The 56,181-nt window shown below is 68.9% G+C and carries 49 protein-coding genes and 11 pseudogenes (1 of these 60 cut by a window edge); 23 read left to right on the forward strand and 37 right to left on the reverse strand.

The features are described 5' to 3' along the window. The 10 genes and pseudogenes from ACFY2B_RS26560 to ACFY2B_RS26605 all read right to left on the reverse strand — a co-directional run. Positions 1–301 (reverse strand): annotated as a pseudogene (locus ACFY2B_RS26560) (thiolase family protein); its annotated part reaches 652 nt to the left of the window's first position; the annotation flags it as partial. Beyond that, on the reverse strand, positions 298–942 hold the full coding sequence (locus ACFY2B_RS26565) for a CoA transferase subunit B (protein WP_390765578.1): 645 nt from the start codon (positions 940–942) through the stop codon (positions 298–300). The gene ACFY2B_RS26565 and the pseudogene ACFY2B_RS26560, both read right to left, overlap by 4 nt. After that, positions 942–1,727, reverse strand: coding sequence for a CoA transferase subunit A (locus ACFY2B_RS26570; protein WP_390765579.1), 786 nt, complete (start codon positions 1,725–1,727; stop codon positions 942–944). Before ACFY2B_RS26570 ends, ACFY2B_RS26565 begins: the two co-directional genes overlap by 1 nt. Continuing rightward, positions 1,724–2,725: an NAD(P)H-dependent flavin oxidoreductase gene (locus ACFY2B_RS26575; RefSeq protein WP_390765580.1), complete on the reverse strand. Its 1,002-nt coding sequence runs from the start codon at positions 2,723–2,725 to the stop codon at positions 1,724–1,726. The genes ACFY2B_RS26570 and ACFY2B_RS26575 overlap by 4 nt, the downstream gene beginning before the upstream one ends. Next, entirely contained in the window at positions 2,722–4,377 is a 1,656-nt protein-coding gene (locus tag ACFY2B_RS26580) for an AMP-binding protein (RefSeq protein WP_390765581.1), read from the reverse strand. The genes ACFY2B_RS26575 and ACFY2B_RS26580 overlap by 4 nt, the downstream gene beginning before the upstream one ends. Further along, positions 4,377–5,186 carry an enoyl-CoA hydratase/isomerase family protein gene (locus ACFY2B_RS26585; RefSeq protein WP_390765582.1) on the reverse strand — a complete coding sequence of 270 codons (810 nt, stop codon included), beginning with the start codon at positions 5,184–5,186 and terminating at the stop codon, positions 4,377–4,379. Before ACFY2B_RS26585 ends, ACFY2B_RS26580 begins: the two co-directional genes overlap by 1 nt. Position 5,187: 1 nt before the next feature. Continuing rightward, on the reverse strand, positions 5,188–6,420 hold the full coding sequence (locus ACFY2B_RS26590; RefSeq protein ID WP_390765583.1) for a CaiB/BaiF CoA transferase family protein: 1,233 nt from the start codon (positions 6,418–6,420) through the stop codon (positions 5,188–5,190). A gap of 50 nt (positions 6,421–6,470) precedes the next feature. Continuing rightward, positions 6,471–7,241: an enoyl-CoA hydratase/isomerase family protein gene (locus tag ACFY2B_RS26595; protein ID WP_390765584.1), complete on the reverse strand. Its 771-nt coding sequence runs from the start codon at positions 7,239–7,241 to the stop codon at positions 6,471–6,473. Between the two features lie 34 nt (positions 7,242–7,275). Then, a complete protein-coding gene (locus tag ACFY2B_RS26600) occupies positions 7,276–8,205 on the reverse strand; it encodes a hydroxymethylglutaryl-CoA lyase (protein WP_390765585.1) in 930 nt (309 codons plus the stop codon). A gap of 55 nt (positions 8,206–8,260) precedes the next feature. Then, on the reverse strand, positions 8,261–8,752 hold the full coding sequence (locus ACFY2B_RS26605) for a MarR family winged helix-turn-helix transcriptional regulator (protein WP_390765586.1): 492 nt from the start codon (positions 8,750–8,752) through the stop codon (positions 8,261–8,263). A 110-nt stretch (positions 8,753–8,862) separates the two neighbouring features. Here ACFY2B_RS26605 and ACFY2B_RS26610 point away from each other — a divergent pair, with 110 nt between their 5' ends. Together ACFY2B_RS26610 and ACFY2B_RS26615 are read left to right on the forward strand one after the other, a co-directional pair. Further along, on the forward strand, positions 8,863–10,221 hold the full coding sequence (locus ACFY2B_RS26610; RefSeq protein WP_390765587.1) for an MFS transporter: 1,359 nt from the start codon (positions 8,863–8,865) through the stop codon (positions 10,219–10,221). Positions 10,222–10,609: 388 nt separating this feature from the next. After that, positions 10,610–10,900, forward strand: a complete 291-nt coding sequence (locus tag ACFY2B_RS26615) for a hypothetical protein (RefSeq protein WP_390765588.1) — start codon at positions 10,610–10,612, stop codon at positions 10,898–10,900. A 461-nt stretch (positions 10,901–11,361) separates the two neighbouring features. Here the strand turns inward: ACFY2B_RS26615 and ACFY2B_RS26620 are convergent, their stop codons facing one another. Beyond that, positions 11,362–12,783 (reverse strand): hypothetical protein, encoded by a 1,422-nt coding sequence (locus ACFY2B_RS26620; RefSeq protein ID WP_390765589.1) that lies wholly within the window; start codon positions 12,781–12,783, stop codon positions 11,362–11,364. 1,023 nt (positions 12,784–13,806) lie between these two features. Further along, positions 13,807–14,316 (reverse strand): NUDIX hydrolase, encoded by a 510-nt coding sequence (locus ACFY2B_RS26625; protein WP_390765590.1) that lies wholly within the window; start codon positions 14,314–14,316, stop codon positions 13,807–13,809. A gap of 162 nt (positions 14,317–14,478) precedes the next feature. Here ACFY2B_RS26625 and ACFY2B_RS26630 point away from each other — a divergent pair, with 162 nt between their 5' ends. After that, the gene (locus ACFY2B_RS26630) at positions 14,479–14,790 is read left to right on the forward strand and encodes a GNAT family N-acetyltransferase (protein ID WP_390765591.1); all 312 of its coding nucleotides are present in this window, start codon (positions 14,479–14,481) and stop codon (positions 14,788–14,790) included. A 120-nt stretch (positions 14,791–14,910) separates the two neighbouring features. Here ACFY2B_RS26630 and ACFY2B_RS26635 read toward each other — a convergent pair whose 3' ends face one another. Then, a complete protein-coding gene (locus tag ACFY2B_RS26635; protein ID WP_390765592.1) occupies positions 14,911–15,999 on the reverse strand; it encodes an alcohol dehydrogenase catalytic domain-containing protein in 1,089 nt (362 codons plus the stop codon). A gap of 102 nt (positions 16,000–16,101) precedes the next feature. Here ACFY2B_RS26635 and ACFY2B_RS26640 point away from each other — a divergent pair. Further along, positions 16,102–16,610 (forward strand): annotated as a pseudogene (locus ACFY2B_RS26640) (LysR family transcriptional regulator). 1 nt (position 16,611) lies between these two features. On the opposite strand, the pseudogene ACFY2B_RS26645 reads toward ACFY2B_RS26640, so the two are convergent. Further along, positions 16,612–16,962, reverse strand: a pseudogene (locus ACFY2B_RS26645) (maturase); the annotation flags it as partial. Next, positions 16,962–17,651 (reverse strand): annotated as a pseudogene (locus tag ACFY2B_RS26650) (IS5 family transposase); the annotation flags it as partial. The pseudogenes ACFY2B_RS26650 and ACFY2B_RS26645, both read right to left, overlap by 1 nt. 256 nt (positions 17,652–17,907) lie before the next feature. Between ACFY2B_RS26650 and ACFY2B_RS26655 the strand changes: the two are divergent. Continuing rightward, positions 17,908–19,179: an MFS transporter gene (locus ACFY2B_RS26655; protein WP_390765593.1), complete on the forward strand. Its 1,272-nt coding sequence runs from the start codon at positions 17,908–17,910 to the stop codon at positions 19,177–19,179. Between the two features lie 323 nt (positions 19,180–19,502). Further along, positions 19,503–20,032: pseudogene (locus ACFY2B_RS26660) on the forward strand (transposase); the annotation flags it as partial. 22 nt (positions 20,033–20,054) lie between these two features. Here ACFY2B_RS26660 and ACFY2B_RS26665 read toward each other — a convergent pair. From ACFY2B_RS26665 to ACFY2B_RS26680, 4 genes are all read right to left on the reverse strand, one after another. After that, entirely contained in the window at positions 20,055–20,879 is an 825-nt protein-coding gene (locus tag ACFY2B_RS26665) for an SDR family oxidoreductase (protein ID WP_390765594.1), read from the reverse strand. An 84-nt stretch (positions 20,880–20,963) separates the two neighbouring features. Beyond that, complete coding sequence (locus ACFY2B_RS26670) at positions 20,964–21,911, reverse strand: AraC family transcriptional regulator (RefSeq protein WP_390765595.1); 948 nt, start codon at positions 21,909–21,911, stop codon at positions 20,964–20,966. An 88-nt stretch (positions 21,912–21,999) separates the two neighbouring features. After that, complete coding sequence (locus ACFY2B_RS26675; protein ID WP_390765596.1) at positions 22,000–23,523, reverse strand: long-chain fatty acid--CoA ligase; 1,524 nt, start codon at positions 23,521–23,523, stop codon at positions 22,000–22,002. Between the two features lie 74 nt (positions 23,524–23,597). Then, entirely contained in the window at positions 23,598–24,566 is a 969-nt protein-coding gene (locus tag ACFY2B_RS26680) for a polysaccharide deacetylase family protein (RefSeq protein ID WP_390765597.1), read from the reverse strand. A 225-nt stretch (positions 24,567–24,791) separates the two neighbouring features. On the opposite strand from ACFY2B_RS26680, the gene ACFY2B_RS26685 reads away from it, so the two are divergent. Beyond that, positions 24,792–25,832 carry an NADP-dependent oxidoreductase gene (locus ACFY2B_RS26685; protein ID WP_390765598.1) on the forward strand — a complete coding sequence of 347 codons (1,041 nt, stop codon included), beginning with the start codon at positions 24,792–24,794 and terminating at the stop codon, positions 25,830–25,832. A gap of 38 nt (positions 25,833–25,870) precedes the next feature. Next, a complete protein-coding gene (locus tag ACFY2B_RS26690; RefSeq protein ID WP_390765599.1) occupies positions 25,871–26,278 on the forward strand; it encodes a transposase domain-containing protein in 408 nt (135 codons plus the stop codon). A gap of 164 nt (positions 26,279–26,442) precedes the next feature. On the opposite strand, the gene ACFY2B_RS26695 is transcribed toward ACFY2B_RS26690, so the two are convergent. From ACFY2B_RS26695 to ACFY2B_RS26710, 4 genes are all read right to left on the reverse strand, one after another. Continuing rightward, on the reverse strand, positions 26,443–26,988 hold the full coding sequence (locus tag ACFY2B_RS26695; RefSeq protein WP_390765600.1) for a transposase: 546 nt from the start codon (positions 26,986–26,988) through the stop codon (positions 26,443–26,445). Positions 26,989–27,271: 283 nt separating this feature from the next. After that, positions 27,272–28,069, reverse strand: coding sequence for an alpha/beta fold hydrolase (locus ACFY2B_RS26700; protein ID WP_390765601.1), 798 nt, complete (start codon positions 28,067–28,069; stop codon positions 27,272–27,274). A 64-nt stretch (positions 28,070–28,133) separates the two neighbouring features. Next, positions 28,134–29,432 (reverse strand): MFS transporter, encoded by a 1,299-nt coding sequence (locus ACFY2B_RS26705; RefSeq protein WP_390765602.1) that lies wholly within the window; start codon positions 29,430–29,432, stop codon positions 28,134–28,136. 38 nt (positions 29,433–29,470) lie between these two features. Then, a complete protein-coding gene (locus ACFY2B_RS26710; RefSeq protein ID WP_390765603.1) occupies positions 29,471–30,529 on the reverse strand; it encodes an NADH:flavin oxidoreductase/NADH oxidase in 1,059 nt (352 codons plus the stop codon). A gap of 222 nt (positions 30,530–30,751) precedes the next feature. Here ACFY2B_RS26710 and ACFY2B_RS26715 point away from each other — a divergent pair, with 222 nt between their 5' ends. Then, on the forward strand, positions 30,752–31,246 hold the full coding sequence (locus ACFY2B_RS26715; RefSeq protein ID WP_390765604.1) for a TetR-like C-terminal domain-containing protein: 495 nt from the start codon (positions 30,752–30,754) through the stop codon (positions 31,244–31,246). A gap of 248 nt (positions 31,247–31,494) precedes the next feature. Here the strand turns inward: ACFY2B_RS26715 and ACFY2B_RS26720 are convergent. Then, positions 31,495–31,875: pseudogene (locus ACFY2B_RS26720) on the reverse strand (transposase); the annotation flags it as partial. A 78-nt stretch (positions 31,876–31,953) separates the two neighbouring features. Between ACFY2B_RS26720 and ACFY2B_RS26725 the strand changes: the two are divergent. Further along, positions 31,954–32,669: pseudogene (locus ACFY2B_RS26725) on the forward strand (IS6 family transposase). Between the two features lie 135 nt (positions 32,670–32,804). Here the strand turns inward: ACFY2B_RS26725 and ACFY2B_RS26730 are convergent. The 3 genes from ACFY2B_RS26730 to ACFY2B_RS26740 form a co-directional block, all read right to left on the reverse strand. Beyond that, on the reverse strand, positions 32,805–33,449 hold the full coding sequence (locus ACFY2B_RS26730) for a response regulator (RefSeq protein WP_390765605.1): 645 nt from the start codon (positions 33,447–33,449) through the stop codon (positions 32,805–32,807). Between the two features lie 4 nt (positions 33,450–33,453). Beyond that, positions 33,454–34,839 (reverse strand): histidine kinase, encoded by a 1,386-nt coding sequence (locus ACFY2B_RS26735; protein WP_390765606.1) that lies wholly within the window; start codon positions 34,837–34,839, stop codon positions 33,454–33,456. Positions 34,840–34,922: 83 nt separating this feature from the next. After that, positions 34,923–36,158, reverse strand: coding sequence for a hypothetical protein (locus ACFY2B_RS26740; protein WP_390765607.1), 1,236 nt, complete (start codon positions 36,156–36,158; stop codon positions 34,923–34,925). Between the two features lie 232 nt (positions 36,159–36,390). Here ACFY2B_RS26740 and ACFY2B_RS26745 point away from each other — a divergent pair, with 232 nt between their 5' ends. From ACFY2B_RS26745 to ACFY2B_RS26755, 3 genes and pseudogenes are all read left to right on the forward strand, one after another. Next, positions 36,391–36,702: a transposase gene (locus tag ACFY2B_RS26745; RefSeq protein WP_390765608.1), complete on the forward strand. Its 312-nt coding sequence runs from the start codon at positions 36,391–36,393 to the stop codon at positions 36,700–36,702. A gap of 88 nt (positions 36,703–36,790) precedes the next feature. Then, the gene (locus ACFY2B_RS26750; protein ID WP_390765609.1) at positions 36,791–37,168 is read left to right on the forward strand and encodes an IS3 family transposase; all 378 of its coding nucleotides are present in this window, start codon (positions 36,791–36,793) and stop codon (positions 37,166–37,168) included. Beyond that, positions 37,165–37,242 (forward strand): annotated as a pseudogene (locus ACFY2B_RS26755) (hypothetical protein); the annotation flags it as partial. The gene ACFY2B_RS26750 and the pseudogene ACFY2B_RS26755, both read left to right, overlap by 4 nt. A gap of 142 nt (positions 37,243–37,384) precedes the next feature. On the opposite strand, the gene ACFY2B_RS26760 reads toward ACFY2B_RS26755, so the two are convergent. The 3 genes from ACFY2B_RS26760 to ACFY2B_RS26770 all read right to left on the reverse strand — a co-directional run bounded on the left by ACFY2B_RS26760 (position 37,385) and on the right by ACFY2B_RS26770 (position 40,746). After that, positions 37,385–37,951 (reverse strand): hypothetical protein, encoded by a 567-nt coding sequence (locus ACFY2B_RS26760; RefSeq protein WP_390765636.1) that lies wholly within the window; start codon positions 37,949–37,951, stop codon positions 37,385–37,387. Between the two features lie 346 nt (positions 37,952–38,297). Next, positions 38,298–39,875, reverse strand: a complete 1,578-nt coding sequence (locus ACFY2B_RS26765) for an ABC transporter substrate-binding protein (RefSeq protein ID WP_390765610.1) — start codon at positions 39,873–39,875, stop codon at positions 38,298–38,300. A 139-nt stretch (positions 39,876–40,014) separates the two neighbouring features. Beyond that, a complete protein-coding gene (locus ACFY2B_RS26770; RefSeq protein WP_390765611.1) occupies positions 40,015–40,746 on the reverse strand; it encodes a hypothetical protein in 732 nt (243 codons plus the stop codon). 253 nt (positions 40,747–40,999) lie between these two features. Between ACFY2B_RS26770 and ACFY2B_RS26775 the strand changes: the two genes are divergently transcribed. Both ACFY2B_RS26775 and ACFY2B_RS26780 read left to right on the forward strand, forming a co-directional pair. Beyond that, on the forward strand, positions 41,000–41,383 hold the full coding sequence (locus ACFY2B_RS26775; protein ID WP_390765612.1) for a winged helix domain-containing protein: 384 nt from the start codon (positions 41,000–41,002) through the stop codon (positions 41,381–41,383). A 336-nt stretch (positions 41,384–41,719) separates the two neighbouring features. After that, a complete protein-coding gene (locus ACFY2B_RS26780; protein WP_390765613.1) occupies positions 41,720–41,893 on the forward strand; it encodes a hypothetical protein in 174 nt (57 codons plus the stop codon). A 566-nt stretch (positions 41,894–42,459) separates the two neighbouring features. Here ACFY2B_RS26780 and ACFY2B_RS26785 read toward each other — a convergent pair. Next, the gene (locus ACFY2B_RS26785; RefSeq protein ID WP_390765614.1) at positions 42,460–43,479 is read right to left on the reverse strand and encodes a DUF4331 family protein; all 1,020 of its coding nucleotides are present in this window, start codon (positions 43,477–43,479) and stop codon (positions 42,460–42,462) included. Between the two features lie 236 nt (positions 43,480–43,715). Here ACFY2B_RS26785 and ACFY2B_RS26790 point away from each other — a divergent pair, with 236 nt between their 5' ends. Further along, positions 43,716–43,862: a hypothetical protein gene (locus tag ACFY2B_RS26790; protein WP_390765615.1), complete on the forward strand. Its 147-nt coding sequence runs from the start codon at positions 43,716–43,718 to the stop codon at positions 43,860–43,862. Between the two features lie 164 nt (positions 43,863–44,026). Here the strand turns inward: ACFY2B_RS26790 and ACFY2B_RS26795 are convergent. Beyond that, a pseudogene (locus tag ACFY2B_RS26795) lies at positions 44,027–44,983 on the reverse strand (transposase); the annotation flags it as partial. Between the two features lie 749 nt (positions 44,984–45,732). On the opposite strand from ACFY2B_RS26795, the gene ACFY2B_RS26800 reads away from it, so the two are divergent. From ACFY2B_RS26800 to ACFY2B_RS26830, 7 genes and pseudogenes are all read left to right on the forward strand, one after another. Next, positions 45,733–46,458: a dienelactone hydrolase family protein gene (locus ACFY2B_RS26800; protein WP_390765616.1), complete on the forward strand. Its 726-nt coding sequence runs from the start codon at positions 45,733–45,735 to the stop codon at positions 46,456–46,458. A 1-nt stretch (position 46,459) separates the two neighbouring features. Continuing rightward, the gene (locus ACFY2B_RS26805) at positions 46,460–46,786 is read left to right on the forward strand and encodes a transposase domain-containing protein (protein ID WP_390765633.1); all 327 of its coding nucleotides are present in this window, start codon (positions 46,460–46,462) and stop codon (positions 46,784–46,786) included. After that, positions 46,779–46,863 (forward strand): annotated as a pseudogene (locus ACFY2B_RS26810) (IS5/IS1182 family transposase); the annotation flags it as partial. The gene ACFY2B_RS26805 and the pseudogene ACFY2B_RS26810, both read left to right, overlap by 8 nt. Positions 46,864–47,251: 388 nt before the next feature. Further along, the gene (locus tag ACFY2B_RS26815) at positions 47,252–47,695 is read left to right on the forward strand and encodes a transposase (protein ID WP_390765634.1); all 444 of its coding nucleotides are present in this window, start codon (positions 47,252–47,254) and stop codon (positions 47,693–47,695) included. A 200-nt stretch (positions 47,696–47,895) separates the two neighbouring features. Then, positions 47,896–48,069 (forward strand): hypothetical protein, encoded by a 174-nt coding sequence (locus tag ACFY2B_RS26820; protein WP_390765617.1) that lies wholly within the window; start codon positions 47,896–47,898, stop codon positions 48,067–48,069. 492 nt (positions 48,070–48,561) lie between these two features. Then, positions 48,562–49,737 carry a reverse transcriptase domain-containing protein gene (locus tag ACFY2B_RS26825; protein ID WP_390765618.1) on the forward strand — a complete coding sequence of 392 codons (1,176 nt, stop codon included), beginning with the start codon at positions 48,562–48,564 and terminating at the stop codon, positions 49,735–49,737. 79 nt (positions 49,738–49,816) lie between these two features. Continuing rightward, positions 49,817–50,119 carry a transposase gene (locus ACFY2B_RS26830; RefSeq protein ID WP_390765619.1) on the forward strand — a complete coding sequence of 101 codons (303 nt, stop codon included), beginning with the start codon at positions 49,817–49,819 and terminating at the stop codon, positions 50,117–50,119. Between the two features lie 26 nt (positions 50,120–50,145). Here the strand turns inward: ACFY2B_RS26830 and ACFY2B_RS26835 are convergent, their stop codons facing one another. The 5 genes and pseudogenes from ACFY2B_RS26835 to ACFY2B_RS26855 all read right to left on the reverse strand — a co-directional run bounded on the left by ACFY2B_RS26835 (position 50,146) and on the right by ACFY2B_RS26855 (position 55,867). Then, positions 50,146–51,123: a hypothetical protein gene (locus ACFY2B_RS26835; RefSeq protein WP_390765620.1), complete on the reverse strand. Its 978-nt coding sequence runs from the start codon at positions 51,121–51,123 to the stop codon at positions 50,146–50,148. Beyond that, positions 51,120–52,421: a CHAT domain-containing protein gene (locus tag ACFY2B_RS26840; protein WP_390765621.1), complete on the reverse strand. Its 1,302-nt coding sequence runs from the start codon at positions 52,419–52,421 to the stop codon at positions 51,120–51,122. Before ACFY2B_RS26840 ends, ACFY2B_RS26835 begins: the two co-directional genes overlap by 4 nt. A 4-nt stretch (positions 52,422–52,425) precedes the next feature. Then, complete coding sequence (locus ACFY2B_RS26845) at positions 52,426–54,882, reverse strand: AAA family ATPase (RefSeq protein ID WP_390765622.1); 2,457 nt, start codon at positions 54,880–54,882, stop codon at positions 52,426–52,428. Positions 54,883–55,116: 234 nt separating this feature from the next. After that, positions 55,117–55,512 (reverse strand): annotated as a pseudogene (locus ACFY2B_RS26850) (transposase); the annotation flags it as partial. 91 nt (positions 55,513–55,603) lie between these two features. Beyond that, positions 55,604–55,867: a helix-turn-helix transcriptional regulator gene (locus tag ACFY2B_RS26855; RefSeq protein WP_390765623.1), complete on the reverse strand. Its 264-nt coding sequence runs from the start codon at positions 55,865–55,867 to the stop codon at positions 55,604–55,606. Between the last annotated feature and the right edge of the window lie 314 nt (positions 55,868–56,181).

Genomic DNA, 56,181 nt, shown 5'->3' on the forward strand with positions numbered 1-56,181 from the left:
AGCCTGAACCGTCGCCTCAAGGTCCTGAGGCGCACAGCCGGTTCACGGTCACGCCCGGCACGGTGGTAGGCAGGCCGGCCAGCAGCGCGGCCATGCGGGCGACGTTGCGGTTCTCCTCGTCGGCGCCGTTGGCGTTGCCGAAGTACACGTCCTCGATCCGGGCCGGGTCCAGCTCCGGGGTGCGGGTGAGCGGTTCGCGCAGAGCGTGGGCGGCGAGGTCGTCCGGGCGCACCGACGCCAGGCCGCCGTTGTAGCGGCCGACCGGGGTGCGTACGGCATCGACGAGGTAGACGTCCTTCACTTCAGGTCCTCCGGCACGGTCAGCTTGGCTTCTGTCCGGGCGGTGATCTCGTCCACGGTGACGCCGGGAGCGGTCTCGACGAGCAGGAGCCCGTCGTCGGTGACGTCGAGGACGCCGAGGTCGGTGATGATCCGGTGCACGCAACGCTTGCCGGTCAGCGGCAGCGCGCACTCCTCGACGATCTTCGGCGAGCCGTCCTTGGCGGTGTGGGTCATCACGACGATCACCGTGCGGGCGCCGTGGACGAGGTCCATGGCCCCGCCGATCCCGGTGATCATCTTGCCGGGGACGGCCCAGTTCGCCAGGTCGCCGTGCGCGGAGACCTGCATGGCGCCCAGGACGGCAACGTCGATGTGGCCGCCGCGGATCATCGAGAACGACAGCGCCGAGTCGAAGAAGGAGGCGCCGGGCAGGACGGTGACGGTCTCCTTGCCGGCGTTGATCAGGTCCGGGTCGACGGCGTCCTCAGTGGGGTAGGGGCCGGTGCCGAGAATGCCGTTCTCGGACTCCAGGACGACCTCGACGCCCTCGGGCAGATGATTGGGGATCAGGGTGGGCAGGCCGATGCCGAGGTTGACGTACTGGCCGTCCCTGAGTTCCCGCGCGGCGCGGACGGCCATCTCTTCGCGCGTCCAGGCCATCAGTTGCTCACCGTTCCTCGTGCGGACGGCGCGGAAATCGTGCGCTGTTCGATTTTCTTGTCTCTCGCCTGCTCGGGCGTCAGCGCGACCACCCGCTGGACGAAGACGCCCGGCAGGTGCACCGCGTCCGGGTCGATCTCGCCCGGCTCGACCAGTTCCTCGACCTCCGCGATGGTGATCTTGCCCGCCATCGCGGCCAGCGGGTTGAAGTTCCGGGAGGACTTGTTGAACACCAGGTTCCCGTGCCGGTCACCCCTGGCCGCCCGGACCAGGGCGAAGTCGGTGAGGATGCCCCGCTCAAGCAGGTACTCGGAGCCGTCGAACTCGCGGACCTCCTTCGGCGGCGAGCCCAGCGCGACGCCGCCCTGCCCGTCGTAGCGCCAGGGCAGCCCGCCGTCGGCGACCTGGGTGCCCACCCCCGCCGGGGTGTAGAAGGCGGGAATGCCGGCCCCGCCGGCGCGCAGCCGCTCGGCCAGCGTGCCCTGGGGGATCAGCTCCACCTCCAGTTCCCCGGCCAGGTACTGGCGGGCGAACTCCTTGTTCGCCCCGATGTAGGAACCGGTCACCCGCGCGATCCGCCCGGCTGCCAGCAGCACCGCCAGGCCGGACTCCATCGCACCGCAGTTGTTGGAGACCACCGACAGCTCGCCCACTCCGCGCTCGTACAGTGCCTGGATCAGCACGTTCGGCACACCGCTGAGGCCGAAACCACCCACCGCCAGCGACGCGCCGCGAGGCACATCGGCCACCGCCTCCAGGGCCGTGGCGACCACCTTGTCGGTCATGCGCCGGCCGCCTTGGCCAGGGCGGATCGCGGCTCGGTCGGAAGCGGCACGGGCAGGCGGGTCAGTGCGGTGCGGTATTCGGTGACGATGCGCTCGACGACCTCGGCGGCGGAAAGCACCGCGTCGATGAGGCCCGCTGACTGGCCCGCTTCCACCTTGCCCTCGCGCACCCGGCCGTGCAAAGCGGCGTCCTTCAGCGTGGCGGCCTGGAACTCCTTGCGGCGCACATCGAGTTCGGCGGCGGATTCCTCAAGTCGCCGCATGCGTGTGGTGAAGTCGTTCTCGACGGCACGGATGAGTCCGAGGCCGTGGCCGACTGTGCGGGTGTCCTCCACTCCGGCGGCAAGCACCGCCGACTTGTAGTCGGGGTGGACGGTGGCTTCCTCGGTGGCGAGGAAGCGGGTGCCGAACTGGGCGGCGCCCGCGCCCAGGGCCAGCATCGCGGCGAGGCCGGCGCCGTCCGCGATCCCGCCGGAGGCGATCACCGGGGTCTGAGGAACGGCCTGGACCACGGCACGTACGAGCACCTGCGTGGCCACCATGGCGGGTGGCGGGTGGCCGCCCGCTTCCGCGCCGACGGCGACGAGGCCGTCGACGCCCGCGTCCGCTGCCTTGCGGGCGTGTTCGACCCCGGCCACGACGTGCAGGCACACGGTGCCGATGTCGCGGAAGCGCTCCAGGTAGCGGCGTGGCCCGCCCTGGGATGCGATCAGTACCGGTGGCCGGCGGGACAGGAGCAGGTCGATGACCTCGTCGGCGCCTTGCCGGTGGAGGGGCAGGTTGACCGCCCAGGGCCGGTCGGTGCCCGCCGTCATCTCGTCGAGCACGCGGGTGAGATCGGGCACGCGCATGGGGCCGGCGGCGACGACTCCGAGACCGCCGGCCCGGCTGACCGCGAGCGGGAGCGCCGAACTCGACGAGGCCCAGGACATGCCGGCCTGGATGACGGGGAGGCGGACGCCGAGCAGCCGGGTGACCGGGGTGGGGATGCTGGTCATGCCGGCACCCCGTGGTCTCGCTGGGCGAGCAGCGTACGAGCGTGGGAGGCGAGCCGGTTCTTCGGCACTTTGGAGCTGGCGGTCATGCCGATGTCTTCGAAACCGTCGACGATGCGCAGATGGCGGGGCACCTTGAAGCCGGCCATGCGGGTGCGGGCCCAGGTGAGCAACTCGTCCTCGGTGGTGCCTGGTTCGGTGAGGACGACGAACGCGAAGGGCACTTCGATGAGACGTTCGTCGGGGACTCCGACCACGACGGCCTGCCGCACGTGCGGATGGCTGTGCAGGGTGTCCTCGACGTCGGCCGGTGCCACGTTCTCGCCGCCGACCCGGATGATGTCTTTGGTGCGGCCCACGAAGTGCAGCCGGCCGGTGGCGTCGAGCGTGCCGACGTCACCGGTGGTCAGCCAGCCGTCGGAGTCGATGGCCGCCGCGGTGGCCTCGGGGGCGTCGACGTAGCCCTGCATGACGTTCCATCCGCGAACCAGGATGGAACCGGGCTCGCCCGGCTCGCAGTCGCGGGTGCCATCGGCGGCGCGTACACAGACCTCGACGCCGGGCTCGACGCGCATGGCGCCGGACGCCCTCACCTGGTCGTCCTCCCACCAGCAGGACTGGGCGACATTGGGGGATGCCTCGGATAGCCCGTATCCGGCGACGCACTCCGTGGCGCCCAGCTCGTCGATCACGCGGCGGACAATGGTGGGTGAGGCCGCGACCCACGCACCTCGCAGATGGAGCGTGCGGTGCGCGCGGTCGGGGTGGTTGAGGAGCATCAGCGCGATGGTGTCGTTGCCCGAGAAGTGGGTGCACCTCTCGGTCTCCAGCAGCCGCAGCGCCTCGGCCGGTTCGAACCTCGGCATGGTCACCAGCGTGGTGGCGTGCTGAATGGACGAAAGGACCGACAGGGTGCTGCCGGCGACGTGGAAGAAGGGCCGAGCGCTGTGGAAGCGGTCTCCGGGTCGCAGGCCGAGGCGGGCGCCGGAGAAGAACGCGTCGGCGCACATGCTGCGCTGGGTGAGGAGCACGCCTTTGGGCCGGGAGGTCGTGCCGGAGGTGTACTGGACGAGCAGGATGTCGTCGGGGGTGCCGGTCGCGGGGGTCTCGCGGCTGACACCAGTTCTGGCTTCCACGTCGGTTTCGGCTTCGGCTTCGGCCAGGAAGTCCGGCCATGCCGTCCCCCAGTCGGGCACGTTTTCGCCGCACACGACGATCCGCTTCAGGTCGGGCAGTTCGGAGCAGGTACCGGTGCCGTCCGCGCCGATACCGATCTCGCGCAGCATGGCGCAGAAGTCGACGCGCAGCACCCGGTCGGCGACGAAGAGGGTGGAGACCTTCGCGTGGGCGAGAGTGTGTTCTACCTCGTCGGCCGTGTACCGGGTGTTGACGGGGACGGTCACCGCGCCGACCGAGCCGAGGGCGACGAACAGGGCGACCCAGCGGGGTCCGTTGCCGAGGCAGAGGCCGACACGGTCGCCCCGGCCGATGCCGGCGGCGGCGAGGGCGGTGCGGATCCGGGCAACCTCGGAGGCGAGCGCGGCGTAGGTGATCCGTTCCTCGGCGGTGACCACGGCCTCCACGTCGGGGGCGAGCAGGGCCGCCCGTTCCAGCGCCTCGTGGGCGGTCAGGGGGCATGCCGTCCTGAGGTCCATCACTTCTCCTCCTCTGGGGTGTGCGAGCTGTCGGAACGGCGGTGGGCGAACCGGTCGACGCCGGCGCGCCAGCCGCTGTCGGACAGGCACTGCTCGATGGCCGCCATCTCGATCCGGATGCCGCGGTCGAGGTCGGTCTCGCTGCCGAGGTCGACGGCCCGTTTGGTCAGCGCGATGGCGAGCGGTGGCGCCTTCGCGATCGTGGCCGCGATGTCCGCGCCGGTGTGGGCCAGCATGTCGTCCGGTACGAGGCGGGAGACGACGCCCAGGTCGAGGGCTTCGGCTGCGTGCATGGGCCGGCCGGTGAACAGGAGGTCCTTGGCGCGGCGCTTGCCGATGGCCCGCTGCAGGCGCTGGGTGGCGCCGACCGTGCCCCAGTGCGGCTCGGGGAAGCGGAATGTGGTGCTTTCGGCGGCGACGGCGAAGTCGGCGGCGAGGGTGATCTCACCGCCGGATCCCACGACCGCGCCGTGCACGAGGACGATGACCGGGTGGCGGCACTGTTCGATGGCCTCGTAGGCGGCGAACGAGGCGAGGCGGCGTTGGCGGACCCAGGCGGCGTCCCGGCCGGCCCGCTCCTTGAGGTCGGCTCCGGCGCAGAAGGCGGGGCCCTGTGCCGACAGCAGCACCACGCGGACGTCGTCGTCGGCGTCGATCTCCTCGAAGGTGGAGCGCAGTTGCCGGCACATCGGCAGGTCCACGGCGTTGCGGGCGTGGGGTCGGGCCAGTTCGACGTGGGCGATGCCGTCGGTCACCGTCCAGTGCACACGTGGCGCGTCGGTGGGGACGGACTCGTCGGTCGCGGTCATCTCAGATCACCCCTGTGGTCCGCAGGTCCTCGATCTCGCTCTCGCTGAGTCCGGCGATCTTCGCGAGGACGTCATGGGTGTCTGCACCCAGCAGCGGTGGGGCGTCGGCGGGCGCGGGCTCGCCGCCGGTCTCCCGCAGCGGGGTGCGCAGGGCCTGGAAGGTTCCCTCGGTGGGGTGCTCGAAGTCGGTGACGACGCCGCGTTCCCGGGCGTGCGGGTCGGCCAGGGCCTCACGGACGCCGCGGACTTCCCCGGCCGGGATGTCGGCGGCGCGGAGTTCCTTGAGAAGCGGCTCGCGGTCCCGCCCGGCGACGGCCGTGCGCAGCGCGGTCATGACGCGGTCGCGCTGGGCGACCCGTGCCGCGTTGTGCCGCAGGGCCGGATCGGCGCCGAGTTCGGGGAGGCCAAGCACGGAGCAGAGGGGGGACCAGTGCTGGTCGCTCCCGCTGATGTGCAGCCAGCCGCCGTCGGCGGTCCGGAAGGCGGCGGAGGGGACCCGCCCCGGGTGTTCGGTGCCGGTACGGACCGGGTCCTCGTCCAGGGCGAACAGCCGGGCCGCGTTGAGGGCATGCAGGCTGAGCTGGACGTCCATCATGGAGACGTCGAAGTGCCGGCCGCGGCCGGCGGCGCCGCGGCCGGCCAGACCGGCGAGCGCGGCGATGGCGACCCAGAGTCCGGACGTCATGTCCGCTACCGGGATGCCGGTCTTGCTGGGCGATCTGTCCGGTTCCCCGGTCATCGCCATGACACCGGACAGCGCTTGGAAGACGGTGTCGTAGCCCTTGCGCATGCGGTCGGGGCCGCTCTGCCCGAAGCCGGTGGCGGAGACGTACACCAGCCCAGGATTGTCGGCCGACAGGTCGTCGTATCCCAGTCCCAGCCGGTCCATGACGCCGGGCAGGAAGTTCTCCACGACCACGTCTGCGCCGGTGGCAAGCCTGCGTGCGACGTCCCGGCCGCGGGTGTCCTTGAGGTTCAAGGTGATGGAGCGCTTGCCGCGGTTGAAGGCGAAGAAGTAGGCGCTCTCGCCGTGCGGCAGGCGAGGCTCGAAGCCGCGGGTCTCGTCGCCACCGCCCGGCCGTTCGACCTTGATGACGGTGGCGCCCAGCTCGCCGAGGATCTGGGTGGCCATCGGGGCGGCGAGCACCCGTGAGAAGTCGAGGACGGTGATGCCGGTGAGCGGTCCGGGCGTGGCGGGCGCATTGCCAGGCGGGGGCGGGACGGACGCGGTCACCGGCGTGGGCGTGGCCGGCCCGTTCCCGGTCGGGGGCGTGGCGGGCCTGGTCACCGGCGGAACCCCCGCATCAGCGCGTTGACGTCCTGACCGGCCCGCATCGCCGCTTCGGTGGGCAGGTCCGCGACACGGTAGAACAGGTCCTTCGCCGCGCGGAGGGCGCGGGGCTCCACCGCGGCCCATCGCTCCGCGATCTCCAGCGCGGCGTCCACCACCTTGTCCGGTTCCACGACGCGGTTGGCCAGACCGTGTTCCAACGCCTCCGCGGCGGTCAGCAGCCGTCCGGTACTGATCATTTCGAAGGCGAGCTTGCGGTGCAACTGGCGCTGGAGTCCGGCCATGACCAGGGCGGGGACGATGGAGTGCCGCAGTTCCGGGTAGCCGAACTTCAGGTCCGTGCCCACCACGGTCATGTCGGCGCCGATGGCGAGTCCGGCGCCACCGCCCACGGCGGCTCCGCGCACGGCGGCGACGACCGGCGTTCCCATCCCCTGCATCTGCGTCTGCAGTCGGGCGGTGAGAGCCGCCCGCTCCAGGACCGCCTCCGGCTGGTCGGGGGTGAGGGCCGGGAACTCCGACAGGTCGGCGCCCGAGCAGAACGCGCGGCCTGCGCCGGTGAGGACTACGGCGCGTACCCGGCCGTCGTCGCCGGCCGCGGTGAGCGCGGTGCTCAGGGCCCGGGTGAGCGCGGTGTCGAGGGCGTTGAGCTTGTCGGGGCGGTTGAGGGTGAGGACGCGGACGGGGCCGCGGTCTTCGACGAGCAGGACGTCGGCGGCTGCTGCGGTCGCTGCGGCGGGCTGTCCGCCCATGGTGACGGTCACGGAAGGTTCTCCTCGGTCGGGCGGTGGAGCAGGGTCACGCGGCGGTGAAGCGCTGAAAACCGGCCCGGGCCACCATGCTGTGCAGGGGGCGACCCAGCGCCTTCTCGCAGGCCCGGGATGCGGAGGCGAGTGCGTCGATGTCGATACCGGTGTCGACGCCCATCGCGTCGAACAGGCTCACCAGGTCTTCGGTGCAGACGTTCCCGGTCAGGCCGGCTCCGTAGCCGATCTTCGACGGATGGCCGCCGACACCTCCGAGGGCGCTGTCGAAGTGGCGGCAGCCGGCCTCCAGGGCGGCGACCACGTTGGCGACGGCCGTGCCGCGGGTGTTGTGGAAGTGGGCGACGACCGGCAGCCCGGGATGGGCTCGGTCCAGGCGGCGGAAGAGATCGGCGACGGCTGCGGGAGTGGCGACGCCGGTGGTGTCTCCCAGGGTGACGGCATCGGCGCCGAGGGCGGCGAAGCGGCCGACGTCCTCAGCGACGCGGCCCGGGTCGACGTGCCCTTCGAAGGGGCAGCCGAACGCGACGGAGACCACGCCGATCAGCCGGAACCGGCCGCCTGCCAGGGCCACCATGTTCTCGACCCGCCTCCACTGCTGCGCCCGTGTGCTGCGCAGGTTTTTCTGCGTGTGGCTCTCACTGGCTGACACCAGCAGGCTCAACTCCTCGGCGCCTGTACCGCGGTCGAGGTCGGCCAGGGCGCGTTCGACGGCGCGGGGGTTGGGGCACGTCGCCTTGAACGCCACACCGGGACGGTGGGTGACGCCCGCCAGGACCTCACTCGCGTCGGCGAACCCGGGGACCCAGCGCGGATGGCTGTAGCTGGTCGCCTCGATACGGCGGAATCCCGCGTCGGCGAACGCCTCCAGCAGGGCGATCTTGGTATCGGTCGGTACGAACGTGGGTTCGTGCTGCAGCCCGTCCCGGGCGAAGCATTCGCAGATGGTGACCATGTCGGTCATCGAGCCACCTCCTCAGGATGACTCGACCAGAACTATCGCCTGTCTGTTGATATTGTCAACAGTGATCGCCGTCAATGAGGTCTCGCTCCTGTCGTTCCAGAGACAGCGCGAGGTCGGCCAGCTTCTCCAGTGCGCACCCCAGGACTCGGGCCTCCTCGTCGGAGAGGAGTGCCGCGAAGGCCGCGTCCCGCTCGTTCGCGGCCACGATCAAGCCCCGGTACACCTCGACCCCGGCCTCAGTGAGGGCCAGTTGGCGACTGCGCCCCGCCCCCTCGGTACGCTTGACGAACCCCCGCTCGACCAGTCCACGCACCACCCGGCTCATCTGCGCCTTGTCCAGGCCGGCCCGCCGGGCCAGCCGGTTGAGCGTCAGTGTCGGGTCGGCGGCGATGAGCGCGATGGTGCGCCACTCGCCGAGGCTGACGTCGAACTCGCGGCGATATCTGAGGGCCGCGCTGCGCGACAGGGCCGACGACGTACGCGAGAGTCGGTAGGACAACAGCTCGGAGATCGGCACAAGGTCTCGACCGTCCTGACGTTTCACCATGAGCGGCATGGTATCCCGCCGAGAGTGTTGACTTTATCAACTTAGGCGGCGGAAACTCGCAGCGCCCGCCGCCTCCGGCGACACCCCCCCCAGCAAAGGAGCTGTACGTCGTGGCCGATCCAACGACCTTTGCCAAATCGCAGCACGCCGCCGACATGTCCGAGGTCGACCGCGCCGCGACCTACCGCACCATCACCTGGCGCGTGATGCCGCTCCTGGTCATCTGTTATGTCGTCAGCTTCATCGACCGCACCAACATCGGGATCGCCCAGCAGGGGCTCCAGCGGGACCTCGGCTTCGGCTCGGCCGTCTACGGCCTCGGAGTGACCCTCTTTTTCCTCGGCTTCATTTTCTTCGAGGTACCGAGCAGCGCGCTGCTCGCCCGCATCGGTGCCCGCAAGACACTCGTTCGCATCATGGCGTCCTGGGGCGTCGTCACCGTCGGCACTTCACTCGTCCACAACGAGATCACCTTCTATGTCGCCAGGTTCCTTCTCGGCGCCGCGGAGGCCGGCTTCTTCCCCGGAGCGCTCTACTTCCTCTCGCGCTGGTTCCCCTCCGTCCGGCGCACGCGCATGACCGCGGTGTTCTTCGCGGGAGTGCCCGTATCCGGTGTCCTCGGCTCCCTCATGTCCGGCAGCATCATGAATGCCTTCGGCGGAAGCGCTGGTCTCGCGGACTGGCAGTGGCTGTTCATCATCGAGGGAATCCCGCCGCTCCTGCTCGGGGGTGCCGTCCTGCTGTGGCTGGTCGACGAACCCGAACAGGCACGCTGGCTGACTGCCGCGCAGCAGGCGGCCATACGGGCGGACCTTGTCGCGGACCAGCGGCGCAAGGAAGACGGGCAGGCGACTGGCAAGGGGCACAACGGACTGCTTCTCGCGCTGCGCGACCCCAAGGTGTGGATCATTGGCCTGTGCGCCTGCGGCGCCTACACCCTCGCCAACGCCGTGTCCTTCTGGACACCGCGGATCATCGCCGAGGCGGGCGTCGGCGATGTCCTCGACCTCGGCCTCTTCTCCGCTCTGCCGCCCCTGCTCGGTATCGTGGTCATGCTGATCGTGGGACGGCACTCCGACCGCACCCTGGAACGGCGTTGGCACGCGGCCCTCAGCTGGGTCGTCGCCATCGTGGCCATGGTCGCGCTCTCGGTTGCCGGAAACAACGTCGCCCTGGTCGTCGCGCTCCTTGCGGTCCTGGCCGCTGCCCACTACTCCGGCCTCACCGTCTTCTATTCCATCCCCTCCATCTACCTCAGCGAACGCGCGGCGGCCACCGGAATCGCCCTCGTCACCTCGATGGGCTCGTTCGCGGCGGCCGCGTCGCCGTCCCTGCTCGGATTCATCCAGAGCAGCACCGGCAGCCTTGCCCTCGGCCTGCAGATCAGTGCAGGCATCGTGTTCCTCGCCGTTGTCCTGCTGCTGGTCGGTATCAAGGCGAGCGACCTGCGAGAGCAGCTCTCGTCGTAGGCCCGAACGTGCGTCCGGGCCCGGGGTGGTTCGTGAACGTGCCTGTCACAGGGCTGCTATGGGTGAGACTTGTTGGATGCTCGTGCTGTCGGGTGTGGCTGGTAGCAGGCGATCGCCGTCGAGTAGCCGGGAGGGGTCTCACCTCACGGCCCTCACAAATCCGTACGTGTTGGTCGCCCGTCATACGGCTCTTGCCGTTCTGGTCACCAGCCCTGGGGGACGTGGGTGGTCCAGGCCCAGTGGGCGAAGAACCTGGGTCGTCGTGCGACGGCCTGGTTCCAGGTGTCCTGGGCTTTCTTCGTACTCGCTGAACTCCGCACGGACACCACCGCTGCCTGACGGCCGCCCGTCGCGCCCCAACCGTTCTGGCCGCACCCCTCGGTAGGGCATGCCTCCCGTACGGCGGCGCTCGTCTCCGGGCGGGACGGAGAAAGGGCTTCCGTCGATCCTGCCACAGCGCAACGCCCTCGGTTCCAACATCGGCTACAACGGCGGCGACCCGCACGCCCTGGCCGCCTGCCTCACCCAGGTCGCCGCCACCGACGGCCAGAACACGGCCGCCGGCACCCCGTACGAGAAGGCGCGCCCCGCGATCCTCGCCTGGACCCAGAGCAGTGCGGCCGACCGCGGCGCGAACAAGCTGACCCTGCGCGACCTCAAGGCCATGCAGCAGAGCTGACCGACGCGACGCGCGGATGCCCACGGACGTTCGATCCGTGGGCACCCGCGCGTACGCCCCGGAGCGCCTGGAGCAGTACTGTCACGTTGTTGAGTGTGAGTGCGTGAGTGCGTGACGGGCATGGTGGGGCTGGGTTCTCGTGAAGCACGTGATCATCTGGGCGCGGTAGTGAGAAGCGGTCATCAGGCGGCGGCGGGGCCGGAAGTGCGGTGAGGTGCCGCTGAACGCGGAGAAGAGGCAGCTCCTCCGCCTCGCTCCCGCCTGCGTCACGGCGTCCGGGCACGGTCTCTGAGTCGTCCTTGCGGACCCACGTCTGCAGCGACTTCGCGGTGATCCCGAGGTCCGGGGCCACCGCCGGGTAAGTCCGCTTCCCGGCCGCGGCTCGGTAGAGGGCGACCTGCTTCGCGCTACATGAGACGATGCGGCCAACCTCGTCGGGACGGAACAGGACGGGACGGGCCTCACACGGTGAGCCTGATCGCTTCGATCCAGAGGTCGTTGTCGTGGGTTCCGGCGTAGGTGAAGTCGTATCCGGAGCCGGGTTCGTCGCACGCCAGGCCGAGCCAGTCGTCGCCGTGGACGTAGGTGGTCTGGCAGACGTTGCCGGCGCCGCTGTCGACGTTGATGGTGAACCCCAGCATGTGCGGGGCGTGCTTCTTGGTGCTGCCGAGGTAGTGGTCGAGGCCGTCGGGGACCTCCGTCCACGGCTTGGGGAAGTGCCCCTCGCCGTTGGTCGACGCGGGGTCGTAAACGTAGGCGGAGCCGGCCGTGCCCTTGGCGCCGGACACGGCGATGTTGACGGCCGTGATCATCCCCTTGCCTGGTGCGCCGGCCGTCCGGCCGTCGCACACGGGCTTTTGCCAGCCTCGCCCGGAGACGTACACGCGGTAGCAGATGTGCCGTCCCGGATCCTTCCTGGCAAGCCGATTGACGGCGGTGGCGGCGGTGTCCGGCGCGGGTTTGCTGGTGACGGTCACCGTTGCCTTCGGCGGCCGCATGGTCACGGTGGCGGTGGTGCCCTCGGTGTCCTTCGGCTTCGGTGTGGCCGCTGGGGAGGCGTGAAACGACGGCGGCTGCAGGCTCGGGGAGAGGGAGACAGTGGGCAGCGGCTTCGGGACACGGGGTGCCGAAGACTCGTTAAGTTTGTCGCTGGCGCCAGCGGCACTGTTGTCTTCCCCTCCGCCGTCCGACCCTCCGCCGAGCATCACCAGCGGCACGATGACGAGGGCGGCCACCCCGAGTGCGACCGGCCCGACGACCAGGGGCCGGTGAAGCAGACCGGGGCCCCGATACTCGTCGTCCGACTGCCGTGGCGCCGCGCCCGCGCTGGCGTCCTTGGAGCGGCGAGGCAGCGACAGGGAAGGGACACGGGAGGAGAACGAGGGGAGCGAGGGCTGAGGCAGCGAAGGCCGCGACTCGTTGAGGTCGTCGTCAGGGCTGTCGGCGATGTCGTCGGGGTCGACGATGTCGTCGGGGCTGCCGTCGAGATCGGCCTCGAACGGGGCACCGAAGCCGGAAGGCCCGGCTTCACCGGTCTGTCCGTCCGGCTCATGGGGCTCTGCCCACCCGGTGGCCTCCTCGGCCGTCTCCGCCGGTGGCGGCGATGGCGGTGCCACCGGCGGCGACGGCTCGGCCGGCTCCTCCTCCAGCCTGCTCGAACCGTCAGGGGCGACCTCGACGAACGTCACGTGCTCGGCAGCGGGATCGGAAATGGCCGCAACGACAGGGGAGTTGCGCTCGAGTGCGTGCCGGTGCAGCGTGTCGAGGACCGCCTCGTCGACGGACTGCCCTCTCACCGCCTGCACGGGAACCCCGTCGATGGAGGCGGAGCCGTCGGCGTCTATGAACACCGCGAACCTCGGCGACGGCACGGAAGCTTCCACGGATGGCTCCTGCTCGCTCATGTCCACAGACTCCCCGGGCGCGCAGCGGGCTGGCCCCGCCGCGGTGAGGTCGTCCGTACTTCGTCCGGGCTCATGCATTTCCTTCCTTGCGTTGCGGCTGTGAGCTACAACGGGGGGCGGTGGAACAAGGTTCAATGGCCGTGTGGGGGCGGGGCGATGTCGCCCCGGGGCCGGTCACCGGCGTGGAGGAGAGTGTGGCCGTGTCTGCACCGCGGCGGCGGAGCGGGTGCCCTCCCGGGGTTTACGCGGGGCGCGTCTCGCCTCACGCTGACGTTGGTTGTCAGCGCCCGCCTGTCTGAGACCAGCGGGTTCAGCGGGGCGGCGTGGGCGTCGGGGCCTGAGGTGGTCGGGGTGGAAAGGTTCTGTGCCGCCACCATTTGCTGGCGCTCATCCAGAGGCGTAGGGGGATGGGCGGTGATCCCCGAGAAGTCCCTCACTGTGAAGGAGTGCTGGGCATTGCCGGGAAACCAAGGGTTCGAGGGAGGGAGGTCCAGACGGAAATCCACAGCCTTGGGCTCAGGGGTTGGACAGTCCTGCCGCTGCGTTTCCTTGCCAGACGATATGGATGTGGTGGGCAGTTCGACGTCGACCACCGTACCCGTGTCATCGAATGCCTCTTCGACTCTCCCGGCACGGCTGTCGTCGTGCGTGTGGTTTGACGAGGGTTCTGCGCTCTTGGGCTCGGTCCTTGGGAGCAGTTCCCCGACCACCGGCAGCTTTCCCTTTGCGTACGCCGCCCGAGGCTCCGGGGCATTCGAGATTCGTTCCAGGGTGGCGTGCAGGACTTGCTGGAGTTCCGGGATCGAGAAGTCGGCCACCTTACCGACGCACGGTGGAAGGCTATCGAGCCCGCCGGGTGGGGACCCCACGGGATACCCATCCGCACCTGTGCGACGACTGCAAGCAGCAAGCCGTCACCGCCGGACGCGAAGCCGATCAGGCCGGGGACGAGCCGAACAGCAGTCCCTGGGCTGAGGGGCCCGGCCGAAGAGGCGAGAAAGGTCAGGACTGCGCGGTCCGGAACGCGAGATACCGGCTGAAGGCTTCGTGGCTGTCGGGAGTGAAGCGCCACTCCAACAGGGCCGAGTGAAGTTCCGACTCGGTCAGCCAGCCATGCCAGGCGACCTCATCGGGATCGGGGGCCACAGCGTCTGGGACCACGGCTTCGTGCACGCCGAGCCAGTGAGGGCTCAAGCCACTGCGGTTGATGAACGTGAACAGCAGGCGCGGCAGGCCACGAATGCCCAGCTCTTCGGCCAACTCCCGTGCGGCAGCCTGTTCATAGGATTCGCCGACATCCACGGCGCCACCGACCACGACCTCATAGAGCCCGGGAAAGCGCGACAGCTGCTCCGACCGCCGATGGACGAGGATCCGGCCACGCTCATCACGGCACACCGTCGAGGCGATTCGATGCAGCCAACCCTCCCGGATGGCCTGCCGACGGGTGACCACCCCCAGGACACGATCTTGGCAATCGACACGCTCCACCAGTTCATCCACGGAGCACACCCTGGCAGAACCCACTGACAACGCCGTTTCTCGGCGAGCCGTTCTCGGAACCCGATAACATTCTGGTGCGATGTGCCGGTTTGATGCGCCTCGCTGAGAGCCTGGCAATGATGCGCGGCCACCGGGCGCCGTCCTTCGGCAAGGTGGCCCTGATCGACGGGAGTGGCACGTCACGTTCGGTCACGTGCGAGCAGGCAGCACTCGCCTTCGCGCTGCGCTGCCTCGCCGAGCCGACCGAGCGCGTCGCTGGACCACGCTCAGGGGCATGGACTCGGGGGCCACATGATGACCGAGTTTCTCACCTGGGCAGGACCTGCACGTATCCGCCTGGGGGTCGCCGACTACAACGAACGTGCAGTCCGGTTCTACCAACGCCACGGCTTTGAGATCACAGGCGAGCGCTACCTCTGGCGAGGGAGGCTGCCAACCCTGCCTATGACCCGCGAGGCCCCATCAGCCGCCGACTGCAGCTGAGCATAGGCATCAGGCCGTGCCCGGTCACGGCACCGCTGTCATTTCTGATAGCAGCGGCAGTACGGCGGCCTCGTGAGGGCGGGGGGCGTGGCGCTGACATGTGGGGATCAGCCGGTCTTGTCAGCGAGCCGGTGGGGTGAGGGTGGTGCGGTCGAACGGGCCACCATGTGAGGCGGCGTACGTGACGGCGTCGTTGACGGCGTTGAGGCCGAACGACCGGACCCGTTCGGGGGAGAGGTCCAGGGTGCGCGAGGCCAGGAGCCGGATGATACCGACGTTCGCTGTACGCGGGTACATCCACTGGCCTCGCACGGTGATCGAGTTGCGCATGATCCATGGGTACGGGAGTGCGAGGTCGTCGCCACCGAGCATGCCGACGCCGCCCATGAGAACGACGCGGCCGTATTCGCGCACGGTCATGGCTGCCATGCGCGCTGCCGAGCTGGGTGCGCTCGGCGGTAGCAGGTCGATCACCATGTCGATCGGGCCGTCGGCCGCCGCGGACATCGCCGCGCGGTCGCCGGCCGCGTCCCCGGTGAGCGGGACCGGGCGCACGAGCGGACCGAACCGGTCGGCGAGGAGGTCGAGCGCGGCCCGGTTGCGGCCCGGGGCGACCACGCGGCCCGCCCCCATGGCGAGCGCTACCGCGACCGCACTGCTGCCGAGGTTGCCGGTGGCCCCGCTGACGAGCAGCGTCTCACCGGCTGCGAGCCCGCCGGCCAGCAGCCCGCCATAAGGGATGACGTGCACGCCGAGCGCGGCCCAGCGGGCCGGATCGTCCCCCGCCGCTGCGGGGAGCGGGAAGACGTTCTCCGTCGGGATCCGCATGAGCTCGGCGAACGATCCGTCGTGCAGGTACCGGGCGAGGCGCGCGCCGCCCTCGCCGCGGGAGCTCCAGCCCTGGAGCGTGATGTCAGGCGTCAGGGCGTCGTCCCGCGAGCGCACCGTCGAGTCGCACCACACCAGGTCGCCGGAGCGTAGCCGGGTGGAGTCCGGGCCCACGTGGACGACCCGTCCCACGCCGCCGATCCCAGGCACGACGGGAGGGACCAGGGGGTAATTCCGCTCGCCGCTGAAGACCTCGGCCGCGTAGGGCGCCACGCTGGCGGCGAGGACCTCGACCACCACCTCGCCGCCGCCGGCCTCGGGGTCGGGGACCTCCCGCACCGTGAGCGGGGCACCGAACTGCGTCAGAACTGCTGCTCGCACGTGATGACCTCCGTGTTCGTCCGTGTTCGTCGGGATCGACACTAGGAACCCGGCCGGCATGCGGGAAGCGACGATTAGGCATCTGTGGTATGCGTATGCCGCATGGACATCTCCAGCACAGGCCTACGGGTCCTGCGGCAGATCGCCGAGTCCGGCAGCTTCACCGCAGCAGCCACCCGGCTCGGCTACACCCAGTCGGCGGTCTCACGCCAGGCCGCCTCCCTCGAACGATGCGCGGGCACAGCCTTGTTCGAACGCCGCCCCGACGGAGTGCGGCTCACCCCCGCGGGTCTGACTCTGTTGCGCCACGCTCGCACGATCCTGGACTGTCGAACGCCGAGCCACTGCTCGGCGTCTGGCCCGGCCTGCCCGGACGGCCGGACATCGTTCACTGCGCGCGCGACTGGCTGACGAAGCTTCAGCTGGTCGCCGGTGGCTTCGGGGTGACAACGGTGCCCTCGAAGCTCTCGCCGGTGCTGCCGCCCGGGGTGAGCCTGCTGCACGTCGAAGGCGCACCTCCCGAGATCCGCCGGGTTCTCGTGGCGCGACTTCCCGGCCGCCCCACCCCGGCGATCACGGCCGTCACCCGAGCAATTGCCTCGACCACCTGATACGTGCCGACCCGGTCCGGGCGTGCGTGATGAGTGAATTCTCCGGCGACAGTTCCAGTTTGAGATCTTCCCGCAGGAACTGTGCCAGGCGCTCTTTGATTTCTTCGGCTTCTGCCTTTGGTCCGGCAAACCCGAGGAGGGTGTCACCGGCATAGCGTGCGTACCTCAGCCGCCGGCAGCCAGGATCCTGAGTATCCATGCTGGGCATGCTGTGGAGTTGCTTGCGCAGTTCCCGCACTTTGGCGTGGTCACCGCGCTTGCGGGCGCTTGCCATTGCCGCCCATACGCGGTGAAAGGCGCGGTTCGGCTTCCTGGCTTTTCCGGGTGTACCCGGGATAAGAACCTTCTCGATTCGACCACCCACCGGTGGACGCCCAGTCCCGAGCCGTGGTCGGTGCCGCGGCGGGCGATGGAGGGGGTGATCCCGAGGGCCCGTACCTGCTTGCGGTACTTGTCGTGGTCGTAGCCGCGGTCGGCGTAGAGCGTGACCGGTCGCTGGCGGGGCCGTCCCCGCCGGCCGCGTACGGGCGGGACGGCCTGGAGGAGGGGGACGAGCTGGGTGACGTCGCCCGCGGTTTCCGCCGGTCAGCGATACCGCCGGCGGGATGCCGTGCCCTTCGGTGATCAGATGGTGCCTGGAGCCTGTCCGGGCACGGTCGACGGGGCTCGGTCCGGTTTTGGGCCGCCCTTCATGGCCCGCACGTGGGAGCCGTCGATCACCGCCCTCGACCAGTCCAGCGCACCAGCCGCGTTCAGTTCAGCCAGGAGCGATTCGTGCAGACGCTGCCACACGCCGGCGTCGTTCCAGTCACGCAGGCGCCGCCAGCAGGTCATGCCGGAACCGAAGCCCAGCTCCTGCGGCAGGAACTCCCACGGAATGCCCGTGTACAGCACGAACAGGATCCCCGACAGCACCTTCCGGTCGTCCAGACGCCTGCGTCCCGGGTGATCTGTGCGACGCGGCACGACCGGCAACAACGGCTCGATCCGCGCCCACAGCTCATCGGGGACGATCCACGGAGGCCGCTCACCCCTTCTCATGTGCAGGCTAACAAGCCATCAGACACCAACACTCCAAGGCGAGTTCCAGTATTCTGTCAGGAGTTCTAAGCCTTGATTGGTGTGGCCGACCTGGCGGCCCGCTCGCGGTCTCAAGATCCCGTACATGGTCCGCAACGACTGGCAGAGCCGAGGTCCTGGCCATGGCCACCGCCCTGACCTGCTACAAGAAGCTCGCGGAACATGCCACGTGAGACAATCTCTAATAATCAAGGGAGTCACCAGGGGAGCTCGCAGCATGACCGGCACCACGGAGGCCCTTGGCCGGTCGGCTGCAGTCGACGACGCAGCACGAAGCATCACGCGCCCGTTCTACGTATACGCCGTGCTCGCCAACTCGCTGTTGCAGCGTGGCGTATTCGTCCTCTTCCTTCAGCAGCGAGGCTTCTCCGCCGGGCAAGTGGCCCTACTTCAGACACTGCTCTACCTGGTCAGCGGACTTGCGGAGTTGCCGACGGGAGTCATCGCCGACCGAATCGGCAGGCGTGCCAGCATCGTGATCGGCCAGGTGCTGATAGCTGGATGTCTGCTCGGTCAGGTGACGCTCTCCAACTACTGGGTGTTTCTGACGCTGTTCATCGGGCAGGGCGTGGGCATGGCATGTGTGTCCGGTTCGGACACCGCCCTGCTGTACGACCTGCTCGTGCGTCGTGGTGCAACGGCCAGCTACGTCAAGATCAATTCCCGGTTCACCATGCTCGGGACGGTCACCTCGGGAGCCGCCATCGTCCTCGGCGGCCAACTGCAACAGATTTCCTGGGGAATCGTCTACGTCGGTTCGGCGGCGTGCCTCGTCCTGGCCGTGGTGGTGCTGATGTCACGGGTGCCCGAGATCCGCGGCGCGGACGCGGTGGACGAGCAGGACGGAGCCGAGGAGGAGCACGGCGACGCCACAGCATGGCGGGCGATGCTTCGGGTCGCCACGCCGGCGCTCGTGACGCTTGTCGTGGCGTCCGGATTGATGCATGCGACTTTGACGCCGTACATCATTTTTACGCAGAAGACCCTCTCCGATCAGGGAGCGGGCACCGCATTGGTCAGCGTGGTCATATCGGCGGGATTCCTCGCCGGCGGACTCACTCCCTTGCTGTCGGACCGCGCGAACGGGCGCATCGGGTATCGGGCCATCATCCCGGTGTCTCTCCTGACGCTCGCCGTGTCACTCGGCCTGAGCGGCCTCGGCCTTGTCTGGGTCACCATCGCCGCGTTCCTGGCCCTGGTCGGAATTCCCGAGATCACCGCCGTGCTCGTGGACAACGTGTTCAACGAGGCAGTGCCGTCGCGCCACCGGGCGAGCCTGCTGTCGATGATCACATTCGTGGAGTCAGCGCTCATCGGCACCGGCTATCTCGTCCTCGGCGCGCTCATGGACGGGCTGGGCTCCAGTGTGGGCATGGCCACCTACGCCGCGGTCCCCCTGCTGGCATGTCTCCTGTGGCTCCCGGTGCTCTTCCGAGGGGCACGGGTGACCACCGAGATCGAGAAGCCCGCCGACCAAAAGGCATCCTGAAACAGACCATCTCGATCAACGCCCCTGCCCGATGGCGGAGGCGTTGCTCGTTGACATGTCGCTCCCAGCGGCGACGGAGCTGTCTTGGGGCCCGCGGAGTCGAAGTGATGGAGGGGCCCGGTGCCCGGACTGCTCGCCGACGGCGGTGCACTCCGCGGGGTAGAGCTCGCCGACGGGCGGACACTTCAGGCAGCAGGGGTGTTCCTCCTCCCGAGGAGGATCCCGAACGGTGGTGTCCTGGAAGGGCTTTGCTGCGAGAGGGACGAGCAGGGCTTCCTGCGCACCGGCCCCGCCGGCACATCAGCCGCCCCGGTCTCTGGGCCATCGACGTGCAGAGCGTGAAGACCTCCACCAGCGTTCCCGCCACGAGTCAGGGTACGGATGCGGGCAAGAAGATCGTGGGCCGGAAGCGGAGCATCGTGACCGACACGGTCGGCCTCCTCCTGGCGGTGCTGGTCACCACGGCCGGTGTCCAGGACTCCGTGGCCGGCCATCAACTGCTCGACCGGGTCCCCGCCGGCCATCCCGGCATCCGCAAGGTGTGGGTCGACGGCGGCTACCGGCAACACTTGGTCGAGCATGCCGCCACTCTCGGCATCGACAGGCAAATCGTCACCCGCACCCCTGGGACCAGGGGATTCACCCCGATAGCGAAACGGTGGGCGGTGGCACGGACCTACGGTTGGCTGATGCTCCACCGCTGCCTGGCCCGCGACTATGAGACCTCCCGCGCCGCTCCGAAGCCATGATCCACCTGGCCATGACCGACTTGATGGCCCGCCGCCTCACCGGCGAAGCCACCATCTCCCGGCGCGACCCGACACCACCGGATCAAATCCGCATCACGGGATGAAACAACGGGAGAAAACGACCTCTCAGCCCGAGCACCCCGTGATTCCCCCGTCGAGGGGGATGACCGCGGCAGTGACGTAGGCGCCGGCCCGCGAGGCGAGGAACCGCACGGCACCGACGATGTCCCCGGCGAGCCCGTACCGGCCCAGCGGAACCCGGGCCAGCAACTCGTTCTCGACGCCCTGGTCGGCTGCCACGTGGCCGAGCATGTCGGTCAGGAAAGGCCCTGGGGCGATCGCGTTCACGGTGATGTGCTCCGCCGCCAGCCGTTTGGCGAGATGCCTGGTCAGCATGTGCAGCCCTGCCTTGCCGGCGCTGTAGGAGTAGTTCTCCCACAGGGGGGCGTTGATCCCGTCGACGCTGCCGATATTGATGACGCGGGCGGGGTGGTCGGCCCGCCCTGCTCGTCGCAGCAGCGGCAGAATCCCGACGGTGAGGTCGAAGGGAGCGATGAGGTTGGTGCCGAGTACCTTCGTCCAGCCCGCTGTGGGGAACGCCTCCAGCGGGGCGCCCCAGGTCGTCCCCGCGTTGTTGACCAGGATGTCCACGCTGTCGTGGTGCTCGGCGAGCCAGGCCGCGAGCCGTTGACAGCCCTCCGGGGAGGAGAGGTCGGCCGGTACGGCTGTGCAGTGGCCCCGGGCCCCGGAGGCGTTGATCGCCTCTGCCGCGGCACGGCACTGATCGGCCTTCCTGCTCGCGATGACCACCTGTGCGCCGTCCCATGCGAGGCCTCGCGCGATCATGGCTCCGATCCCGCGGGAGCCGCCGGTCACCACCGCCGTCCGGCCGTGCACGGAGAACAGATCGGCGTCGTCGGGTCCTGATTGTGATAGCAGTGTCGGTTCCATGCCGGTGACGCTAGTGCCGCGGCAGGGCAGTGGCTTGGGCTGCCGCGCAGCGGGCTTGCCCGGCGCGCGCATGGCCGCGCCGCCTCAGGAAGCCAGGCCGCTCCGGGCGCGAGTGTCGGAGGGCCGCTCCCCGAATGCGCGTCGGTAGGCGTTGCTGAAGGTGCTCAGGTCGCCGAAGCCGGAGGAGTAGGCCACGGCGGTGATGCTCTGGTGGCGCCGGCCAGGGTCCTGCAACCGCAGCCGTGCCAGCGCGAGCCGTTCCTCGCGGATCAGCTCCGAGATCGTCGTCCCGGCCCGCTGGAGCTGGGCCTGGATGTGGCGCAGGGACCAGCCCAGCCGGGCCGCTATGAGGGCGCCGGTGAGACCGGGGTCGTGGGCGTTGGCCCGGACGAATCTCCGGATCGCGGTGACCAGCTCTTCCTGGACGGCCGCGGACAGCGCGGAGGGCCCTGCGTTGCAGGCCAGGGCCAGGACATCGACGACGCGGTCAGCGACGGCGTCGAATGCGACGGCGTCGACCGCGCCCCGCTGCCGACGCAGGCTGCGCAGCATGTCGACGGCGATGCGGCCGAGACCGGAGCCCGCGTCGAGGACGGCGCCCGCACGCGGGGGCCGCGTCAGCCGGGCCTCCAGCAACTCCCCTGGGATGACGAAGGCCATCGAGGAGAACCGATCGCCGTGGCGCAGGTCCAGCGCGCGGTCCAGGGACGCCAGCGTCATGGTCGACGGGCGGACGTCGACCGTGGTGTCCTCCTGCCGGATGGTGAGGACGCCCCTCACGGGTACCAGGAGCTCGTAGGCGCCATGGGGATGGCGGCGGATGTCCGCCTCACGCCGGGAGATGCGCTCCTCGTCGCCCCACCAGCGGACCAACTGGTAGAAGGTGGAGCGTTGATGCTCGATCCTGCCCCGGTAGTCGTCCCGGAGTGCGAACGTCATCGGAGAGTGAATGGCGCAGACCAGGTCGCGCCACCACGCGCCGCGCTCCCCTGGCGCGTACTCGTCGCTGCTCAGCTTCTCGACGGCGTACATGGTTCAACTTCCTCACCGCAGGCCGCGCTGCCTCGCGAATTGGCGGCGGACATTACGCCACTCCTGCCGACCGGTCAATGCCCCGGGCTCAGCGCAGCTCCCGCTTCAGGATCTTGCCGGTGGCGTTCACGGGCAGGGTCTCGCGGAACTCCACGAGACGTGGACACTTGTAGACGGCCAGGCGCTCCCGGCACCAGGCGATCAGCTCAGGCTCGGAGACTGTGCTGCCCGGTTGCCGGATGACGTACGCCTTGACCTCCTCCCCCACCCGGTCGTCCGGCACTCCCACCACCGCGACCAGGCTCACCGAGGGATGGGTCATGAGGGCTTCCTCGACCTCCCGCGGGTACACGTTGAATCCGCCCCGCACGATCAGGTCCTTGGCCCGGTCGACGATGAAGTAGTAGCCGTCCTCGTCACGGGTGGCGATGTCGCCGGTGCGGAACCATCCGTCACGTAGCACCTCCGCCGTGGCCTCCGGGCGGCCCAGGTAGCCCTTCATGACGTTGTGGCCACGCACCGCGATCTCGCCGGGTTGTCCCTCGGCGGCTTCGCTCCAGTCCGGGGCGATCAGCTTGACCTCCACACCCCAGACGGGCAGCCCGATCGAACCCGGCTTGCTCGGCCGGTCGAGGCGGTTGAAGGCGACCGTCGGGCTGGTCTCGGACAGGCCGTAGCCCTCCCGGATGCCCAGGCCGAACACGTCGCGGAACTGGGAGAGAGTCTCGACGGACAGTGCCGCCCCGCCCGAGACCGCGACCCGCAGCGTGGCGGCGAGGCATGAGGCGGGGTCGTTCGAGCCGGCTGAGGCCAGGAGAGCCCAGTACATCGTCGGCACACCGGCGAAGAAGGTCACGTGGTGCTCGGACATCAGCTCCAGCGCGGTCCGCCCGTCGAACCGGGGCATCAGCACCAGCGTTGACCCGACGGCGAAGCCCGCGTTGAGCTGCACGGTCTGCCCGAAGGAGTGGAACAGCGGCAGGGGCACCAGGTGCACGTCGTCCTGGCGAGCCTCGAATAGCGGGTGCGTGGCGAGGGCGTTCATCACGACGTTCGCGTGCGACAGTTCGGCGCCCTTCGGCCTGCCCGTCGTACCGCTCGTGTACAGGATCACCGCCGTGTCGGTGGCCTCGGTGGGGACGAGCACGTCATCGGTCGGCCGGTCCCGCAGGGCCTCGGTGAGTGTGGGCAGGCCCGGCGGGACGGCCGCCCCGGTGCTGTCGATCGCGAAGAGGAACGCGCAGGACGCGGAGTCCTCGAAGCCACGCCATGCCTCGTCGTCCGGGGAGCCGATCAGGCAGAAGTAGGCCCGTGCCCCGGAGTCCCGGAGGTGGTAGGCGACCTCGCCGCGCTTCAGCATGGTGTTGAGCGGCACGACCACGGCGCCGGCCTTGAGGATGCCGAAGTACACCGCCGGGAATTCGAGCACGTTCGGGCAGGTGAGGGCGACGCGATCGCCGGGTCGGAGGCCCTTGTCCAGCAGCAGGTGTGCCACCTGGTTGGCGGCCTCGTCCACCTCGCGGTAGGTCATCGAGCGCTCCCCTTCGATGACCGCTTCCTTGCCGGGCAGACGGCGTGCGCTGTCGGTGAGCATCAGGGACAGGTTGAGCATGGGCGTGCGTCCTCCTGCGGAACGGTGCGGGCGGGGCGGGTCATTGCCTGGGGTCGGTCGTCGTCCGGGGCCGCTCAGTCCCACTCCCACTGGTACTCGGCGCCCAACTGCCGGGCGAGCGGCTTGAGCACGCTCTCCTCCAAGACCCCGATCGTGTCGACGCCGGGCATCGGAGATGCGGCCATCACCTCCCCGAGCACCTCGGGCGCGAGTTCGGGCGTCGGCTCCCCGGCGGCGAGCGCGTACCGCTGGAGGTGGTTGCGGAACCGCCGGTCGCACGGTGGCATGCCGAAGTTCGCCGAGTGCCGCATCGCTTCGTCCAGCGGGATGAACTCGACATTCCGATCGGTGAAGGCGTCCAGGATGTCCCCCAGGGCATCGGCCGCGATCGGGCTGCCGTGGATCAGCCAGATGTAAGGGAAATCCGCGCCGAACAGCCTACGCGCGGACACGGCGTGCGCGGTCAGCATGTCGACGGCGGATGAGACGTAGGTGTCCCGCAGCCGCTTCCGTGCCGCGGCGTCGCCGTTGGTGAGGGCCCGGTAGTAGGGCACGATCCAGGCGAAGTCGCTGAACCACGCGGTGATCGGCGCGTTCCGGTACCCGTGGTCCTTGAGGTACTCCTCCACCTGGCCGCGCTTGCTCTCGGACCCGGAGGACATGTCCATCGGGTACCGGAAGTACCGCTGCGGCGCGGACTCGATGAGCCGGCCGATGCGGCGCTCGGCGCGCGCGATGTCCGCGCAGAAGTCCTCGGCCGGCATCCACCGCAGCGGGGCGTGGTGGTGCGTGTGGTTGCCGAGGTGGTGCCCGGCCTCCACCCACGCCTCGAACGCCGCGATCAGGGCCGGATCCCGCTCGACCGGATAGGTGTGCGCGAACGCGTAGGTGCGCGGCACACCGTGCTCGGTCAGCGTCCGTGCCAGCGAGCGGGTGATGTCCACAGGCGAGGAGCCGGCCGGCAGGGGAACGCCGTCCCAGAGAACGAGGTCGTCGACCGTGACGGCGACCTTGACCGGGCCGGCGGGAGAGATGTCGCTCATGAGCACTCCGTTGTGTCTCCGTTGTGTGAGCGCGGCCGTCACACTCCGACGGCCGAACGCCCCGACCGTAGGAACGCGTCACCGGTCACGTCTTGGCCGTACACGCCGGGCCGCTTTCGCTGGACGCACGTCGGCGGGTCGTGCGCTGACGACTGGCGATGTGCGCGCACGGCCAAGCGGTGAACGGCCTCCCGACCTACTCTCGGCCGCCGGAAAGGAGATCCCATGACACACCCCGTATCCACCTCACGCCGGTTCGTCCTCGCCCGGCGGCCGCATGGGCAGGTCCGCGAAGAAGACTTCGCGCTCGTGCGGGCCGACGTCGGAGCGGTGCCCGACGGCGGCGTCCTGCTGGAGACCCTCTTCATCTCCCTGGACCCCGCGATCCGCGGCTGGCTCGACGACCGGCCCAGCTACCTGCCGCCGGTCGCCATCGGTGAACCGGTCCGGTCGCTCGGCCTCGCTCGGGTCACCGAGTCGAGGAACCCGGCCTTCCGCGTCGGGGACATCGTCCGCGGATTCACCGGATGGCAGGAACGGCATGTCGTACCGTCGCCCGGAGCGGAATGGGACAGGATCACGCCGAAGCCCGGGGTCCCCCTCGAAACCTGGCTGGGCGCCCTGGGCATGACCGGCCTCACGGCATGGCTCGGCGTGTACGACATTCTGCGGCCGTCGGCGGGCGACACCGTCTTGGTCTCCGCGGCGGGCGGAGCGGTCGGCTCCCTCGCCGCTCAGCTCGCCAAGCGGGCCGGCGCCCGCGTCATCGGCACGGCGGGCGGCGCCGAGAAGTGCGACCTGCTCGCCACTCGCCTGGGTCTGGACGCGGCCGTCGACCGGCGTGCCTACGACTGGCGCGACCACCTGGCCGCGGCGGCGCCCGACGGCATCGACCGTGTCTTCGAGAACGCCGGGGGCCCCGTGTTCGACGCGACCATCGCGCTCCTGAACGACCACGCGCGCATCGCCCTCTGCGGCCTCATCGACGGCTACAACCTGCCCCACCGGCCACCCGGGCCGTCGAACTTCGGGATGCTGCTCACCAAGCGCGTTACGACGCAGGGGTTCATCGTGCTCGACCACATGAACCGCGCCCACGAGGCCGAGGAACATCTTGCCGCCCTGATCCGGGACAAGGAGATCGACCCCCTGCAGACCGTAGTCCCAGGCTTCGAGCACCTCCCGAGGACGTTCGTGCAAACCTTCACACACAGTCGACACCCCGGCAAACTGGTCGTCGACGTGACCCAGCCTCAATACCGGTAACTAGGGGCAATCTGGTCGTCGTTGGTGGTGTGGCCAGAGTGGGTCAACTGAAGTCATCAGCTGAGCGACTGTCGGATCGGGTCGCGGTCGGCGTGCTGACACAGGTGTTTCCTCAGCCGCTGGTGGATGAGGTGCTGGCGGAGACGGGCCGGGTGCAGCAGCGGAACCAGCTGCGGCCGGCCCGGCTGGTGGTCTGCTTCGTGTTGGCGATGTGTCTGTTCTCGGGTCAGAGCTATGACGAGCGGCAGCCCGCGGGACAAGGGCCGCTGAAGGCCAGGGAGATCACGGCTCGGCTGGGCTTGGAGACATCGTCGGCGAAGGTCCAGGGAGTGCGCTCGAAGGCTCGGCGCCTGGCGGAGCACGGGTGGCTCCTCTTGGACGCGTCGGGGGCTTTCAGCGCCGGCCGGCGGCCCGTGGCCGTGCCAGACGCCGGCTCATCCGCGTGACCATCGACCACCGGATCATCGCCTCGTTGGTGGCGGGCAACGTCTCGTAGTCCCGGGCCGGCCGGCGCGCATGCATCAGCCACGCGAACGTGCGCTCGGCACCCAGCGCCTGGGCAGCACCATGAACCCGGTCATGTCGTCGGTGCGTTTGACGATCTCCAAGGTCAGCGCGAGTTCTCCCCTGCCCGGTTGACGAGGGAGCCGGTGTAGCCGCCGTCGGCCCGGACGAGGGTGATGTCACGGTGCAGGCGGCGCGGCCGGGTCAGCAGGCCCGTCGCGGCGTCGCGGTCGCCGATGGTCGTCGCGGCGGTGACCGCGACGACCAGGAGCAGACCGAGCGTGTCGGTCACGATGTGCCGTTTGCGGCCCGGCACCTTCTTCCCGCCGTCGTAGCCGCGTGAGGCGGCCCGCACCGACTGCGCGTCGATGGTCCCGGCCGTGGGCTCGGCCTCACGGCCCTCGCGCTCACGGACCCTCCCGTGCAGCCGGTCGTGGAACTCGGCGATCAGCCCGTGCTCGCGCCGACGGCGGAAGAAGGCGTAGACGCGGCTCCACGCGGGGAAGTCCGCGGGCATCGCCCGCCAGGAGATCCCGCCCGCGACCAGGTAGCGGATCGCGTCCAGCAGTTGGCGGTGGCAGTAGCCCTCGGGCTGCCCGCCCCGGCCCTTCAGCCAGGCGGCACCGGCAGCAACGCCCGGACGACCGCCCACTCCGCGTCCGTCATGTCCGACGGATACCGGCGCACCCGGTCCGGCTGACCGGCCGCGTTGCCGCACACGTGCGCGAGGCAATCACACGATGGTGCGGCTGAGTTGAACTGTACGGGCTCCGACGCGTACAACAACGACACCAGGGCCTCCCGGCATTGCTTGGTGAGATTCGCATCCCCGAGCTACCGAGAGGCCCTGCCTTCATGCGCGCACAACGGGAAGATCACTCCGGCGGGAAACCTGTTCGACCCGCACGTTCCATGATCGGTTGAGATACGGCTTCTTACTTGGATCCCACCACATCTGCCAGGAGTTTTGCCGTGCCTTCGGGCGACTCCACCTGGAAGTGGTGGCTGCCCAGGTCAACAAGGGTGATGTCGAGGCGGTCCCCGTAGCGGTCGATCGCTTCCTGATCTGTCAGTTCTCGTATCGCGAAGACGGTGATCGGCTGCTTCATCTCACGCAGAGCTGCGTCCATGTCCCAGTCCACCAGACCTTCGATGGCATGCAGGCCGGCGGGCTGCCGTACAGCGACCATCTTTTCGAAGTAGGTGGCCTTGAGGGCTTCGTCGGTCCCGGCCGGTGAACCTCCCTCGACCAGGCCCCGCACCGCTCCGGCGAAGTCCTCGCGGAACATGTGCTTCGTCGCCTCGGCCTGTTCCTCGCTCTGCGCCGGGAACAGGCCCAGGTAGTGCAGCGCGTCGAGGGCGACGATGCGCGAGACCGTGTCCGGGAGTTGTCGGCCGGCTTCGACGGCAACTGCCCCGCCGAGGGAGTGCCCGGCCACGACCGCCGTGTCCACCGCTTCGGCTTGCAGCACGGCGGCCACGTCGTGAGCGAATTCTTCGATCGTCCAGACGTTCCGCGTCGATCGCGACTCGCCGTGCTCAGCGAGGTCAACGGCGATGACTCGAACGTTGTCAGGCAGGTGATCAGTGATCGCGTCGAAGTCAGTCCGATTTAGGCCCCATCCATGGATGAGAGCCAGCGTCGTTCCCGAGGCGGGGCCACTGACCGTGTACCTGATGGTCGTGTGGTCTTCCCGCTGAACCTCGAGGTGCTTCTTTGCCTTGGTCGTCATGATCTCTCCTTGTCGAAGGTGGTGAAAAGCTGTGTTGGCCGGCGTGTGGGTGTTGCTAGGCAGCTCAACTGCATGGGGTGATCTCTGCGGTTGTAGCTGAGTGGCGCTCTACGCGTACCTGGTTCAGACGCAGTGCCAGGGCGGAGAAAGTGATCACCACGATGACGAGCGCATAGATCTCCGCTGCCGTCCTCAGTCCGATGTTGGTAACGGCGATTCCTCCGAGTACGGCGGGAACGCTGTTTCCCAGGTAGTTAATGACGTTCGCCAAGGCGAACACTGCGCCGCGCTCATGTGGCTTGGCAACGCGTGCCAAGGTCCCGAAGGTGGCTAGTACTGAGGCGCCGAAGCCGATACCGGAGATGACGGTGCCGACGGCGGCAAGCCAGGCGAGGTCCTGCGCCACCCCGGCGAGCGATATCAGCGTGCCGATCCCGAGCAGTGCGGCCGATGGGGCCAACAATGTTGAAGCCGGCCTGGAGCGGAGCAGGGTTATGGAGACCGCTCCGGTGCCCGCCAGGAGCGTCACGACGACGCCGCCGATCAGGTGGCTGTGCAGCCCCAGCAACTGGGCTGCGACGGATGGGCCGAGGGAGAGGTACATGCCGGCGAGAGCCCAAGCGGCAATTCCCGCAGGTACAAGCGGCACAAGGTCTGCGCGCAGATGGGCGGGCATCGCGACCCGCGGGCGCAAGGAGGCAACGGCACCCGGGCGGCGCGGCGAGGTCTCGGGGGTCCGCGCGACTACCACCGCCGCTGCTGCCATTCCGGCGAGCAGCAGTGCGTAGACCAGCCGGGTCGGTGACGGGGCGAGCTCCACGAGCATGCCACTGCCCAGAGCACCGGCTGCGAGTCCGCTCAGGGGCGCGATGGAGGTGACGACCCCGGCCCGCCCGCGCACAGGCTCGAGGTCGACGAGCATGGCGCTCAGAGTCGTTGTCGCGGCCCCGGTCGCTATGCCCTGCAACACGCGGGCGGCGGACAGGACATACACGTTCCCTGCGACCAGAAAGAGGACTAGCGCGACCACTTCCAGTGCGATCGCGGCAGCAAGGACCGGCCGACGACCGAGATGATCCGACAGCCCTCCTACGGTCAGCAGCGAGGCGAGCAGGCCGAAGACATAGAGAGCGAAGACGACGGTCAGTGCCCACGCTGCGAAATGCCACTGCTCCTGGTAGATCACATAGAGCGGGGACGGCGCGCTGGAAGCAGCCAGAAAGAGGATAAAAACTGTGGCTACGGCTACAAAGGCGCCCTTGCCCGGCCTGCGGTGCGAAGCGCCGACGGATGTGTGCTTGGTCTTCGTACCGTCCGACCTCCCGGCCCTAGGGCCCCCGGCAGCGCGATGTGTGAATGTCATCGGATTTTCCCTGCTCCTTTCCGTCTACGACTCTGCTCTCACAGGGCCCGGTAGTACTGATTCGGCCAGGACGACGGGTCGTCGCGGCGGTGGTAGAGGACGAGGTACGGATCGCGCAGCAGTGCCCTCCCCATCAGCACTGCGTCCGCTTGGCCACTCGCTACGACTTCGCCTGCCAGCGACATATCGGCGATCTGCCCAACAGGAGCGACGGGGAGGCCCGACGCCTTCTTGAGCGTGTCCGCGAACTCGATGTGAACTCCTTCGCGAGCCGGCGGGCGGGCCTGCACGTCCTGCAGCAGCACACCGGAGGTGACATCAAGGAGGTCGATACCGACGACGGCCAGTTCCTTGGCGAAAACTGCCGCCTCGTCAATAGAGATGCCACCTTCGACCCAGTCCGTGGCTGTGATACGGACGAAGACCGGCTTCTCCGCCGGGAACGCCTGTCGAACGGCCCGGGCCACGCGCAGAGGAAAACGCATTCGGTTCTGCAGGGTTCCGCCGTACTCGTCCGTCCGGTGATTCGACAACGGGGAGAGGAACGCGTGGAGGATGTATCCGTGAGACGCCTGAATTTCGACCACCTGGTACCCCGCATGGTGCGCCATCTTGGCCGAGTGGGCGAAGTCCGCGACAATCCGGTCGATGTCAGCGTGGCTCGCTTCCTGCGGAAGGCTCAGGTCACCGAAAGGGACTGCCGACGGCGCGATCGTGTCCCAACCGCCATCACCCACGTGCACAGGGTCGTTCTGGCCCAGCCCGTCCCAGGGAAGCTTGTGCGACCCCTTCCGGCCCGCGGCCTGGAGTTGAATGGCAGGCACTGCACCCTGCTCGGAGAGGAATGAGGTCAGGCGCCGGTGAGCGGCGGCCTGCTCTTCATTCCAGAGCCCGAGGTCGGCAGCGGTGCATCGGTGGGATGGCCCGACGGCTGTGGCCTCGATCATGATCAGCCCTGCTCCGCCGACTGCTCGCGCCCCGTAGTGCACGAGGTGCCAGTCGGTCGGCTTACCGTCCGCAGCGGCAGAATACTGAGCCATCGGAGACATCCACACACGGTTAGCAACCGTGACGTCCCGTAGTTGCAGGGGCCTCATCTCGGGGTTCGCGAATGCTGGACTGGGCACAGTAGGACTCGCTTCCTGAGGCGCAAACCTCGCAGTGATCGTTGCGTTAGCGGCTTGAGCGTAACACAAACGCAGTGATCGCTGCGCCAAAAAAGCAGTGATCAATGCAATACTGGTCACATGCCTGCTACGACATCCCCCCGCCGCACCGAAAGCCGGCCTGGCGGCCGCTCCGCTCGAGTCCGGGCGGCCGTGCATCAGGCCGTCAAGGAGCTACTCGGCGACGAGGTGGGCGAACTGACGATCCCCGTCGTGGCTGCCCGCGCCGGCGTGCACGCCACCACGGTCTATCGCCGCTGGGGCTCCGTCGGCGAACTGCTCGCCGACGTCGCGACGAGCCGCTTCTCCGGCGACATCGTGGTACCGGACACAGGAAGCCTCCGCGGCGACCTGGAGCGGTATGCGTCCGACCTCGCCAAGGACCTCTGCGACCCGGACACCCTCGCTCTGGTACGAGCCACCATCGGCATAGGTGGAGAACAAGGCGCCGCCGCCTGTCGCGGTGAGCGCCAGCGACAGCTCGAAGCCATCCTCGAACGGGAACAGGCGCGAGGCCATCAGCGCCCGACCCTGGAACGGACCACGGATGCCGTGCTGGCCCCTCTCTACTACCGCGCCGTCTTCACTGACGAGCCCCTCACCTCCGAATGGACACGGACTCTCGTGTCGCACCTGCTGCCCGACTGACAACAGCGACACCACTGGCCGCCGTCCCTGCCCCGGAGTTCCCCGGACTCCTCTGGGTTTGTGCTGGTGAGGGGGCTGGCGCAAAAAAGACGGATCTCCGGCGCAGGACACTATGAGGTGGTGATCCACCCGGCCGGGGCCTCGGGAACGGGTCTCGGTGGCCGGACAGACCAAGGCGAAGACAGCCCAGCAGGACGTCAGTCAGTGATCGAGCCACGACCACCGGGAACCTGCATATCACTATCACTGTCGGTGATGGCGGAGATGGTCTGCTTGGACACCTCGGCGCCGTACACCTCGGCGAGATGAGCAGAGATCTCCCCGTGCGCAAGTCCCTTCGCGGACAGTGACAGGACCATCTCGTCCACCCCGGCCAGTCGCCGCTGCCGCTTCTTGACGATCTGCGGCTCGAAGCTGCCGGCGCGGTCACGCGGCACCTTCACCTCGACCGGCCCGACATCGGTCAGCACGGTCTTGGCCCGCGTGCCGTTGCGGCCGTTGCCGCTGTTCTTCCCGGCCGGGTCGTGCTTTCCGCAGCCGACGTGATCGGTGATCTCACCCTCCAGGGCGGACTCCAGTACCCGCTTGGTCAGCATCTGCAACAACCCGCCCTTGCCCGTCAGTCGCAGGGGTGTTGTCAGGTTGAGCGGGGCCCTTCTCCGGTGACATGATCATCCGTCCGGTCGGATCGCCTGGAGGGGCTGCTCGTGGACGCGCCGTCGTACCGGGGTTTCCGCTTCCCGCGGGAGGTCATCGCGCACTGCGCGTGTGGCTGTACCACCGCTTCGCCCTGAGCCTGCGCGACGTCGAGGAGCTGATGCTGGAGCGCGGCATCGAGATCTCCCACGAGACGATCCACCAGTGGACGCGCCGGTTCGGTCCCGTCTACGCCAACGCGCTGCGCCAGTGTCGCCCGAAGCCGGGCGACAAGTGGCACCTGGACGAGGTCTTCGTCAGGATCCAGGGCCGGCAGCGGTACCTGTGGCGGGCCGTGGACCAGGACGGGAACGTCCTCGACATCCTGCTGCAGAATCGCCGCGACGAGGCTGCTGCCAGGCGCTTCCTCCGGAAGCTGATGAAGAAGACCCGGTCGGTGCCCCGGGTGATCGTCACCGACAAGCTCCGCTCCTACGGCGCCGCCCACCGCCACGAGATGCCCTCGGTGGAGCACCGCTCGCACAAGGGCCTCAACAACCGGGCCGAGAACAGCCATCAACCGACCCGTGAGCGTGAACGGGCGATGAAGGGCTTCCGCAGCGTCGCGGGAGCCCAGCGGTTCCTGGCTGCGTTCAGCGGCATCTCACCCCACTTCCGGCTCCGGCGCCATCTCATGACCGCACCCGACTACCGCACCGAAATGATCATCCGCTTCGCCATCTGGGACCAGATCACCGGAACCACAGGCCGACCCGCCGCGGCCTGACCCACTGTCACCATCACGGCCAGGCCCGTCCCGAAACCGCGCGCATCCCCAAGTACTCACTCAACCTGACAACGCCCGTCGTAGTGCTGATCCCGGTCTCGACCTGGGGTGTGCGACTGTGCGGCCTGCCGGGCGTCAGTCGAGCAGCCCCGCCTCCTGCGCCAGCACCGCCGCCTGGACCCGGTTGGTGCAGTCGGTGCGGGTGAGGATGCTGCTGATGTGGGCCTTGACCGTGCCGGAGCTCAGGTGGAGCTGTGCGGCGATCTCGGCGTTGGAGAGGCCAGTGCCCAGGAGCCGGAGGACGTTCCGTTCAGCCGGTGTCAGGTCCGCGATCCGACGTGATGCGACGTCGCTGCCGTGGCCCAGCCTGTTCCGGAAGTCGACGAGTTGGCGGGTGACCTGCGGGGCGAGGACAGGTTCTCCGGCTGCGGCGCGGCGTACGGCGTCGATGAGGCCGCGGGGGCCGGTGTCCTTGAGGAGGTAGCCGTGGGCTCCGGCGCGCAGGGCACTGGTGACGGTCGCTTCCTCGCCGAAGGCCGTCAGCATCACCGCTCGGGTGCGGGGCGAGTGCCGGGCGATCCCGGCGACGGCGGTGATGCCGTCCCCGGGCATGCGGATGTCGAGGAGGGCGACGTCGACGGGGTGGGCCCGGCAGGCTTCGACGGCCTCATGGGCGTTCTCTGCCTCGGCCACGATGCGGACCTCGTCGTCGTTCTCCAGGATCAGGCGGACCCCGGCGCGCAACAGCGCCTCGTTGTCGGCGATCAGGACTCGGATCATCGGCTCAGTGTAGAACCGCCATGATCAGCAGGGCGATGGTGCCGCCGATCGTCGGCAGCAGCACCAGCAGAGCCGCGCAGCCGCCTCCCAGGAGGCGGGGCCAGGTGAGGACCTCCGTGGACAGCGGGGGCCGGGAGCCCGCCCCGCCGGACACCGGCCCGCGCGAAGTGGCGTACACGGGCGGCGCGTCGGGCCGGACGGGTATGCGGGCGGAGAGGACGAAGCCGCCCTCCGGGCGCGGTCCGGCGTGAAGGGCGCCCCCGAGCAGGCTGATCCTCTCCTGGAGGCCGACGAGTCCACTGCGGTTCCCGTCCCCGGGCGAACAGGGCACCGGCGGGGCATCGTTGACGACGGCGACCACTACTGTGTCCCCTTCGTCCTGGAACGTCACACGGACCGGCGCGCCGGACGCGTGCTTGAGCGCGTTGGTGAGTCCTTCGCGGGTCACACGGTGGACGGCCTGCCGGGTGCGGGCGTCCGCGTCCGTCGGCCCGGTCGCGTTCCAGTGCAGTTCGGCGTCGGCCCCCGCGTTCCGGGAATCCGCGACCAGAGCCGAGAGATCTTCTCGGGTCCCCCGCTCACCGCTGTCCTCGCCGGACTGGTGACGGAGGACGCCGAGGATGCCGCGCAGCTCGTCCATGGCCGTTCCGGCGGTGGTGTGCAGAAGTTCGGCCTGGGAGGCCAGCGGGGGCGCCTGCCGTTCGGCGGCGAGCTGGAGGGCTCCGGCGTGCACCGAGATGAGGCCGATGCGGTGGCCGAGCAGATCGTGCATCTCGGCGGCGATGCGCGCCCGTTCCTCCATGCGGGCCGCCTCGTCGATGAGGAAGCGGGTCTGTTCGAGGTAGGCGTTGCGTTCCCGCAGCAGCCCCGTCAGCGGGCGGCGACGCCCCATCACTATGCCGGACAGCGCAGGCAGCAGGATGAACAGCGCAGCCACGCCGGCGCCGGCGACCAGGTATGGCATCGCCGGGAGTCCGCTGAGGGATTGGGCGGCGATCGACATGAGCACGGCGCCGGCACTGCTCGCCCCGATCACTCCCCAGGCGCGCCGTACGGGGGTGATGCGGCGCACGGCGGACCACACGACGCACGGCACCACCACCATCGCCCACACGTTGTTCCCGGCGATCACCGGCACGCAGCCCAGCACCGTGAGGGCCGGGTACATCCGCCGCGCGGGCACGAGCAGTGCCGCCCACACCGCCAGGAGGGCCACCGCTACCGGGTGGGCCGGCGGAATCAGCGGAACCGGCGCCAGCGAGCACAGCAGGACCAGGCCGGCGAGTACGGACTCGGCCACGACCGTCCGCCGGGGCGCGGCGCGCACCGCCTCCCGGATCGCGGCGGCCTCGCGGCGCGCCCGTCTGCACGGTCGCACTGCCGGACTCATGTTTCCTCCCTCTGGACGCCGTTCTCAACGGCTGTTCTCGTCGTACGCGTTGGCGGACCACTGCGGATGCAGGTGCGGATGCGTCAGGACGCCTGTGCCGCTCCGCCCGGGACCCGGAGCTCCGGCTCCGCCCGCAGCCCGGCGACGTCCGCCCCGCTCTCGGTCAGCACACGCTCGATCTCCGCCGCGGACTCCGCGTCCGTCCCCTTGTCCAGCAGCGCGGCCAGCAGGTGGGTCGTGCCGACCGTGGGCGAGCCCTGAGCGGAGGCGGTGAACTGGGTGACGTGCAGGAGCCGCTGTTCGAAGTCGGCGTGGCCGCGGACCTCCCGGGGCTCCTCCTGCGTGACCCCGGTGGCGGGAAGCAGCACCCGGGTGACAGCGTCCTGCCGTACGCCGTGCCGGCGCAGGAGTGCGGCCCCCTGGTTCGCTCCCGTCAGCTTCTCGGGCAGCTCACGCCCCGCGACGGTCAACGACCGGTCCAGCGCCAGGATACCCAGCAGCACATCGACGGGTTCCACCTCCGGCGCCCCGCGCCGCACCGCCCCTCGTGGTGCCTCCGTGCGCACCGCACCCACGACTGCGGAACCGAACCCGGCGCCGCCCCCGAGTATCCAGGCGGTGAACTTCCGGGTCAGCGGATTACCGCTCTTCCCGAACGTCCCCGCCTTGCGCAGGATCAACACCGAGCCGGGCTCCGGTACTTCGTCGCTCCCCCGCAACGCTTCGAGCGCCATCGAGGCAGCCGGGACGTCCACCTTCTCCAGCACCATGGCCTCGCGGGCACGCGTACCGGGCAGCCCGACCAGTGCGCGCGCCACATGCCGGACGCGCACGGAAACGGTGCCCTCCTCCCGTGCGGCCTCCAGGGCCTTGCGCAGACAGGTCCGCAACGCACCGGTCACCGGCGGGAGTTCAAGGCTTTCCTGCCCCTGCCCCTGCCCCTGTTCCTCCTTCTGCTTCCGATTCTTCCAACGCAGCCTCTTGGCCTCCTCCAGCCGGACCTCCCGCAAGAAGGCGTCGATCTCCTGCTCGTCGTCCGGGCTTCCCGCCGTGCCGTCACCCGCGTCCTCACTGGCCCACACAGATGTCCCCCGGCACCCGATCGAACCGGCGAGCGAGCCGGAGGCCCTCATCCCGGGTGCGATCGCGGAACCCGCGGCCGAATCACCCGACACGAGCGCATACAGCACGCTTTCCGTACCGACGTCCTCGCGCTCTTGCTTGTCCACCGCGCGCATCGCCTCCAGCAAGAGCTTGACGACGTCCCTCTCGAACTCGGTGGTCACGCCGGCGTCGCGGTCGGACGTTCGCTGATCCATCGGGCTGTCTTCCTCTCCGTGGTGTTACCTGCTGAGAAGGAACGCTAGCCCGCGTTCTCCGGCTCGCCGTCGGCCGACCGGCCATGCTTCCGGTCCGATCGGCCAGGTTCTTCCGTCCGGGCGGACGACGGCCCTGCGGGCCCAACGCGGCACCTCTCACTGAGCTGTACTGAGATTTGTGGAGTTCCTGATGCCAGGGCTACGGTCCTGGCGAAGGAGACCCACCAGCACCATGGCAGCACCCCGCAAATACCCCGACGAGCTCCGCGAGCGCGCGACCCGTGAGGTCCGCGCCACCGGCCGCCCCATCGCGCACGTCGCGAAGGACCTGGGCATCCGCAAGGAGGCCCTGCGTGGCTGGGTCCGCCAGGCCGGGGCCGGCCGCGGCGAGCGTGACGACCGGCTGACCACCGCCGAGCAGGACGGGCTCAGACAACTCCGCCAAGAGGTAGCGGAGTTGAGGCGGGCGAACGAGATCCTCAAAGCCGCCTCGGTGTTTTTCGCCCAGGAGATCGGCCGTCCCCGGACGAGGCCGAGCAGGTGATCGACCACCTGCGCGACATGGGCCTCGGGGTCGGTCTCCCCCAGAGGGGGCACCCCCAGTCTGCCGGTTTCTGGACCTGTCGCCGTCGATGTACTTCGCCCGCAAGAGGCGGCCGAAGTCGGCCCGCCGGCTCCGTGATGAGGTACTGATGCCGCTGATCGAGGAGGCTCACGTCACCTCGGGCGGCACGTATGGGGCCCGTCGGATCACCCGCGCGCTTCGGTGCAAGGGCCACGAGGTGGCCCGCTGCACCGTCGAGCGCCTGATGGCCGGGCTGGGCCACGTCATCCGTGGCCGGCGGCGGCGCGCCACGGTTCCCGAACCGTCGGCGCCCCGTCCGCCAGACCTGGTCGACCGTGACTTCGCCGCGAGCCGGCCCGACCAACTGCGGGTCGCCGACATGACGTATGTCCGTACCTGGTCCGGCTGGGCATGGCGTTCGTCCTGGACGTGTACTCCCGGATGACCGTCGGCTGGCAGGTCGCGAACCACATGCGGACCGAACTCCCGCTGGACGCACTGGAGACGGCACTGTGGAGACGGAGGATCAAGAAGGACTCCGGCCTCATTCACCACAGCGACCGCGGGTCGCAATACGTATGGGGTTGTCTCGTTGTTCCCCAGGTCCTCGGCGACCTCGGCGATCGTCTTCCCGGTCTCCGTGGCGGTCCGTACGGCCCCCTCACGGAACTCCGGATGGAACGTCCGTCGCTTCTCCGCCATGACTCCCAACTTCGCCTGCGGGCAGGGTCTTCACGCTACGAGGGGAGGGACAGCCGGGCCACCAGGCAACGAGGTGGTGGATGAGGAAAGCCGGCAGGGCACCGAGCGAGGCAAGGATCTCGCCACCCGGACCTTGCACGTACCAGGCGAGGTGCGCTGCCAGCACGGTGACGTCGGCGGGCAGATCGACGGGCCCGATCAGTCGCGCCACATTGGTCTGCTCGGACTCCTTGGCACAGCGCAGATAGGGGCGGTAGACACCGATCTTGTGATTCAGGAAGTGGTCCGCGTCGGTGAACCCTTCCACGCCGTCGTGGATGACCGCCTCAGGGATCTCCAGGATTTGGGTGAGCGCCCTGAAGGTGTCGCGCAATGGCGTGGAGTGGGCGTTCGTCAGATGGTAGACGCTGGTTGCCGTGTCGGTGAGCGTGACCTGGACGGCGGCCCGAGCAGCCGCGTCGACGGGGATGTAGTTGGTGCTGCCGTCGCCGCCGTCCCAGCTATAGGCGAGCGGACCCCGCCTCAACTCCCGCTCCAGTCGCTCCCGCTGGCCGGGACTCAGCCGTTGCGCCGAGGCAGCCCACTTCGACCGCAGGGCGTCCGTACCGCCCTCCTCCCCCTCCCGCCGTCAATGCCGCACCGATCCCGACGTCACCCGAAACTCCCTCGCGACGGCCCCGGTCTTCTCACCCCGAGCGAACCGCCCGGCCGCCTCAAGACGAACCCGCTCCCGCTTTTCCTGCTCCCTGGGCGTCAGCCCGCCCCCATGCGCGTATCGCATGACGGCGTCGTACCGCAACGATCAAGAACCGTCACGAGCCACCGGACTCCACGAGTTCAACCTGAGTAAAGTTCAACATGCCTGATGCGGTTCACTTGCTGAGTTCCCAGAAGCGGAACACGGTGGAGGGGTCCAGGCAATACTCGATGCCGTGAACATTGTCGCGGAGGACCGCGTACTGCTTGCCCTGCCAGACGGGCAGTACGGGGACCTGCTCGGCAACCAGGTTCTGAATTTTGCCGAATTCCTGGACGGTGGCCGTGCGGTCGCTCTGTGCGGCGGTGGCCGGAAGCAGTTCGTCGTTGATGGCGTGGTTGGAGTAGTTGTTGCTCAGGACGTTGCCGTCGCCGAAGAGGGGGGCTGTGAAGTTGTCGGCATCGGGGTAGTCGGGCACCCAGCCCTTGACGTAGACGCCGTATTTCCCGTCGGCTATGTCCTTCTCGTACCGGGAGAACGAAACGGACCGGACATCGGCTTGGAAGAGTCCGCTTGCGTTGAGCTGGGCGGCGATCGCCTTGAGTTCCTGGTCGGTGGCCGGGCCGTAGCGGGTCGGGGTCGACCAGAGCGTCAGTTTGACCTTGTCCCGGATGCCGTCGGCACTGAGCGCTGCAGCGGCCTTGGCCTTGGACGGGCTGGTCCCGTAAGTGTCGGCGAAGGCGGTGTTGTGACCAACGATTCCGGCCGGGATGATCGAGTAAAGGGGGATCGCGGTGTCCTGGTAGATTTGATTGATGAGGGCCTCCCGGTTCAGCAGGTAGGCGATCGCCTTGCGTACGCCGAGTTTTCCGGCAACCGGATCATCCATGTTGAAGACCAGGTGCTGAACCTCGGCGCTGCTGCCCTCGACGACGTCGATGCCCTGCATCTGGCCGTGCTGCTGGATGTCGGCGATGTCGTGAACGCTCAGGCCTCGGTAGGCGATGTCGACCCCGCCGTCGGTCACGGCCTGCTTCAGCGCGCTCCGGTTGCCGTGGAAGAATTTCAGTGTGACACCGGAGTTCCTGACCTTGGCGGTTCCCTTGTAGTTCTCGTTGACCGAGAACACGGCCTCGTCCTTGCCGAAGGAATCGAGCTTGTAAGGCCCGGAGCCGACCGCCCTGTCGTCCTTGCGCAGCTGGTTCCCGTTGTACTGGTGACGGTCCACGATGGATCCGGCGCCGGAGGCCAGCTTGCTCGGGAAGGTCGCGTCGGGGGTCTTGAGATGGAAGACCACGGTCTTGTCGTTCGGCGTCTGGACTGTACCGAGAGTGGAGAACATCACCGCCGGGCCGGCCGCGTCATCGATCGCAAGCAGCCGGTCGAAGGAGAATTTGACGTCTTCCGCGGTGAGCTGATCGCCATTGCTGAACTTCAAGTCGTCTTTGAGAGTGCACTGGTAGACGGTGGTCCGCGAGTCCATGAAGGAACACTCCTTGGCCGCCTCCGGCTCCGGGACGGTCGCACCGTTGGGAAAGCTGAGCAGCGACTGGAACACATTGTTGAACAACAACCACGAGCCCGGGTCATATCCGGAAGCCGGGTCGGTGGCCAGGACGTCGTCGGACATGCCGACGACCAAGTGCGGGCCTCCGTTCATCCATCCGCCGAGACCGGATCCACAACCGGTCAACGCGACGGTGGCGATTCCCGTCAGCACCGGCAGCAGCCTCAACTGGCTACGCTTGTTCACTGCGCATTACTCACTTTCGGTTTTGGCTGTAGGAGGGGAACTATCCAGGGGCGAATTAGTCGGCTCGTGCGGGTGCCAGGCTTTCGGCGGGAGCGTCACCGGGTTTAGGTCGTCCGTGGTGGGGATGTTCTTGCCGTCATCACAGGTTTTCCGGTACGTCCACGTCCTCGTAGACGACCGGGTTCAACCCGTCCCCGGAGCCGCCGGACAGCGCCTCCGCGAACCCTGGGTGCGCATCGGGGGATCCGGGCTGCGCAGGGTACACACCGTCATCCTGGCCCAGGGGGATGTGGTCCTGTCCACGGCATCCCGGTGCCGGGTGGCAGACCGCTGCCGGCCTGGCACGAGCCCGGCCCGCCGCCGTGGCTCCCTCATGCCCGTCGGTCGCGAACGGGTCCCCGGCGGCACCCGCGGCACCGGCGGCGAGCCGCGCCGGCCAGGCGGGCACTTCTGCCACGGGCGGCGAAGAGGCAGGGGCGGCAATCTGAGGCCGATACCTGGGCGGCAGAGCCGGCACGGCAGAAGAACCCGCCCTCTTCAAAGCGTTCTCCCGCGTTACGCCCGGGTCGATGTGGAAACCGCCGCTCTCCCTCTGCAGCCAGGGAATCTCCGCATCCCGCAGTACCTTCTCCTCCGCAGTACTGTTCCGGTACTTGGGCTTGGGGAGATGGTGCATCCGCCGCCGGGCCTTCGCCTCCGGCTCAGGCGCGTCTCTCCTCGTCAGTGATGGCAGTACGCTGGTCGGGACCAGGGGGAGTGAGCCGTCCTGCGGGAAGTACAGGGCCTGGATCCAGGCCGCGGACTGGTCGCGGTCGCCGGTACCAGTGAGCTGATCCAAGAAGTCCTCCATCACGTAAACCCGAACCGGCACCAAGTCTCTTCAAGACGGCCACCAGAGCGGGCGGCGCCCCGGCAAGGGGCAGCGGCCACAGAACTGCCCCGGCCTCCCTCAGCCTTCGTCACCACCCCCCGGCACTCCCTCCGAGGACTCAGCCGAAGAAGCACAGCCTCTTTCCTGCACACACAACGCGCCACATGATCCAACGGTTCACTTCAAAGCCACCGGCTGATGTCCGAGCCGGGCCGGTCCCGGAACACAGAGATACGGGACCTGCTCCCGAGTGGTGGACAGGTCTCCCCAACGTCGTGAGCTGCACGACCCCGAGCTGCTCGCCCGCTACCGGACGGCGACGGACGCCGTCGGCCGAATGGTGCCGAGCCTGCCGTTCATCGACGCCGTCCCGGTCGACGGCGGCCTGCGGGCGCGGCTGACCACCGCCCGCGCCGCGCTGGACGTCGGCGAGGACATGGTGACGCTGTCCGCCGCCAGCACCGCGTACGAGTTTGCGCGCGAGGCGGAGGCGGTGCTCCGACCGCCGGTTGCCGGCCGCACCATGGACCTGGCCGCGCTCGCCGACACAGCCAGCCTCGCTCTGGAGGACGTCGTCGGGCTGGTTCTTCAGGAACTCGTTGCCGGGCAGGCCGCCGTGGTGGGGAGCCTGCTGTGACAGCACAGCTCGTGCTGGGCACCTACCGGTGCCGGGCGATCCCGGAGGCGGCTGCCCGCGCGGCCGCCTCCGGCGCACAATGGATCGACACCGCCCCCAACTACGCCACCGGCCGCGCCCAGACCCTGCTCACCCCGGCCTTGGCCGCTCACCTGTCCTTGCGGATCTCCGCGAAGGCCGGTTACTTCACCGCGGCCACCGGCGCCGACCCCGTGAACGCCGGTGTCCTCACTGAGGACCAGGCCGTCACCGGCACAGCCTCACTCCGGAGTACGTGCGCCGGCAGATCCACCGCAATCGCATACAACGCTTGCGGGGGCGCTGGAGAAGACGGCAGTGGCCGCCACCGACCGCGTCGCCGTACGGCCGCAGTACATGGACCGGGCCATCCCCGAGTTCCTGGGCATCCCAGCCCCCGCCGTGACCTCCTGGACCACCGCCCACGGCGACCTGCACTGGGCGAACCTCACCGAACCCCTGCGCATCCTGGACTGGGAAGGCTGGGGCTAGGCTTTCGACGCCACCGCGCTCTACGCTTACACGCTCCTCCAGCCGGACACCGCCGCCCGCGTCCGCAACGCCTTCCCCATCCTGGGCAGTCCAGCCGGCCTCGCCGCCGAAGCGACCGTATGCACCCAACTGCTCCAGACCGTGAGCCGCGGCGACAACCTCATTCTCACCGATCCGCTCCGGAACTGGTCCGAGGAACTGCGCCGCCGCTGATCTGCCAGTTTTAGCAAACTCTGCGCGTATCCGGTGCCTGGGCTCCTCGACGCTGCCTTGGTCGGGCTGGGCGTACGGGTCCTCGATGTGGGGACAGGCACGGGCGCCGCCGCAGTCGCATGTGAGCGGGGAGCGAAGGTGACGGCGGTGTGTCCCTGTGCGGTCGGCTCGGGACGCGGTGACGACGTTGCCGTCGTTCCGTTTCCCCGAGCCGCCGACCCGAACCGGACGTGCGCGTTTCCACGCATCCGGCTCTCCACACGTGTCCTGCCCTATGGTCAGCTGGTACCGGCTGCCGTGTCGATGGTCCACGGAGTCGGGATCCGTGCTCCGCGGTAGCGATTGTCAGGGCCTCAGGGGGTGGTTGCCGGGTGCGGGTCGCCCAGGTACGGGAACCGGTCCAGGGTGTCGGTGTGCGGGGTCAGACCGGTGGGGGGAGCCTCGTTCTTGGTGAGGAACGCGACGCGGATGTCGATGACGTCTTCGGTGAATGTCCGGCCATTGGGGTACGCGGCAGGCTTGGAGGGGTCGAAGCGCAGGACGTCCGGCAGGAGGCCGTGCTCGTCGAGCGCTGTGATCGCCTCTTCGCGCGTGTAGCTGCCGGTGTGGCCCAGCAGGTGGACGAACTGGTCAGTCCACCTGGCCCGGTCGTTGACCGGCTCGCTGGCGTTGTACTCCTCCTTTGTGTCATCGGTGTTGAAGAAGCTGCTCATCGATGGGTGCCCGGCCCGGTCCGCGTGGATGAGTTCGCCGTCGCGCAGGACGCTGCACCGGCCCCAGATGTGGAGCTCGGGCCTGGGGGCCAGCTCCGCGGTCGGCAGTTCGATGGCCATGGAGAAGACGTTGGCCGTGGTGTTGGAATCGACCCCGGTCCACGGGGACTTTCCGCCCAGATGCGGTGCGGTGAAATTCCGTTTGCCGCTGGTGTCGAACAGGTTCTTGATGCCGTCGAAGTCGAAGAAGAAGGCATCACTGCGGCTGCCGGCCGCCACCTTGCAGTCGCCGCTGCCGACCACGTTGGCCTGCGGGCCGAAGGAGACGGATGCGTCCGACACGATCTTGGTGCCGACTGCCCCGGGCGTGCGGGAATCCGCACCGGTTGCCTTGAAGACGCTGTAGGTCTGCGAGCCGTCGGCTTCCGGCGGGCTGAAGACCCAGCTGAAGGCGATGTCGGTCAGGTAGTCGCCGTCGTTGTCGATGTTGAGCCAGTATACGGCGTCGGGGTGGAGGGCATCGGCGTTCGGGTTGGCGTTGAGGATGAGGACGGTCCTGCTCGGATCACCAGGGGCCTGGAAGGCGTAAAGATCGCAGAGATCAAGGCGCTGGTCGCCGAGCGGCGGTCCAAGGCTGAGGCCGGTGAAATGGTTGGACATGTCGGGCGACTCTTCTGCTCGCTCGCTGAGGGACCGCCAGAGCGTCACGGCCGTTCCGCGGATGGTCCAGTGCCTGGGCGGTTGTGAGTCACGCTAGCCCACCGCACCAGTCCGACCGCCTCTCGGGAAAAGAGCCTCCTCCAAAGAACCCTCGAATGGGCCACAGACATGCGCAGCAATGCCGCCGAAACATCTGTCAACGGCCATTTGGTTCTCCCCGTAGTGGGGAGCTTGTCATGGCCGCCGTCACTCATGGGCGGTCGCTGACCATGCCCGACCTGCCCTCGCCCGAAGAGGTCGAAGCCGCCCGCACGCGCGTCGGCGGCTGGAAGCGCGACCAGCTCGCCGCCTGGGGCGTCTCGTGGCCTCCGTCCAAGGGATGAAAGGACGAGCTGGCCGAGCGCTGGAGGGCCGCCCGCCAGCCCAGCCCGGCTCCGGCCGACTTTGCGCAGGAGACGCTCGACTTCGGCTGACCGACGACAGCGGGGCCCTACACGGACTGCGGACGCTGTTGGTTAAACCCGGGCCCTGATGCTTCGCCCCGTCGTTATGCGGCGGGGCGAAGTGCTGCCAGGGGGCTGGTCCGGGTCCGGGCGTGGGGCTTGTCGGTGGGCCAGGCGTTGATACGGATGAGGTTGATCGCGGCACCGGCGAGCTGGTGCTGGAGGCTGGTTTTACGGAGGCCGCGGTAGCGGGATCTGCGCAGGCCGCAGGCTTGCACTCCCTGGGAGATGGTTCCTTCGACCCCGGCACGGATCTTGTAACGGTCCTTCCACTCGTCGGTCGCCTGTAGCTGCCGGGCCTGGTGAAGGGCTTCGTACTCGTGGCGGGGCCGCAAGGTGATCTCCCGGCGCTGGGCTTTCGGCGAGCTGACACAGTCCCGGAGCCTGGGGCAGGTGCGGCAGTCTGCAGGCGAGAACCGGACCCGGATCACGGGCAGTTGTTCTTCTGACCGGCGGTGGTGCCACTGGGTGCTGGTGATGCCGTTCGGGCAGGTCACATGCTGGTTGTCCCAGTCAATGGTGAAGGCGTCCTGCCCGTAGGCACCCTCGCCACGGGCCTGGGGCACGGTCACCGGCGCCAGTGGCCCGTGCAGAGCGACATCGTGGTCGATGCGGGCGGCGGCCGGCGCAATGGAGTTGGCATAGCCCGCGTCGACCCAGTGTTCGTCGGGTAGCAGGCCCCGTGCGGCGAGGCCAGTGTGGACGACAGCGGCCATCCGGTCGTCGGGGACGGTGGCGACGCTCGTGGTCACGTTCGTGATCAGATGCACCGTGTCGGCCTCGCGGGTCTCGGTGAGACGGACCTTGTAGCCGTTCCCCATCGTGTCGCGTTTGACGCTGCGGCGAGCCTCGACGTCATACGGGGTGACCAGGCGCTTCGCCCCCGGTGGGCGGTCTTTTGGGTCCCGCCGCTCCACCTCGCCCTCCACCAGATGGAAGTGCTGTACCCACACCTGCCGCAGGGTCGCCACCTGTGGCAGCACCCGCAGCGCCGCGGGCGCGTCGCCCCGCGCTGGGCGGTGGCGGTGGTGTCGGCGATGCGCAGCAGGTAGCTCGCGACGGTCTCTCTGGTTCGTGACGGCGTCGTGCACTGTCGCATCACCCGGAGGTGGGGAGCGGTGTACGACGCTTCTCGTCGCCCTGTCGTGCACGTCGTAGTTGTCGTTGAAGGCGCGTGGTTCATGAGCCGCCGGGCCCGAGTCTTCAAGGCCCTCGACCAGCTCGCCGCCAACGGCGAGGAGGTCACCGTCTCCGCGGTCGCCCGCGCGGCCGGTGTCCACCGCAGCCTGATTCACCGCCACGGCGACCTGCACGCGGTCGTCCTGGCCCGCGCAGCCGAACCGCCGCCCGGCGCTACCGCCGGGCCCAGGTCAGCCGCCAGTCGCTGCTGGCCGACGTCGCGAACCGCACGGCCCGCAACGGCCGTCTCTCCGCGCACATCACCCGGCTCGAACGACGCCTGTCCGAAGCGCTCGGACAGGCCGTCTGGGAAGCCTCCGGGCTCAGTGCCTCCGCCGACGTCGAAACACTCACCCGCCGGATCGGCGAGCTGGAGCAGCGGATCCTCGACCTCCGCTCCGAACTCGCCGAGCGCGACGAGGACCTCGCCGCACGCGCGGCGAACCGGGACTTGATGGCTCAGCTGAACCGCTGACGGGGTGGTTCCGGAATACGCACGCCAGAGACCTGCCTTCTGCCAGCGGCAGAACACCGGCCCGACCGGGCTCGGAGATCACTACAGTCCAGGCTCATGACGACGGTTACAACGCGCACGGTCGAATATGCGGCCGACGGCCTGACGATGATCGGGCACCTCGCGCTCCCGGCCGGTGTCGACCGCCGGCCCGCGGTCCTGGTCGGGCCCGAGGGGATAGGGCTCAGCGACGTCGAGCGCCGCCGGGCCGATGCGCTCGCCGAGCTGGGCTACGTGGCGTTGGCCTTCGACCTCCACGGAGGGCGCTATTTGGGCGACCCCGAGGAGATGCTGGCCCGTTGCATGCCGCTGCTCGCCGACCCCGACCGGATGCGAGGCATCGGCCACGCGGCGCTCGACGTGCTCCGCGGCGAACCGCGGACCGACCCCGACCGGATCGCCGCCGTCGGCTACGGCACCGGGGGCGCAATCGCGCTGGAACTCGGGCGCGACGGCGTCAACCTGCGCGCGATCGGGACAGTCAACGCACTGACCACGGGCCGACCGGGCGAGACGGCGCGCATTCGCTGCCCGGTGTGGGCCGGGGTCGGGTCGGAAGACCCGATCATGCCGCCCGCGCAACGGGACGCGTTCACCGCCGAGATGCAGGCCGCAGGCGTCGACTGGCGCCTCGTGGTCTACGGCGGCGCCTTGCACGCCTTCCACCACCCACCGGTCGGCCACACTGTGCTCCCCGGCGTCGGCTACCACCCACGGCACGCGCAGCGAGCTTGGCGTGACGTCGTCGACCTGCTTGCCGAGTGCCTGCCCATAACGGAGTGATCTGGTCGGCAACCGCGATTCCGGACCGCAAACCAAGCCGGTCGACCGTCACCACTTACCAAGCTCGGCCACCCACCGCCGGTGCTTACCTCGGTCGCTTGTGGACGAGGTGTTGGCGGAGACGGGTCGGGGGCAGCAGCGGAACCGGCTGCTGCCGGCCCGGCTGGTGGTCTACTTCGTGTTGGCGATGTGCCTGTCCTCCGGGCAGAGCCATGAGTGGGTGGTTCGTAACCATATGGGGCATTTCTGGTGTCGCCTGATGGTGTGGACGGAGGCGGAACATGGCGGTGCGTTGCCGGTGGCCTGCTGGGATCGGTGGGGTGAGTGAACGCAAGCCGTACCAGGGCGACTTGACGGACGAGCAGTGGGCGTTGACCGAGCCGGTGCTCACGGCCTGGAAGAACCGGCACCGTTCCGTCAGCGGCCACCAGGGCCGCTACCCGATGCGGGAGACTGGTACTGGTGGGCCGTCGGCGAGGTGTCTGCTGCGCAGGTCCTTCTCCGACGGCCCCCAGCCCAAACGACGCATGCGACTTTCACCGCACGTCGCTTTCCAGTGACTGCTCCGTGATCATTGAGGACGGCTGTGGATGTCCGCATGGCAGGCTTCGCAGGCCGCAAGGGTCTTGCGGCGCCGCTTGGCCATGAGGGCGGCCCAATCGGCCGATTCGTCGCCGGCTTCTTCGTCGGCCTGCGCTTCCTCACGGCCGCACTGCTCGGCGCGGTCCTCTTCCGCTGGTCCCTGCGATCGGTCAGCCGTCTCGATCTGCTGGCAGGGGTCTCCGTCGCCGGGCTGATCGCGACGCGTCCGGGCTCGAGGACCCGGCTGTGCCACCGGCTGCGGCTGCACATCGGACGCAAGGGCGAGCGCCGCAGCCTGTCCGAGGACGACTGCATCCGCCTGATCGACGGGATGCACCAGCTGGTCAAGGCGCTGATCGTGCTCGTATGGGACCGGCTGAACACCCACGTCTCCCACACCATGCGCGAGCTGATCGAGGCACGGGAGTGGCTGACGGTGTTCATCCTGTCCTCCTATGCACCCGAACTGAACGCGGTCGAGTACCTATGGGCCCACGTCAAACGCAGTCTCGCCAACCTCGGGAGCATGGCTTTCGACCGGATCGAGTCCCTCGTCCGCAACCGACTCAAACGCCTCCAGTACCGCCCGCATCCCCTCGACGGCTTCGTTGCCGGGACCGGACTCTCCCCCGACCTCCCACCACCATCACCCTGAAGCGCCGAAATCAGTAAGGTCCTCTACGCCACTGCATAGCTCACAAGCCCGTCCATGTCTGTCCGACCGGGGCAACTCCAATTGCCGACTACCCCGAACGGTTTGACTCGCGGCCCATGCCCGCGAGTGGTTCGACGCGTTCAGCGCGTACTACAACCACGAGCACCAGCATTCGCATCGGCGGGCACACACCGGCCAGCGTGCATTTCGGCACCGCCGAGGAGGTCCGCGACCAGCGGGCCGTCACCCTCGCCGAGGCATACACCCGCCACCCCGAACGCGACGGCCGCCGCCCCCGACCACCCCGGATACCCCAACAGGCATGGATCAACGACCCAGCCAAGCGCAGGGAAACCGCACCACAAACGTCATAGCATCACAACCGTCTCAATGGACTTGAAATCTTCGTGCGCCGTGGAAAGCGCTGTTTGACCGAGTGGAGGTGGAAGACCTGCACCGTTCGCCCCGTCGCAGCGGGGTGAGCGTAGCTGGCGGCAGCCTGATCCGGGAGATGCCGGGGAGGGCGGGAGCAGCCGCGACAAAGCCGGGACGGCCCAGTACTGCCAGATGGGTCGGGTCCGGCGAGCGAGACGCAGAGGTGTACGAGAGGAACTGGCGTTTACGCCCCGAAATGAGTCACCGGCTCGAACCTGGCGGATCTGGGCCGGATGCGGTGCGCACCCAACTCCCTTCAGGGGTTGGGGAACTCCCGGGCAGGTTTGTATGTGCAGGTCCGGGAGGCTGTGGTGAATGCCTGCGGCGTAACCACGGCGATGCCGCCGGGGCAGAGTCGGGCGCCTCCTGCGACGAACGGTCAGCAGTGAACACGGGAACCGTCCCGGATCTGCCGCTGTTCCGCGCGGCCAGTGCGGCGCGGTGGCTGGGCTCATCGTCGGCCGATCGGTCCGGGAGGGGGCGGAGCCGCCGTAGTACTTGGAGCCGGGGAGAGCCCGGAACAGGGGGAAGGGCGGCAGCAGTTACGGGAAGGGATGGAGACTGCAATGCCGGAAGACGCACCGCCGAACGGCGGCGCTCCGGCCGGATCGGCCCTGCTGGGACCGTCAGGTCGGGTACTGGAGATGCAGACCAAGCTTCACCGTTGGGCGGTGGCCGATCCTGGCCGCCGGTTCGACGACTTGTTCAATTTCGTGCACGACCCGGCGACGCTGATGCTGGCATTCGACCGGGTCACGGGCAACCAGGGTTCCCGGACCGCCGGCGTGGACGGCCTGACGGTCGCCGATGTCGAGTCGGCCCCGGGAGTGCCCGGGTTCCTGGACGCTTTGCGCGCGGATCTGACGTCCGGATCGTTCCGGCCGCTTCCGGTGAGGGAACGCAAGATCCCCAAGCCGGGCGGGTCCGGGAAGGTCAGAAGCCTCGGGATTCCTTCCGTGGCGGACCGGACCGTTCAGGCTGCGCTGAAGCTGGTGCCGGAGCCCATTTTCGAGGCCGATTTCCTTCCGGTTGCCTACGGGTTCCGGCCCAAGAGGCGGGCCCAGGACGCGATCGCCGAGATCCAGCGGTTCGGCACCAAGGGCTACCGATGGGTGCTGGACGCCGACATCGAGGCGGCCTTCGACAACGTCTCACACCGCGCCGTCATGGACGCAGTGCGGGGACGGGTCAAGGACAAACGCGTCCTGGCGCTGGTGAAGGCGTTCTTGAAGTCGGGCATCCTCGCCGAGGACGGTCGACGCAGGGACACCCATACCGGCACTCCGCAAGGCGGCATCCTTTCCCCGTTGATCTTCAACATCGCGTTGTCGGCGCTCGATGAGCACCTGCACCGCGACTGGAAGCCCGGCGGGCGGCTTCGAGGGAAAAGGACGCGGATCGTCGAGCTCTGCACCAGCTCGCCCGACGGCGCGACGGTGGTCTGCGCCGACGAGCTCGGCCCGGTGATCCCGCGTACCTTCCCGCCGGCACCGGGCCGGTCGCCGGACGGACACCGCGTCAAGAACGAGATCGACTACTCCGTGGACCGGAGAAGACCTGGGTCTACGGCGCCTTACGCGTCCGTGCCCCTCAAGCCGTCACGATGACCGCCACCTCCCGCAACAGTGCCTTCTACCAGCAGTCCTTCAACTGGTCGAGGAAGCCGACCCCATCGGGGACATCTATGTGGTCACGGACAACCTGTCCTCGCACAACAGTGTGTCCACCCGCACCTGGCTGGCGGACCACCCACGCACCAAGCACGTCTTCATCCCGGTCGGTGCCTGCTGGCTCAACCTCCAGGAAGGCTGGTGGCGCATCTTCCGCAAGACCGCCCTGGCCGGCCGCTCCTTCGGCGACCCCGGCCACATCACCCACGCGACCCGCGCCGCCACCGACCAGCTCAACACCCGCGCCCGCCCCTGGATCTGGGGCAGGCCCGCACCACCCACCAGACATGTACGCCGCCGCTATGTGTACATCCTTTGAGGAACCCAGCACTAGGTCGCGACCACTCACCGACAGTAGTCGGCCAGGGACAGTAGTAGGTGGGCGGACTCTGGCCGCAGATGGTCCGAGTGGGCGCCCCCCGGACCGTGCCCGTGCACGAAGACGTCGCTTGCGTCGACGCTGACGAAGCGATGGTCGAGGGCGGCGAGCGGGTATGGTTCCCCGGGCGCCCGCATCCGGATCGCGGAGACTGGGGCGGGCGCGGTGCCGATGCCGGCGTACCCGATGCCTGCCCGTTTCTCCGCCCGCAGATGCCAGAAGCCGGTGGCCCGGTCGTGCTGCGAGTACGTCGCCACGACCGGCCCGCGCAGCGGCGCCTCGCCGAGCGCGGTGAACATCATTGAGAAGGCATCACGCGACGCCGCCATCTGCAACAGCAGCATCGAGTCCACGGTGAAGGGCCGTCCCGTCGGCTCCGGAGTGCTCCAGCCCAAGGTGAGCGGTGCCCCGGCCGCCCACTGCACTGCCTCGCAAAGGAAACGGCAGCCGAAGGAGTGCCCGACAAGGTGCAGATACTGCCCGTCGCGGTTGGCCAGCACGGGCGGCGTGGCCGGGTCTGCCCGCTCCGCGTTCAGATAGCCGAGCAGCCGCCCGATCACCCGGGCCGCGTGCCCCTCTGTACTCATCGCATGCGCCCTGTCGCGGATACGGCGGTAGCCGCCCAGGGAAGGCAATGACCGGGAGGGCCAGCGAACCAGGACGGTCCAGGGCCGCCAGGACTTGAGTTGCGGATACCGCTCAGGGTCGTGCCGGTCGGCCGCGAGTGCCACCAGCCGCCGGACCGCGTCGAGCGCGGACCGCGGGCTCGTCTGCCATCCGTGCACATAGACGAGCAGGTCGGTGGCCCAGGCGGGCGGGGCGAGCGCCTCAGTGAAGTGGTCGTCGAGACGGTTGGCGGGCACGGGACGAGGGCCGACGGCGGTGTCCTGGAGGAGCCAGCCATCGGGGCCGAGGTCGACCACCTGGATGTCGGTCGGGTTCATGAGCTGACCTCCGCGGACTCGGCGCGTTCCAGGCGTGCGTCCATGCCGCAGTGCAGGGCGTAGGCGAAGCCCAGCGGGTTGTGCAGCTCGTCGGCGAAGTGGCGGGCCACAGCGTGGGCGACCGTGCCCGCCGAGTCGTTGCCGCTCAGGTAGCGGCTGAGGAACTCCAGGGCGTACTCCGCTGCGAAGACCTGCGGCATCTCTATCTGCGGACCCAGGATGCCCTGTGCGCCGGCCTCGATGAGGGCGCGGCCGAGGTAGGCGAGGTCGACGTCGCCGGCCAGGCCCGCGTAGCAGGCGTTGAGTAGGACGAAGGGACGGAACGGGGCGCAGTCGTGAGGGGCCGGGCGGTGCCTGCGGACGGTGTAGGCGTCAATGGGCCGCTGGTCGGTCAACTTCACTACAAGATAAGGCGGTTCGGGGTGCGCTGTCATGAAGTGGCCGTGACACCAGAAGTACATCAGTTGGTCGTCGAGATTCGGATCGCTGAGCGCCTGCTCCAGCTGCAGCCGGGTCGTACGCTCGGCCAGGGTGCCGCTTCGGGCCAGGACTGCCGCGACCTCGGCTGCCCGGGTCAGGCCGCGCGGATCGACTCCGACATCGTGGTTGACGCTCACGGACGGTACGGCGGGTGGGGCGTGTTCGCGGGTGTCCGCGATGACCGGATAGTAGCCGCCGGTCTGCTCGATCAGGTGTCGGTGCCCGAGGAAGCGCCGGAACAGGCCGACGAGCCCCGGCTCGTCCGTCACGTCCGGCGGCAGGCACAGCATCGGCCACGGCACGAAGAGGTCTGAGTCGAAGCGGACGCGCAGCGGTTCGTCGACGCGCAGGGCCTCGTCAAGGAAGTTGCGGAACTGCCGCACCGGCTTGCTGTCCCCACCCAGCAGCTCCTCGAAAAGCAAATGGGTGCCTTCCCCGGCTAGTTCGGAGATCGCGGCCAGCAGTTCGTCCGGCGGCTGGTCTGTGAGGTCCACAAGGGACGCGTACGGGAAGGCCGCACGCCCAGGCGCGGGACGGCCCGACGTGTCCAGCGGCTGTACGTCGACGAACTCGCCCTTCCACCTCTGCCGCAGCCTCGCCGTCACCTTCCGCACCTCCCTGGCGCTCTTCTCCAGGTCGGTCTTGTGCTCGGTGCCGCTGAGCGCCCGCACCGCGGGGCCGTGCATGCGGGCGCGGATGCGGTCGTCGCCGTACACGTCGAGACTGACGACGAGGTCGGGCGGCGGGACGCGTCCAGGAAGGCGGGTGAACCCGAGGCTCGGATCCTGGACGACACGCACGGGCAGTTCACGGGCCACGGGGTCAGTGCCTCCGCGCGGTTTCGGGGTGCGGGATAGCGAAGGGAGCGACGTCGGTGCCGGGCGTGCCGGTGACATCGATCTCCGTCTCCACCTGCTGGAGGACTGTGTCGGACTGCATGTCCTCGATGGTGAAGCGGATGCGGTGGCGGCCTGCCAGATGCGCGGCGAAACGGAAGACCGCGGCTCTGTCGACCAGTACGGAGTGCGCCGGGTCGACGTCGGCATGGGTCAGCGGGGTCGCCCGCGCGGTCAGTGGTGGCAGGTGCGCGTCCGACGTGGCCCCGGAGTGCGCCGGGCCGGGGTCGACACGCAACATGACGCGGGCAGCCGTGCCGGTGGTGGGGAAGTCGTCGAGGAGAAGGAGGCGGACGAGGGCGGCGGGAGACACGTCGCTGGCCCAGGTGCCCTCCGCAGAGGCTGCGGCTTCCGGGAGGAGGTGGCGGACGACGAGCGGAACGGTGTCGAAGTCGTCCCACTCCGTGTTCTTGAGGACATGGCGTGGAAAGCAGTTCGTGAGCGCCCGGATCGCCTGCGCCCCGCGATGGGAGCCGGGGCCGTCCCGCACGACCGCCACCCAATGCTCGCCCGCGGTGTCGCCTAGCGCCTCGAAGCGCGACCGGGCCTCGTCGAGCCGCGTACGAGCGGTGGAGTCGGGACGGGCCGCCAGCTGGAGCAGAGTCCAGGCCGGGCCGGTCCCGCAGCCGGTGTCTGCGAAGACGTTCAGAACCCGAAGCAGCGATGCCGCACGGTCGTCCGTCGTCAGCCAAGCGAGGTGGTGCAGGGTCCAGGCGAGACCCAGCCGGTCCGGCAGGCTCTCGAAGAACCGCAGCGCCTGGTTCAGCACCAACGCCGACGAGCCTGGGAGGCCAGCATCCGCGTACGCCACCCCCTGCAGCAGGATTGCCCATGCCTCGCCCCGCACATCGCCCTGCCCTTGGTGGGCCGAGGGCGCCGTCTTGAGGTCCAGCAGAACGTCCGGTTCTGGGCCGTTCAGCAGGAGCGCGACCCTGCACAGCTCGGTGTTCGTCCACGCCGCCCCCACCACGTCGCCCACTTCGTGGAACGTGTGCCCCGCCGTCTCCAGCCGCTTGCGCGCCTCCTCCAGGTCGCCGCGCATCAGCCGCAGCCGTCCGTAGTGGAAGACGGCCCATGCCTCGCCGCGCCGGTCCCCGCGCACCTGGTGCGTCTCGATCGCGAGCCGCAACAGCCGGCCCACGTCTTGCAATGCGCCGCGGTCGGTGCGGATCGCGGCGCGGGTGTGCAGGGCCCAGCCGTCCGGTACGCCGGTGGGGAGAGTGTCGAGGGTCGCCTCGGCCACTGTCAGCTGACCCATGTGGTGGTGGGTTACGGCGAGTTCGCGGACCGCGTCCGGGGTGTTGAGGCCCGCCAGCGCCTCCGCCGCGGCCCGTGGCCGTCCGGCCTGCCTGGCGGCCACAGCCAGCGGAATCGTGAGGGCATCCCGGTTGTCGATCGTGTGTCCCAGCCCGGACTTCAGCATCAGCAGGGGAAGCAGGGCGCCTTCGCGAGCGAGCTGGTGTGCCAGCCAGGTAGTGAATTCACGGGAGTTCGACTCACCGGACCGGCCCAGGCGCAGCGCGAGGTCGACGTAGGGTTCCGCGGCGTCACCCAGTTCGCCCGGATCATTGAGCACGGCCCGAGCCAGCCCTGAGTCCAACCGGCGGGAACCGGACCGGAGGGTGTCGTGCGGCTGGGTGAGGGTGAGCCGAGTGTGCAGGGCGGGGCGCAGTTCGTACCAGCCGGGGCGGGGCCGTTGCAGCATGCCCTCCCGGTGGGCCCACTCGATCACGTCACGCCGCCAGACAGGAGTGAGGCCCACGAAGGGCGATGCTATGTCCAGCGAGAACTCCGCGCCCTCCCAGGTCGCCAGGGTGTGAAGGAGGACAGGCGCGAGACGCTCCATGGATCGTAGATTCCGGGAGGCCTCGGGCGTGAGGTCCATCCGGTGCCGCACGACGGCCGAACCGTCGGACCCCGACGCACGGCTGAGCCGTGCGGTTGCGATCAGCACACAACGTGTGTCGTCGAGCAGCCGGGCGACCGTCCCCAGCAGGTCCTCGCCGTCGGTGGCCTCTGACAGGTCGTCGAGCACGATCACCGCTGGGTGGGCCCGGAACCAGTCCCGGCAGGCCGTCGCTGCCAGATTCACCAGATCCTCGGATGCGCTCAGAAGGGCTGGACGCAGTTCAGTCTGCGGCGCGCCCGACGCCAGCAGCAACCGCAGCAGCAGGCGCTCCAGACCGGTGGGGCGGCGCACCCCGATCGCGAGCCAGTGGACAGGCAGCCTGCGATCCGAGCCCAGTTCGCCCGCCAACTTCCGGGCCAGTGAAGACTTTCCGGCACCGGGAGGCCCGTACAGCACGACCACCCTCCGGTCATCTCCGAGGGACCGTCGTAATCGACGCACTTCGGCGTCGTGCTCCACCCGTGGCTTGCTCATCTCACCCCCTTCTCGACTTTACCCGTTCAAGCACCCATCTCGACCCCTATCTCCATGACCTCCCGCGCATGCCTCCCCGCACCATCCCGGACCACCAAGCCTGCTGCCAAGCCGCTTCGGGGCTCCCGCCTCAACGACGGAGCAACGAAGTTGAACTCCGCATTCTCCCGCGTGCAGCCGCGGCAACAGGGTATCTGAGAGGGTATTTGATCTAGGCGCATTGCCCTGTATGCCCTAGTAAGTTCCTCGCCAGGTTGGTGTGCACTCGTCTGTTATGCGCTTGGCGAGGTTGTCGATCGAGGCGATGTGGATCACCGCCTCGGAGCTGGCCGTGAGCGTCTCGTAGTCGCGGGCGAGGCGGCGGTGCATCATGATCCAGCCACCCTGGTTCCGGGGCCACGGACGGTGATTTCCATGTCGATGCCGAGGGTGGCTGCGTGCTCGACGAGGTGCTGGCGGTAGCCGCCGCCGGACCTTGCGGATGCCGGGGTGTTCGGCGGCGACCTGGTCCAGGAGCTGGTTGCCAGCCACGGAGTCCTGCACGTTTGCCGCAGTGACGAGCACCGCGAGCAGCAGGCCGATGGTGTCGACGACGATGCTCCGTTTCCGCCCGGCGATCTTCTTACCGGCACCCCCTGCCGGCGCGGAACAGCCGCGGGGCGCGGACTCATGTGCTGCGGCTGGTGTGCGAATGGTCTGCAGCCGCCGCCTGGGCGGGGTGTCAGTCCCGGGACGAGCCGGGCTGGTCATGCCTGCGGCACAGGGCGCTCAACAGTTCGTCGAACGGGGTCTGCAGGGCGTGAGCGAGAGCGTGCCAGGTCTTCAGCGTGCCGATAGTGCGCCCCTGCTCGATCTCGATGAGAGTGCGCCTGGCCAGGCCGCTGCGGTCGGCGAGTTCGTCGTAGCTCCACCCACGCGCGGCCCGCAGACGCGCGAGCTCCAACCGCGGCGCGTCGAGGTCCGGATCGGGCGGAAAGATCGTCACCTGCCCATCCGGCGGTGCAGACCCCTGCCCTGTCAGTGCAGACCTCTGCCCTATTTGCCCGGGTGGCATCTACTACAGCAGGGCAGACCTCTGCACTACGGCGGGCGGCCACCCCACAAGCGACAACGCAATCGGCGCGGAAACAGCAGGAGGAACACGCGCCCATGACGCTGCGTACAACATCCCCGGCGACCCCACGCGCCTGGACCGTGGAACTGCACCCGCACGCCCACGGGCTCGTCCTCGTGTGCAGGCAATGCCCACACGGCAACACGCGCATCACCGCTGCCTCCGCCCGCTCGGCCGCCCTGGCC

Source organism: Streptomyces sp. NPDC001270 (assembly GCF_042896695.1).
Lineage (GTDB): Bacteria > Actinomycetota > Actinomycetes > Streptomycetales > Streptomycetaceae > Streptomyces.

Coding starts and splice junctions, on each gene's coding strand:
- ACFY2B_RS26680 (WP_390765597.1), bottom strand. CDS start 24,566: ATGAGCGACATCTCTCCCGCCGGCCCGGTCAAGGTCGCCGTCACGGTC.
- ACFY2B_RS26585 (WP_390765582.1), bottom strand. CDS start 5,186: ATGACCGCGACCGACGAGTCCGTCCCCACCGACGCGCCACGTGTGCAC.
- ACFY2B_RS26600 (WP_390765585.1), bottom strand. CDS start 8,205: ATGACCGACATGGTCACCATCTGCGAATGCTTCGCCCGGGACGGGCTG.
- ACFY2B_RS26615 (WP_390765588.1), top strand. CDS start 10,610: ATGCCTCCCGTACGGCGGCGCTCGTCTCCGGGCGGGACGGAGAAAGGG.
- ACFY2B_RS26655 (WP_390765593.1), top strand. CDS start 17,908: ATGACCGGCACCACGGAGGCCCTTGGCCGGTCGGCTGCAGTCGACGAC.
- ACFY2B_RS26685 (WP_390765598.1), top strand. CDS start 24,792: ATGACACACCCCGTATCCACCTCACGCCGGTTCGTCCTCGCCCGGCGG.
- ACFY2B_RS26705 (WP_390765602.1), bottom strand. CDS start 29,432: ATGACATTCACACATCGCGCTGCCGGGGGCCCTAGGGCCGGGAGGTCG.
- ACFY2B_RS26670 (WP_390765595.1), bottom strand. CDS start 21,911: ATGTACGCCGTCGAGAAGCTGAGCAGCGACGAGTACGCGCCAGGGGAG.
- ACFY2B_RS26740 (WP_390765607.1), bottom strand. CDS start 36,158: ATGGATCAGCGAACGTCCGACCGCGACGCCGGCGTGACCACCGAGTTC.
- ACFY2B_RS26570 (WP_390765579.1), bottom strand. CDS start 1,727: ATGACCGACAAGGTGGTCGCCACGGCCCTGGAGGCGGTGGCCGATGTG.
- ACFY2B_RS26845 (WP_390765622.1), bottom strand. CDS start 54,882: ATGAGCAAGCCACGGGTGGAGCACGACGCCGAAGTGCGTCGATTACGA.
- ACFY2B_RS26575 (WP_390765580.1), bottom strand. CDS start 2,725: ATGACCAGCATCCCCACCCCGGTCACCCGGCTGCTCGGCGTCCGCCTC.
- ACFY2B_RS26580 (WP_390765581.1), bottom strand. CDS start 4,377: ATGGACCTCAGGACGGCATGCCCCCTGACCGCCCACGAGGCGCTGGAA.
- ACFY2B_RS26800 (WP_390765616.1), top strand. CDS start 45,733: ATGACGACGGTTACAACGCGCACGGTCGAATATGCGGCCGACGGCCTG.
- ACFY2B_RS26565 (WP_390765578.1), bottom strand. CDS start 942: ATGGCCTGGACGCGCGAAGAGATGGCCGTCCGCGCCGCGCGGGAACTC.
- ACFY2B_RS26735 (WP_390765606.1), bottom strand. CDS start 34,839: ATGAGTCCGGCAGTGCGACCGTGCAGACGGGCGCGCCGCGAGGCCGCC.
- ACFY2B_RS26745 (WP_390765608.1), top strand. CDS start 36,391: ATGGCAGCACCCCGCAAATACCCCGACGAGCTCCGCGAGCGCGCGACC.
- ACFY2B_RS26785 (WP_390765614.1), bottom strand. CDS start 43,479: ATGTCCAACCATTTCACCGGCCTCAGCCTTGGACCGCCGCTCGGCGAC.
- ACFY2B_RS26665 (WP_390765594.1), bottom strand. CDS start 20,879: ATGGAACCGACACTGCTATCACAATCAGGACCCGACGACGCCGATCTG.
- ACFY2B_RS26675 (WP_390765596.1), bottom strand. CDS start 23,523: ATGCTCAACCTGTCCCTGATGCTCACCGACAGCGCACGCCGTCTGCCC.
- ACFY2B_RS26605 (WP_390765586.1), bottom strand. CDS start 8,752: ATGGTGAAACGTCAGGACGGTCGAGACCTTGTGCCGATCTCCGAGCTG.
- ACFY2B_RS26790 (WP_390765615.1), top strand. CDS start 43,716: ATGGCCGCCGTCACTCATGGGCGGTCGCTGACCATGCCCGACCTGCCC.
- ACFY2B_RS26750 (WP_390765609.1), top strand. CDS start 36,791: ATGTACTTCGCCCGCAAGAGGCGGCCGAAGTCGGCCCGCCGGCTCCGT.
- ACFY2B_RS26710 (WP_390765603.1), bottom strand. CDS start 30,529: ATGAGGCCCCTGCAACTACGGGACGTCACGGTTGCTAACCGTGTGTGG.
- ACFY2B_RS26835 (WP_390765620.1), bottom strand. CDS start 51,123: ATGAACCCGACCGACATCCAGGTGGTCGACCTCGGCCCCGATGGCTGG.
- ACFY2B_RS26700 (WP_390765601.1), bottom strand. CDS start 28,069: ATGACGACCAAGGCAAAGAAGCACCTCGAGGTTCAGCGGGAAGACCAC.
- ACFY2B_RS26730 (WP_390765605.1), bottom strand. CDS start 33,449: ATGATCCGAGTCCTGATCGCCGACAACGAGGCGCTGTTGCGCGCCGGG.